The sequence below is a fragment of the Corynebacterium sp. SA-MJD20WY100 genome, assembly GCF_039822565.1.
In the GTDB taxonomy this organism is placed as follows: Bacteria; Actinomycetota; Actinomycetes; order Mycobacteriales; family Mycobacteriaceae; genus Corynebacterium; species Corynebacterium phoceense_A.
On sequence record NZ_JBCJKS010000019.1, the window covers coordinates 1 to 48,160 of the forward strand.

Here is a 48,160-nt window from a genome sequence, read left to right on the forward strand (position 1 = left end):
CCACTACATATTGCGGTGCCTGATTCACGCCGCCAACATCCGACACAAAATCAATGCACTCTAAAACCGGAAGAGCCAGGTAAATACCGAGCTTCTTCGCCGCGGTCTGCGGGCGCATGGCAGTTCCCGACGGCTGGCTGGTTGGTTGAGTCATGGCTCCCACCGTAGCACCCCGTAAGCTGGGGAACATGCTGCGTCTTAGTTTTGCCACCGGCACGGAGCCGGGGAAATGGTTCACCCGCTACCGTGAGTACACCTCGCATGAGCTCGCCACGGCGGATGCCGATGACGCCCTCGCGGACGTCCTCGCCGGCTCCGCGGACCTCGCACTCGCGCGCGTGCCGGAAGCGGGGGATCCCCGCATCGATGACACGTTCCACATGGTGCGCCTCTATGACGAGGCCCCAGGCATCGCGGTGCCGAAGGATCATATCCTCGCGGAGTTGGGGGAGACGGTCAACCCCGCGGATGTCGCGGATGAGATTGTCAACTACCGGATTCCGGACACTGGCGTCGTGGACGTGCAGGCCGTGCGCGACGCGCTTCAGATCGTCGCGGCCAACGTCGGCATTGTCGTCGCCCCGCGCCCGCTGCTCAAGGTGCTCTCCAAGCGCCAGGTCGTGCCCCTCGCGCTTGCCGATGCCCTCTCCACCCCCACGCCCCGCACCTTCATCGCCCTTGTGTGGCGCAAGGAGGATGATGGCGAAGTCATTCAGGACTTCGTTGGAATCGCCCGTGGGCGTACGCCGAACTCGTCGCGCACGGAGACGAAGAAAAAGTCTGCGCGCGAAAAATCATTGGCGAAGCAAGCGCGCCGGACAGGTGTCGGTAAGGGCAAGAAAGCGGTATCTCAGCAAACGTTATCAAAACGAAAGAAAGGCTCTCAGCGGGGCAAACGGCGGTAAAAGTCCGTCTGTGTGGGCAAATTCGATTGAGAGTATCTTGAGGATTTGCTGAACGTACGATTAGGGTCGGTGACAGACGCCGTTGCTTATAGAAGCGGGTCCAAACATAAAGATTCCTAATGAAAGGACATTTCTTCATGAACACCATCGCTCGTCGCGTCGCTGCCGGTATCGCTACTGCTTCCCTCGCTATCGGCCTGGTCGCCTGTGGCTCGGACGCCGAGGATGCCGCGAATACCGCAAAGGATACCGCAGGCTCTGCTGCTAACGAGGCGACTGCCGCGGCTGGCTCCGCGGTTGATAGCGCCAAGGATTCCATGAAGGATTCCGAGTCCGCTGGCGCCTCCGAGGGCGCTGAAGGTTCTGAGGCTGAAGGCTCCGAGACTAACGGTGCTGAGGGTTCTGAGGGCGCTGCCGATGGCGAGAAGACCACCATCAACACCGCCGCTGGCGAGTTCGAGATCCCGGCCGCCTTCGCCTCCGCGCTGGAGAGCAAGGCTTCCGAGTGGGGTATGTCCATGGACGACATCCAGAACATCACCAACTCTGACGCGGGCTCTGTCGCCACCTTCGCCAAGGATAAGCTGTTGGCCTTTAACAACGAGTCTGGCGAGTCCGTCCCGGTTATCGGCAAGATTGCCGAGACCTTCGAGTCCGAGGGCGGCCTGGAGTCCCTGGGTCTTCCGGAGTCTCCGGAGCAAGCCGTCTCTGACGGCGAAGGCTGGGTCCAGGAGTTCACCAACGCCACTGTGAAGTGGGTCAAGGGCGAAAGCGGCGAGTTCGCGGCCGATATTCAGAAGAAGTAACCGTGCGCGGTCGCGACGACCGCTGACAGGCACACCGGCGCCGGCTCGAATGAGTCGGCGCTTGTGGCGTCTTGGGGGATGCTTCGGTGGCGGCTGGGGCGCGTGGGGTAGATATGCGCGGATGTGCAAGGGCGGGCGAAAGGTTACGCGCTGTTCACTTACATCGCTGTAATTTGTAACCTTGCGTGCTTACGGTGGGGGACAACCGGTTCGGTGATGCGGTTATCGGGCCGGCGAGCACCACGCGAAGCGACGCCGTGGGTCACCTGCGGCGAGCGTGACCATAACCTAGGAAAGCCCATAAAGTCATGTTCCATAGCGATATCGCTAAAACAGCCACCTTGAGCACCGAAGATAGTGGCGCCAGCGGCGTCGAGTCTGCCTTTGCCACCGCGCAGCGCACCAAGACCTACGTCCTCGACACCTCCGTTTTGTTGTCCGATCCCTGGGCACTGCGGAAGTTCGCCGAGCACGACGTCGTGCTGCCTGTCGTCGTCATCTCCGAGCTGGAAGGCAAGCGCCACCACCCCGAGCTGGGATGGTTCGCACGCCAGGCCCTGCGCATGCTCGAAGACCTGCGCCAAACCTACGAACGCCTCGACGAGCCGGGGCCTGTCAACACTGACGGCGGCACCGTGCGCGTCGAGCTCAATCATCAGGATCAGTCTCTGCTGCCGGCAGCGTTCCGCGGCACGGAGGGCGACCACCGGATCCTTGCGTGCGCGCTCAACCTCGCGCACGAAGGCAAGGACACGACGCTGGTGACCAAGGACGTGCCGCTGCGCGTCAAAGCGGGCGCCGTGGGACTCGACGCCGATGAGTACCACGCCCAGGACGTCGTTCTCACCGGCTACACCGGTATGGCGACGGCGCAGGTGGCGCCGGAGGATATCGATGCTCTCTTTGCCGAAGGCTCGATTCTTCTCGATGACGTGGACACGGACGACGGCACGCCGGTGGCGGACCTGCCCGTGCATTGCGGCGTGCGGCTCAACGCGGCGGGGCAATCCGCGCTCGGCCGCGTGACGGCGGACGGTGCGGTGCAGCTCGTGCGCGGCGACGTCGGCGCCTTCGGCCTGCAGGGACGCAGCGCGGAACAGCGCGTGGCGCTCGACATTCTTGCGGATCCCAACGTCGGTATCGTCTCGCTCGGCGGTCGTGCAGGCACCGGCAAGTCCGCGCTTGCGCTGTGCGCTGGCCTCGAAGCGGTCCTGGAACGCAATGAGCACCGTCGCATCGTCGTCTTCCGCCCCATGTATGCGGTCGGCGGCCAGTCGCTCGGCTACCTGCCGGGCACCGAAAGCGAGAAGATGAACCCGTGGAGCCAGGCCGTTTATGACACTCTCGAGGGCTTGGTTTCCGTCAATGTCATCGAGGAAGTCCAGGACCGTGAGCTGCTCGAGGTCCTGCCGCTCACGCACATTCGTGGCCGCAGCCTCCACGACAGCTTCGTCATCGTCGACGAGGCCCAATCGTTGGAGCGTAACGTGCTGCTCACCGTGCTCTCCCGCCTTGGCCGCGGTTCCCGCGTCGTGCTCACACACGACGTCGCGCAGCGCGATAACCTGCGCGTGGGCCGCCACGACGGCGTCCAAGCGGTGATTGAAAAGCTCAAGGGCCATGATCTTTTTGCCCACGTTACCTTGCAGCGCTCGGAGCGCTCGGCCATCGCCGAGCTCGTGACCGACCTGCTCGAGGACGGCCGCTAAGCAACGGTTCCCACTTCTCGCGTGGGCGGTGGAGCGGCTAGGGTGGAGAGCCTAGCCGCGCACTGCTGTCAGGCCGTGCGCCCCATCCATCCCAAGGGAGTCTATGCACATGCGCTTGAAGAAGCTCATCGCCGTACCAGTTGCCGCCGCGCTGCTCGCCACCCCCGTGGCGAACGCTGCCCAGCCGAATACCTCGAGCAACGCCGGGATTGAGGTCTCGGGTTCCTCGGAAGGCAAGGATCTCTCGTCGCAGAACGTCTCGTTCGACGTCGCGATTGGATTCGCGGTGGCGCTTGGCTTCGTGGCCATCGCCGATATCTTCTTCAACGCCATCAATACACCCCAGTACCACACGCTGTTTAGGGCGTCGTCCTAAAACCGAGAGTGAATGTCACTATGCACGGCGCGGGGGTGTGCGGAATAATGGATCGCCATGACAGCAAACGACACCACACGTAGCAAGGATTTCGTGCTGCGTCCGTTCCGGCTTGAGGACTACCCGCAGATGAAGGCCATCTACGAGCAAGGCCTTGAGACCGGGCACGCGACGTACGAGACCAAGGCTCTCACGCTGGAACAGTTCCAGCGTTCCAAGATCGCGGCGAGCGTGTTCGTTGCGGTGGAAGCGGATGATGACTCGAAGATCCTCGGTTGGGTCTCTGCCGCTCCTATCTCGTCGCGCAGCGTCTTCCACGGCGTGGTCGAAGACTCCATCTACATGCACCCAGACGCCCGCGGCCGCGGCATCGCTGGCGCGCTGCTCGACAAGCTCATCGAGGTGTGCCAGCAGCTCCACAAGTGGGCCATCCACGCGTGGATCTTCCCGGAGAACGAAGGCTCCGCAGGCCTGCACATTTCGCGCGGTTTCCAAAAGGTGGGCACGTACTCCCACTTGGCGAAGATGACCTACGGCGAGCTCGCGGGCCAGTGGCGTGACACGGCAGTCTATGAGCTGCTCCTGCCCAAGCCGGGGGAGAAGCCAGCCTCTTAAAAGGGGGCATCGGAAAGCAAGCAAAAAAGCCGCCTGTAGCAGTGCTGCAGGCGGCCTTCGTGCGAAAGGATAGCGCAGAGATTTAAGAAATGGTTTCCTTGAGGTGTTCCTCGCGCAGGGGGAGGACGAGGACGAGCGCCAGGATGGCCATCGGAACCATGAGCAGGATAACCGGGGTGAGGCCATTGTTGTAGGCGGAGAGGATGACGTGCTGGATGGTCTCCGGCATCTGCGCCACGAGACCCGGGGTTAGATGCGAGGAGCCAGAGCTCTGCTCAGCGAATTGCTTGGCGTACTCGGCGCCGGCGGGGCCCATCTCCTTGATGGCGGCTGGCATGTTGGCGGCAAGCTCGTTCTTCATGTTGTGAATGAACAGCGAGCCCACGAGGGACGCACCGACGGCGGAGCCGATCTGACGGAAGAAGTTATTGGCCGCAGTCGCCGTGCCCACCAAGGCGATGGGGAAGGAGTTCTGAACGATAAGAACGAGGACCTGCTGGACGAAGCCGAGGCCGATACCGAACACGAGGAACTCGAAGCCGAGCGTGACAAGGGTCGTCTCGACGGTGAGGCGGGACATCCAGTACAGGGCACCCGCGGTAATCACGAGGCCGATGATGGGATAGACCTTGTAGCGGCCGGTGCGGGCGATGATGAAACCGACGACGGTAGAGGTCACGATGAGGCCGACCATCATCGGAATCATCATGAGACCCGCCTTGGTCGGGGTGAGCGTGTGGACCATCTGCAGGTAGGTCGGCATGTAGCCGAGGACGCCGAACATGGCCAAGCCCAGGACGGTGCCGGCCGCAGTGGTAAGGACCATGTTGCGGTTTTTAAACAGGTGCACCGGGATGAGCGGTTCCTTGGCCTTCGCCTCGACGAGAACGGTGACGATGGCACCCACGATAACCACGGCGGCTAGGCCGAGGATGATCGGATCCGACCACTCGTATTCGGTGCCGCCCCACGTGGTCATGAGGATGAGCGAGGCGGTGGTAAGCGCGATGAAGGTGGCGCCGAGCCAGTCGAAGCGCTTCATGTTGGCCTCGCCGACGCGCAGGTGCAGGACGAGCGTGCACACGATGATGGCGATGATGCCCAGTGGGATGTTCATCCACAGGCCCCAGCGCCAGCCCGGGCCGTCCGTGAACCAGCCGCCGAGGACCGGGCCGAGGACGGAGGACAGGCCGAAGACGCCGCCCATGATGCCCATGAACTTACCGCGCTCACGGGAGGAGGTGACCTCAGCGATAATCGACTGGGAGGAGATCATCATGAAGCCGGCGCCGAAGCCCTGCACGGCGCGGCCTGCGATGAGCAGGCCCATGGCATGGGCGAAGCCGCCCATCGCGGAGCCGATGACGAACACGGCGATGCCGCCGATGTAGAACCACTTGCGGCCCATCATGTCGCCCAGCTTGCCGGAGATCGGCATGGCGATGGTCATGGTGACGAGGAAGGCCGAGATGACCCAGCTCATGTGGTCGACGCCGCCGAGCTCGCCCACGATGGTGGGCAGCGCGGTGGAAAAGATCATCTGGCCCAGGGAGCTCATCAACATGGTGAGGACCAGGGCAGAGAAAATCAGGCCGAGGTTATTAGCCCGGGCCTTGCCTTCAGCCGGGGCAACCGGTTCGGTAGTAGCTACCATTGGATTCCTTTCGCGTAATCAGTAAAAAGATGCAGCGCGCCGTGGAGGCGGTCTGCGAGGGCCTCAGTGCAATCGATGTCCGGTCCGGCAAGGGCGAGCCACAAGGCTTCGCGGAGGAAGGAGGCGATAACCATCGCTTCCGTCGCAGGAGACGAGTCCGGCAGGCGCTGGAGCTCCGGCTCAGCGGTGAGGCGCTGCTCGATCAGCCGCATGAGCTCGTGAACCTTCTCACGCTTGCGCATCATGGAGGCCATGGCGGCTTCCGGTTGCGTTGCGATGCGCTGACGGCGCTCCGCGACAACCGTGTCGCGATGATGTCCTACCATGTGTGCCTCGACGACGTGGAGCGCGAGGGTGAGGACGTTGTCCGTGGGTTCGGTGAGGAAACGCTGTCGAACGTCTTCCGTGAATTCCTTGCTGGGGCCGCCGAGCACGGCGGCGTCCTTGGAATCGAAATAATTGAAAAATGTGCGCCGAGAAATCCCCGCTGCTTCGCAAATCTCTTCCACCGTGACGTCGTTGAAGCCGCGCCCGTCCACCAGCTTGGTGGCGGCGTCCTCAATGGCGTCGCGGGTGGCGAGCCGCTTTTGCTCGCGTAGCGTTAGTTCTTCTTGCACAGGGTGCAACTTTACACGCGGTGCAAACTTGCACCAAGTGCAAAGTGGGTGATTTTCGCGAACTGACGGGCTCGAGAGTGCCCTGGCTCATAGGGCAGACGGCGCGGGGATGACTTTTTGCCCGACGAAGCGCTGGGAATCTGCGCGGGGAAGGCGCCTTGTCGGCGAAAATGCACTTTGCCGCTGTCAGAGCCAGCGAAGCAGGCATAGCAAAAGCCCCAGCAGGAAAGAAACCTGCTGGGGCTTGGAGCGAAGCGGCTTAGAAGTTGTCGCGGTCGCGGTTGGTCATGGTGAGAACGTTGAGCTTCTCATCAAGTTCTTCCTCGGTGAGGTTCTTACCGTCGACGAAGCCGAGGTCGATGACGGCCTCGCGCACAGTCATGTGCTCGTGGAGCGCGTGCTTGGCGGCCTTGGCAGCGTTCTCGTAGCCGATGTTGCCGTTGAGCGGCGTGACGATCGACGTGGAGGACTCGGCAAACTTCTTCATGCGCGGCTCGTTGGCGGTGATGCCGTCAACGCACTTGTCGGCGAAGACGCGGGAGACGTTGGCGAGCAGGCGGGCAGACTCGAGGACGTTGCGCGCCATCATCGGGATGTAGACGTTGAGCTCGAACTGGCCGGAGGCGCCACCGAAGGCGACGGCAGCGTCGTTGCCGATGACCTGTGCGACGACCTGGGTGGCGGACTCGACCATGACCGGGTTGACCTTGCCCGGCATGATGGACGAACCTGGCTGCAGATCCTTGAGGTGGATCTCGGCGAGGCCGGTGAGCGGGCCGGAACCCATGAGGCGGATGTCGTTGGCGATCTTGTTGAGGGAGACGGCCACGGTGCGCATGGCGCCGGAGAACTCGACGAGCCCGTCGCGGGCACTTTGTGCCTCGAAGTGGTTGTCAGCCTCCTTGAGCTGCTCCAGGCCGGTGAGCTTCTTCAGCTCCTCGGTCACCTTGGCGCCGAAGTCAGCGGCGGTGTTGAGGCCGGTACCGGTGGCGGTGCCGCCGATGGCGAGCTCGCCCAGGCGAGGGAGGACGGCCTCGATGCGCTCGATGCCGAGCTCGATCTGGCGGGCGTAGCCGCCGAACTCTTGGCCGAGGGTGACCGGGGTGGCGTCCATCATGTGCGTGCGGCCCGCCTTCACGACGTCAGCGAATTCCTTGGCCTTGGCCAGCAGCGACTCGTGGAGGACCTTGAGGCCCGGGATGAGGTCGTTGACCGCGGCATCGGTAGCCGCGACGTGCGTGGCGGTGGGGAACGTGTCGTTGGAGGACTGGCCCATGTTGACGTGATCGTTCGGGTGAATCTCGACGCCCGCGTTGTGCGCCAGGGAGGCGATGACCTCGTTGGTGTTCATGTTGGACGAGGTACCGGAACCGGTCTGGAAGACGTCGATGGGGAAAGCGTCGTCGTGCTTGTTGTCGCCAATTTCCTTGGCGGCGGCGATAATCGCGTCGGCCTTCTCGGCGTCGAGCTTGCCGGTGTCCTTGTTGACCTGTGCGCACGCAGCCTTGAGCAGGCCAAGGGCGCGGATCTGGGCAGCCTCGAGGCCGCGGCCGGAGATGGGGAAGTTATCCACTGCGCGCTGGGTCTGGGCGCGCCACAGAGCGTCTACCGGGACCTTTACTTCGCCCATGGTGTCGTGTTCGATGCGGTACTCAGTCATGAATGTTCCACCTTTTTGTCTTCAACGTGATTCGGAGTGCGGGCTCTTCAGTGCCCGCAGACAAGTCACACTTGCTAGCAACCAGTATGCACAAACACATCCCGGTTCGGGGCACAGCGGTGTGTGACGAGTCTTACTAATGGGGAAACGCCGCGCCGCCGGTGCCCACGTGGGGCGGCAAGCGCGGCGGGGAATAACTACTTGGTCTTCGGGTCGGAGTAATCGACCACCGAGTATTCCTGCAGCTTGGCCAGCTTGTGCTGGGAGTCGATGTAACGGATGGTGCCGGACTTCGAGCGCATGACCAGGGAGCGGGTGGTGGCGCCGTTGGCACGGTAGGACACGCCGCGGAGCATGTCGCCGTTGGTGACGCCGGTGGCAGCGAAGTAGCAGTTATCGGAGGAGACCAAGTCGTTGGTGCCGAGGACGCGGTCGAGATCGTGGCCGGCCTTGCGTGCCTTCTCCGCCTCAGCCTCGTCCTTCGGGGCGAGCTTGCCCTGGATTTCGCCGCCCATGCACTTCATGGCGCAGGCGGTGATGATGCCCTCCGGGGTGCCGCCGGTGCCCATCATCATGTCGATGGAGTTGGAGTCCTGGCAGGTCGCGATGGCACCGGCGACGTCGCCGTCCATGATGAGGCGCACCTTGGCGCCGGCGTCGCGGATTTCCTGGATGAGCTCCTCGTGGCGCGGGCGGTCGAGGACCACGACGGTGACCTCGGACGGGCGGATGCCCTTGGCCTTGGCGACGGCGTCCACGTTCTCCTTGACGGAGGCGTTGATGTCGATAACGCCCACGGCCTCCGGGCCCACGGCGATCTTCTTCATGTAGAACACGGCGGACGGGTCAAACATCGTGCCGCGCTCGGCGGCAGCGATGACGGAAATCGCGTTGGGGCGGCCCTCGGCCATGAGGCGGGTGCCGTCGACCGGGTCGACCGCGATGTCCATGGCAATGCCCTCGCCGGTGCCGACTTCCTCGCCGTTGAAGAGCATGGGAGCCTCGTCCTTTTCGCCCTCACCGATGACGACGACGCCGTTCATGGCGACGGTGTTGATGAGCTTGCGCATGGCGTCCACGGCGGCGCCGTCGCCCTCGTTCTTCATGCCGCGGCCGACCCAGCGGCCCGACGCCAGCGCGGCGGCCTCGGTGACGCGCACCAGCTCCATAGCGAGGTTGCGGTCGGGCATGTACGAAGTGTTATCCGACATGAAAAGGATGCTCCTTGGAAATAAAAATGCGGAAGTAAACGGACCTCCTTGTATTGTTGCACTTTTCTTCCAGATCTACGTCCGAATCGAGCCCCCGAATGTGGGAGCGTGTACACCCGTTCCGCGATAGTGCCTGTTCAACGGGCCCACAGGAGGCGCACAGGGGATTGGCCGCTGGCGCGGTGCCTCCCGTGAGCCTGCTGCTAGCTCGCCGCGGCACAGTAGGAACCATGATGATTGCGAAAGTCCTAGGCCCTGTCCTCGCCGTGAGTGTCGCTCTGGGCGCCGTCGTTGTCGAGCGCGAGAAACCGCGGGGCGAGACGGTGGGCGAAGCCGTTGCCGCGCGCGTCGCCGCGGCTCATGAGGACTGCTCGCCCGCGCGAGAGCGCTTTAGGCAATGCCCCGGCGGCATGCCATACTAGGTAGCCGTGGCAGCTGAAGATAAACCCAAAATCTTTGAAGGCGGCAAGGACATGATCCTGTCGCTCGGCGTCGTCGTCATTATGATGTTGGTCGTCGTGGGCGCGACGGGCCTGTGCACCGTCAACCCGGAAGAGACGAATTACGCGCGCGAAAACCCCGTGGACGCGCAGTCCTTTCTCGGCTTGGAGTCGCGCACGACGGAGACCGCCCTGCGTCTGCCGCAGGTACCCGAAGGCTGGACCCCCAACTCCGCGCGCCGCTCGAGCGTCGCGGGTGAGACTGCCGCCATCGTCGGCTGGGTCACCGCCGAGGACGGCTTCATCCAGGCTGCCCAAACTTCTGTGCAGCTTGACGATGCCCTCAAAAACTACGACGGCACGTACCGCGCCGATCGCAGCTCCCGCACCGTCGATGGCACCGACGTGCAGGTCTTCGCGTCTGAGGACGCGGATGTCCGCCCGCTGTGGGGCTTCGACTTGGGGGACGAGCGCGTCATCCTCACTGGCTCGGCGAGCGATGACGACTATGAGGCGCTGGTGCGCGCGTTCGTCGCGGCGCAGCCCCTTCCCAATTAATCCGCGGTCCACGCCAGTAGACAGCTCTAGCGGGCGAAGCCCCGCCAGCGAAGCCTGCTAGCGGAATGTGACCGCGGTGAGCTCGGGGGAGAAGACCGCAGAGACACCGGGGGCATCGGCAAGCTCGGTGAGACCGTTGAGCTTGTCGTGGCCGAGGTAGACCTCGACCTTTTCGCGCGTGGTGCCCGGGGTGACAGTAATCGACTCGACCTTGCCGTCGGCGAAAGCCACGGTGATGGAGCCGTTGAAGTACGTGACCTCGTCGCCGGAGTCCGTGTGCGGGGTACCGAAGAATTCCTCGACGAGGGAGCGCGGATCGCCAAAGAGGATCGAGCCGGCCGAGCCGGACTTAGACACAAAGTCGACGCGGTCTCCGGGGTAGCCGTAAATCTGCATTACTCTGCGACCTCTTCGGTCTGGTCGTCCTGGTTGGCGCGGTGGAGCGCGGCCTCCACGCGCTGGGAGGCGCCGTCGAGGTGGGCCTCGCAGGCCTTAGCGAGTGCCTCGCCGCGCTCCCAGAACTTGAGTGATTCGTCGAGGCCCATTTGGCCGAGCTCGAGGATCTTGACGGTCTCAATGAGCTCGTTGCGGGCCTCTTCGTAGCTGAGCTGCTCGACGGGCGGGAAGGCGTCTTGGCCCGGCTGGCCGGTGCCAAAGGTGTTCTCGGACATGGTGCTCCTTAAATATGCGTTCGTGGGGGAGTTTAGTCTGCCGGCTGGGCGGCCATCGCGGCGGCGGTAATCGAGCCGTCGCCGACGCGGATGCGCAGCTGACTGCCGGGCGGGGACTGCTGGTAGGACGTGACAACCTCGGGACCCGAGCCGTCGCGCGGAACGACCTGGACCACGGCGTAGCCGCGGGCGAGCGTGGCGGAGGGGCCGAGCGCGGAGACCTGCGCGCGCAGAGCCGCGACCTGCTTCTGCTCGGTGCCGAGCACGTACTGGATATCGCGGCGAATGAGGGCGAGATTGCGGTCGAGCTCGTCGCGGCGGTCGGTGATGGGCTTCATAGGATCAGCGAGCACGGGCCGCGAGCGGATGGCGTCGAGGTTGCGGCGCTCGCGCTCAACCCAGCCGCGCAGGGCGCCGGACATGCGGGCGCGGGCTTCGTCGATGAGCGCGTGCTCCTCGGCGGCGTCAGGGACGACGCGTTTGGCGGCATCGGTAGGCGTCGCCGCGCGCACGTCCGCAACGTTGTCGAGGATGGGGGAGTCCGGCTCGTGGCCGATGGCGGAGACTACGGGCGTCTGCGCCGCGACGACGGCGCGCTGGAGGGCCTCTTCAGAGAAGGGAAGCAGGTCTTCGACGGCGCCGCCGCCGCGGGCGATGATAATCACGTCGACGTGCGGGTCTGCGTCGAGGATCTGCAGCGCGCGGATGACGGAGCTGACAGCTTCGGTGCCCTGGACCGCGGCGTTTTCCACGCGGAACTGGACGTGTGGCCAGCGGCCCTGGGCCACGGCGAGGACGTCGCGCTCTGCATGGGAGCCGCGCGAGGTAATAAGACCGACCTTGTGCGGCAGATAGGGCAGCGGCTTCTTGCGGGCGGGATCGAAGAGCCCCTCACTGGCGAGCTGCTGGCGGAGCATCTCGATGCGCGCCAGGAGGTCGCCCAAGCCGACCTGCCGGATGTCGTCGACCATGATGGAAAACTCGCCGCGGCCCTCGTAGAAGTTGGGCTTGCCGTGGATGATGACGCGGTCGCCCTCTGTGGGGCGCGGCTGCATGGCGCCGAACTGGCGGGAGGGTACGCGCAAGGCAATCGACTTGTCTTGGTTGACGTCGCGGAGTACGAGGAATGCGAAAGCCCACTGCGGCTTGTAATTGACCTGGGCAAGCTGGCCCTCGATCCACAGGTAGCCGAGCTTATCAATCCACCCCTTGACGGAGTGGTTGACCATGGCGACGGACCATGGGGACTCGGGCGAAGACGCGGCATGCGCCATAGAGTGACCTACCTTAATGTACGAAGAAATTACAGGCGTGTTCACCCAGTCTATTGTTTTTGTCCGATCGTCGGTACTCTGGGCTTTATGAGTGAAGCTGGCAAGAATGTTCTCCTGGCGGCGCCGCGCGGCTACTGCGCTGGCGTGGATCGCGCAGTCGAGACGGTAGAAAAGGCACTGGAGAAGTACGGCGCTCCCATTTATGTGCGCAAGCAGATCGTCCACAACCGCTACGTCGTGGAATCCCTATCCGAGCGCGGCGTCATTTTTGTCGACGAGGCTTCCGAGGCCCCCGAAGGCGCCCACCTTGTTTTCTCCGCCCATGGCATTGCGCCCACCGTGCGCGCCGAGGCGAAGGCCCGCAACCAGATCACGCTCGATGCCACATGCCCGCTCGTGACGAAGGTGCACAAGGAAGCCCAGCGCTTCCATCGCGACGGTTACCACATCCTGCTCGTGGGCCACGAGGGTCACGAAGAGGTCGAGGGCACCGCAGGTGAGGCGCCGGAGGTTACCCACCTCGTAGATGGTCTCGACGGCGTCGCGGCTCTGCCGGACTGGCTGCAGGACGAAAAGCTCATTTGGCTGTCCCAGACCACGCTGTCCGTCGACGAGACCATGGTCATCGTCAACGCCCTGCGCGAGCGCTTCCCGCACCTGGAGAACCCGCCGTCAGACGATATTTGCTACGCCACCCAGAACCGCCAAGGTTCCGTCAAGGCCATCGCTCCGAAGTGCGACCTGATGATCGTTGTGGGCTCCAAGAACTCTTCGAACTCCGTGCGCCTCGTCGAGGTCGCGCTCGAAGCTGGCTCCAAGGATGCCCACCTCGTGGACTTCGCCAAGGAGATCCAGGAGGAGTGGCTCGACGGCGTGACCACCGTGGGCGTTACCTGTGGCGCCTCCGTGCCGGAGCTGCTCGTGCGTGAGGTCCTCGAATTCCTCGACGAGCGTGGCTACAGCGACGTCGAGCAGGTGACCACGAGCACCGAGACCATTACTTTTGCCTTGCCGCGCGACTTGCGTCCGGCGCGTGTAAAGTAAGATGCCTCTACCACGCAAGCGGCCGTCCGGAGTTTTCCGGACGGCCGCTTATTCGTGGGCTGCTGGTGTTTGAGACATCCTAATCAACGAGCGTCGTCTTGAAGGAATAACGCGAGGCGGGGTAGAGGTGATGTCCAAGCTCGATGATGGAGCCGTCGTTGGCGAGTACCTTGCGATCCATGATGAGGAGAGCGGAGCCTGGCTCGACATTGAGCATGCATGCCGTGTCCGCGTCAGCAACGGTGGCGCCGATGGTTTGGTGAGCCACTGCAAAGTGCACCCCACGCGAGCGCAGTGCCGCGTAGAGTCCCATGTCCTTCAGCTCGCTACGCGTAGGAGCAATATCCTCGGGGAGGACGTTGTGCATGAGAGCGAGCGGCTCGTTGTCGACCAAGCGCAAGCGAGTGATCTCAAGTACCTGTGCACCACGATCGAGTGCGAGGCGATCGGTGTCTTCCACATTGGGGGCACCGATTCGGTATTCGAGAACCTTCGTCTGTGGTTTTCTTCCTGAAATGGAAAGATCATCGAACAATGACGTTAATGCCACTTGACGGTTGACATGCGTGCCGACAACGAGTGTTCCAACGCCGCGTTTGCGCACCAGAACGCCTTTATCGACGAGCGTCTGAATGCCCTGACGCACAGTGGGACGCGACAGCTTCAGGCGGGTACTCATGCCTACTTCGTTCTCGATACGGGACCCGATGTGAAGAACGCCGGATTCGATGCTGTTTTCAATAGACTGAGCTAGTTGTAGGTACAACGGGATGGGCGACGACCGATCTGGGGCGAAATCTAAGATCACCTGGTTGGAGTCGAGGCCCTCGTGGGTGGTGTTGGTCATGCTGACTCCATTTCGACTGATCATGGGGATGTCCCCAAGCAAATTCTAGTGCTTGGGGAGCGGGAGTTATGTGTGATGTCGCGTACTAGAACGATTTAGTACGATGCTACGGGCGCGGCTTGAGCTCGACCTTTACTGGCGTAGTCGACGTAAGTGAGGCGTGCGCCGCGGCGCATACTGCCGCGCCGACGTAGCCGTCCCAGGCCGTTGCAGAACGCGTTGCGACATTGTGTCCGGTTTTGATAGCGCGGACCCAGGCTTGAACTTCGGCGTCGTAGGCGTCGATAAAACGCGGACGGAAGTCGAGAGGTACGTTGCCACCCCAGTGAGAGCCTGCTTGGTGCGTCGTGACACGGGAGATGCCGAGACCAATGGTGGAAATGCCCTTGGAACCCAGAATCTCGGTGCGAACTTCGTAGCCTGCCTTCGTGTTGACGTACAGCTCGTCTGTGATGATTCGGCCGCTTTCGGTACGGAAAATAAAGATCATCGGATCGTGCTGTCCCGGGTGCGCATTCGTGCTCGGAGTTGGAGTAATGGTTTGAACTTCAACGATGGGCTCGCCGAAGAAGTAATTGATCGCATCAATCTCGTGCACGGCGGAGTCGTAGACCATCATTTCGTCTTTGAACTCAGGCCCGACCTCAGCATTGCGGTGCTTGCAGTTCATCACCATGGTCTCGCCCAGTTCACCGGCATCCAGCGCGTCCTTGAGCTCAACATATTCGGCGTCGAAGCGGCGCATGAATCCGAGCGAGACAAGAGATGCTCCGTGGTCGTTTTCAACTTGAACGACCTCATAAGCATCTTCCGGAGTCATGGCTAACGGTTTCTCGCAGAGCACCGGCTTGTTCGCCTTGATACATGCAATTGCCTGATCCTTGTGGAATTGACCCGGGCTGGCGATGATGACGGCATCCACGTCATCTGCTGCGATGAGCTCTTCCCACGTATCGACCACGCGGGAGCCCGGTGCGGTCGCTGATACTTTTTCTGCCGTCTCTCGGAAGTAGTCGGTGATGACGGTAACCTGCGCGCCCTTCGTACGCTCGACGATGCGCTGGACGTGGTCTGAGCCCATTTTGCCAACGCCGATGACGCCGATGCGGATATCTGTGGGGTTGAGGGGATTGGTCATTGTCTTTGTTCCTTTCGCAACTGTGGGGTGCGCTGTTTCCGCGCGGGGAGTAAAAGTCTGTATTTAGTGGTGGTGGGCAGTGGCGACTGCGCGCGGGTCAGCGCCGGCGTCTTCCCAGGTTCCGCGCACCCACGTCTGGTCAGGGTGATCAGTGATATTCCATGCGCGAACTGCAGCAGGGCCAGCCATGACGTTGAGGTAGTACATGTTATGGCCCGGGGCTGCTGCACAGGGACCGTGCCAGCCATGCGGGACGAGCACGACGTCGCCGGCGTGAACTTCGCTCAAGATGTCGAGGGGGCGGTCGTCATGCGCTGAAGTCGTCTGGTGGAAGCCGAACCCAGGCGTGCCGTCAGGACCTGGCTGAATCTCGTAGTAGTAGATCTCTTCGAGCTCAGACTCGGTCTCCGTCGTCTCATCGTGCTTGTGCGCGGGGTAGCTCGACCAATTGCCTGATGGCGTGATGACCTCGCAGGCAATAAGGGAATCCATCTCATCAAAGGCGCCCACGGATCCGAAATTGCGCACAACGCGCGTCATGTTGCCTCCGCCGCGGACCTCGACGGGGATGTCCTCGGCTTTGAGTAGGGTGGTGGGATAGGACTTCTGCGCGACGGCACTGGTAAGTGCGAAACGGCCGCCCTCGGCGGAGTGGACCGTCAATGCGGTGTCACGTCCTACGTAGAGCACGTCAGTCGCGGCAGTGAAGACGTCTGGGCGTCCTCGCAGGCTATAGTCCTCACCATCTACAGTAACGGTGCATGCTCCGGTAAGCGGGACGACCATGGTCTCGCGATCCGTGGCGGGAACCTCGACCTTCTCGCCGCCTTTAAGTGCGGCGATGTGGAGCCCGGTGTACGTCCAGTCATTGCGCTGCTGAGGGTCGACGACGGTGTCGAAGCTGCCGGATGCTGATGCCCCTGCCGGAATGTAGAGGTTTGCATCGGTGTGGGCGGAGGAATCGGTGTGGTGGGTCATTGTGTCCTTTCCGTATACGTTTCGTAGTGTGCGGATTAGCGCAGAAGCGCTGCGGCGCGTGTGACGGCGTCGGTCACGGTGCCCTCGGAGGGATAGAGGAGGGCGCGGCCGACGATGAGACCGCGCACATTGGGTTCTGCGAGCGCCTGTTTCCACTGGGCCTCAAGCTCGCCGCCACCCGCGGTGCCAGGATCACCACCAAGAATGAGCGTAGGTAGCGTCGTCGAGGTCATGACCTTGTGCATATCAGGTGCGACAGGCAGCTTGAGCCAGGTGTAAGCGCTCGTGCGTCCCAAACCCTGCGCGATGTGCACAGACTTGATGACAGCATCCGTGGAGAGGTCATTTATTACCTTGCCGTCCACGCGGCTCGACATGAATGGCTCGATCATCGCGATGAGCCCCTCGTCCGCGAGCTCGTTGACGGCGTGAGCGCTAGCTTCGAGAGTGTAGGACGTACGGTCATCATCAAGATCGATGCGCGTGAGCATCTTGCCGCCGTCGAAGCGCGAGGACGCAATTGAAGACGCATCGTAGGCAGTGAAACGATCTTCGATTTCCCAGTGGCTGCCCGCCAATCCGCCGCGGTTCATCGAAGCGAAAACGATCTTGTTTTCGAGTGCGCCCATGAGCAACAGATCTTCGAGAACGTCCGGGGTACCAAGGACGCCGTCCACAGCATCCACAGCGAGTGCTTCGCGCAGACGGTCGAGCATGACGCGGCGATCTGCCATGGCAGTCGCGTTGGGGCCCGAGGCAAGAGCGCCGCGTGCGGGGTGATCTGCGGCGACGATGAGCATGCGGCCGTCGGTGTCGTGGACGGTGCGGCGAGCACGTTGTGCAGCGAGCTGCGCGATGAGCTCCGGGTTAGTGAGACGGGTCTCGGTAATTTCGTCGTAGGTCGAGCAAAAGCGCGTCGTGGAGATAGTCATGACGTGTGGGCTCCTTGCAGATTTAGCGGGAGTTGTGGGGTGAACGATTCTTGAGTTCGGCAAGCATTTCGTCCGGCGTGCGGCCATGGTTGGGGTCTCCTCCGTCAATGAGGAGGTCGATTTCCTCGTTGGTCGGCATTGCCGTCGAGCACTCAAGACGAGTGGAGGCAATCGCGCCTGCGGCGTTGCAGCGGGTAAGAATCTCCTCAAGCTCAAGGCCCTCGAGCAAGCCGTGACAAAGCGAACCGCCGAAGCTGTCGCCAGCACCGAGACCATTGATGACCGTGATGAGGTTGGGGGCGACCTCGACGCGCTGGTCACGAGTCTTACCCAGCACACCTTTGGGCCCCTGCTTGACGATGGCGACCTCGACGCCTAAGTCCAAGAGGGCATCGGCAGCGCGATCCGGTTCAGTCTCACCGACGGCGGTGAAGCACTCTTCCTTGTTGCCCACAGCGACGGTGCAGTGCTGCAGGGCCTGCTGGTATTGTTCGCGCGCTTCTTCCTGGGACTGCCAGAACATTGGTCGGTAGTCGAGGTCGAAGACGGTATGCTGCGAGCTTGCTCGTGACTTTGCGCGCTCGGCGAGCGCACGGTGATGGGCCGAGCGTGTCGGTTCGACGGAAAGGCCTGTGCCGGAAATCCAAAACAGTGGGACCTCTCGGATAGCCTTCAGGTCGAGATCTCGCTCCGTAATATTGAGGTCGGGCGCCGATGGCTCGCGATAGAAGTAGAGCGGGAAGTCATCAGGAGGGAATATCTCGCAGAAGGTAATCGGCGTTTTGTACTGAGGCACGGTGACGACAAAGTGGGAGTCCACACCGAGGCGCTCCATCTCCTGGCGTACGTAGCGGCCAAACGGGTCGTCTCCGACTCCGGTGAATACACCGGTGGAGTGGCCAAGCTTTGTTGCAGCGACCGCGACATTGGTGGGGCTGCCGCCCAAGAACTTGCCGAAGCTTGTGACATCCTCGAGTTTGGTGTCCATATCGAGCGGGTAGAGGTCAACACCAGAACGGCCAATGGTGAGGATTTCGTGGCGCGGTGCTTGGTCGGCCATGTGGGAGTTCGTCATAGTGTCGTGCATCCTTTCGTGATGGGGGCTAAGAGATTCCGGCTTTGTTTGCTGCTGCGAATAGGGTCTTCACGCCGAGAGTAAGGCCTTCAATCTGGCCGTATGCGGCGTCTTCGTGTTCGATATTGATATGGAGGTCTGGATTGATGGCTGCGAGTGCAGTGAGGAACCGTGCCCAATAATCCACATCGTGCGACTCGCCGAGGGCGACAAAGCGCCATGCCGCGTCCTCCGGCGGCACTGCGACGTAGCGGCCGATGGCGACCTCCGCCTTGTTCGGATCTCCTGGTGCCGGGCGGGTGAAGTCGACATCGAGAACACCGCGGTAGCGCGCGCCGGGTAAGACTTTGGTATCTTTGGCGTGGACTCTGATGATGTGGGTGCCCAGACGCTCAATGCACTCGAGGGGCTCCATTTGCTGCCAGAACAGGTGGGACGGGTCGAAATTCACTCCGATGTTCGTAGGTTGCACGCGCTCGACGAACTGTTCAAAGGTCACGGGATTAAACACGAGATTGCGTGGATGCAGCTCGAGCGCTATCCTGACGCCCGCCTCGCGGGCCAGCTCGTCGATCTCTGTCCAGAATTCGGTGGCGACCTCCCACTGGTACTCGAGGACCTCATGGTCGATTCCGTTCCATGCGTTGACGACCCATGCAGGGTAGCGCGCCGCTGGATCCGTACCAGGAACGCCGGACATGGCGACGATTTCTTTCACACCGAGTAACTTCGCCAGCTGGATTGTCTTGCGCAGATCTTCTGCATGCTTGATCCCTTCCTCTGGCAGCGGAGACAGCGGGTTGCCCGAGCACGTGAACCCAGAGAGCACCAGACCTGATTCTGCGATCGAGGCGAGGAAGTGCTCACGCTCGGCGGCCGACGCCAAGAGAGTATCGACGTGTACTTGTGGCGAGGGGATGAATCCGCCGGTGTTGAGCTCGATTCCGGTGAGCCCGACGCCGGAGACGATATCGAGCGCCTCTGTTAGGCCGCGGTCGGGCAAGCAGTTGGTGTAAGCACCGAAGGTGAAGGCCATGAGCGGTAGTCCTTTCGTTCTGTTTCGGAGAAGGTAGTTGATTAGTCGATGTCGATGCGTCGGCCGTCGTTGGCAGCGCTACGTGCAACCGCGTCGAGGATGCGCATCTCGCGGTAACCGTCAGCGAAAGTGGCGTTGGGTGGCAGCGTATTTTCGCCTGTGATTCCCGCGACCTGCTGGATAAATGCGTGCGCCTGGTACGTGAACTGTTCGATTTGGTTGAGCCCGACGCCAGGAAAAGCCATGGACGAGCCGTTACCGAAATATGGGAAGTTTGGGTTTGCCGGGATACGCCGCTGGCCCGTGCGACCGGCAGGACTCGTGGAGTCTGCCAGAAGGATCTCCCCAGTGCGCTCGAGGTCCCATGCAGTGGAACCCTCCGTGCCAAGGACATCGATGCGCATGGTGTTCGGCATGGCGAACGCGACGCGTGAGCAGGAGAATGTACCTGCCGCACCCGAGGCGAAGTGCGCGGTAAATGTTGCGACGTCGTCATTTTCAACGGGTTCAAGGTTGGACATGTCGCCCTTGATGCCGCGTCCGCCTGCGACGGCGGCGCCTTGGGCGGGACGCTCGGCGATGGTCTTGACGAGCACACCGCCGGAGACCGCTGTGATTGGCCCACCAATGAGCTCAGCGGTGTCGACCAAGTGGCTGCCTACATCGCCTAGCACGCCGGAGCCCATGGGGCCGCGGTAGCGCCAAGCCATGGGCACAGCCGGATCCGCCCCGTAGTCCGTCCAGTAACGGGCATCGATGTGGGAGATCTGGCCTAGCGTGCCGTCCTGTGCAAGTTCGGCGAGCATGGCCACCGAGGCATTGCGACGGAAGGTGAAGCCGGTGGCGAAAACTTGATTGGGGTAGCGCTTCTCGAGTTCCGCCATTGCGGCGGCGTTCTCCAGCGTGTCTGCGAGCGGTTTCTCGCAGAGAATGTGTTTGCCTGCCGCAGCGAGTCCCTCTGCCATCTCGCGGTGCAGTACGTTGCCGACAACGATAGAAACGACATCAATGGTGGGATCATCTGCGATGTCGCGCCAGTCATCGGTGGCTTTCTCGTAGCCGTAGCGACGCGCTGCATCCTCCGCAAACGGAAGGTGAGCGTCCGCGATGGTCGCGAGGCGGATCGCAGGGAAGTTGAGATCGTAGACCGTCGTTGCTTGGCGCCACGCGTTCGCGTGGGTCTTGCCGGCCATGCCAGCGCCAATGACGGCGACGGAGAGTGTTGAAGAGGTCATGGTGTGCCTTTCTGGTACGTGGTTGGTGGTCGGTAGATTGGCAGCTAGTTTTGCGAGATAGCTGTGGTCTCGTAGTGAGGCTTGATGCCTTCGTGCTCAAACTTGTGCTCGAGTTCCTCAAGTGAGTGTCCGGAAGTTTCTGGAACTTTCTTGATGTGATAGGTCAGCGCTAAGACGTTGATAACGGTGAACGCAGCGTAAGTGGCGACGGCGCCTATGCCCTCGATGAGCATGGGGAAGAACAAGGTGATGAGCATATTGGCGATCCACATTAAGAACACTGCGAATCCCATACCGGCACCACGGACCTTGTTAGGGAAGATTTCGGAGAGCAGAACCCACACGACGGGACCGGGGCCAGCCTGCATGGCGAGCATGAAGATGACGATGATGGCGATGACGAGGTAGGGAACGACCGGGTTCATGGAGTCTCCGACCAGTCCGTTGTCATCGAGATGCGGGTTAATACCGAAGAAGAAGACGACTGCCATTGCGGCGAGGGCAGCAGTCAGTACGAGCTGTCCCGTAATGAGTACCGTACGACGACCGAACTTGCGCAGTGCGATGAGACCGGCGACAGAGCCAATAACAGAGGCGAGACCGGTGAACACGTTGAGGACGATGGCGGCCTCAGACGTGAAGCCGGCGGCTTGGAGCACGCGTGGTGCGTAGTACATCATCGTGTTGACGCCGGTGAGCTGCTGGAGAATTGCGATGCTCACACCAAGAACGACGATAGAGCGCAGCCACGGGACCTTGATGGCTTTGGTAAGCGAGAGTTTTTCTTCGGTGCGTTCCTTGTGAAGCTGAGCCGCCATTTCTTCGATTTCGCCCGCAATATCATCGTTTTCGGTGCGAATGCGCTTGAGATGACCGATGGCGAGTACAACCTCTCCGCGGGCCATGTGCCACCGTGCCGAGTTCGGCATGACGCGGATACCGAACCAGAGCGCGACTGCAGGAATGGACGCAAGCACGAGCATCCAGCGCCACATGTGGCCGTTACCGTCCTGGACTGTAAGTCCGCCGATGCCAGCGAGCATGTCCCATGCGACGGTCTCGCCTGTGGCATACTGCCCGGTCGGATCGTTAGCGACCGTGGCCCGCGGGCCCCCTGTCGAGGAAGCCAGGATGGCATTCATCGCAAAGGCACAGAACTGGCCAGTGACGATCATAACTTGGTCAAGAGCCACGAGGGAGCCACGAATGTGCTTCGGCGCGGTTTCAGCGAGGTAGACCGGAACGGTTGTTGATGCACCGCCGACGGCGAGACCCAATACGACGCGGCCGACGTAGAGCAGTGGGAGGTTGGGCGCGAGTGCACACAGTAAGGTACCGACAAAAAATACGACCGCGAGTAGAAGGATGTTGCGGCGACGTCCGTACGCGTCAGACAAACGGCCACCGACGAAGGAACCGATGGCGCAGCCAAGCAGAAGCAGTGCTCCGACTAGGCCTTCTTCCCATGCGGTGAGATGAAGACCGCCAGCCTCGTTGGGCATATGCATGTATGGCAGGGCGCCGGAGATGACGCCGGTGTCGTAACCGAAAAGAAATCCGCCGATGGTAGTGATGGCGGCGAGAAGCCCAATTTTGACTTTGTTTCCTTTTGGATCAGTGGCTTCGACGAGCTCATGGATTTCTCGTCGTTTGAGAGTGGGACTAGGCGTCGTGGGGGCGCTCATAGTATCCCTCCTTGCAAAATTCGGTGGTCAGGGAGCGTCGCCGGATGGTGGGGCGGCGACGTGGAATGAACTTTGGATATGCAATTCGAGTGCTCACGCATTTCATGGCGGGGCGTGAAACCTGCGTGTTCAGTAAGAAGTCAAGTGACGAACTGGCAAGCAACAACTTTGATCTAACAAAGTTGCTCTGTTTGTTCGTGATTCGAGACGCTATCACGATGTGTGCAATGAGCGGAAGAGGGGGTAAAGCGATGTGAGCTGCGAATTTATTTAAATACGGATTTAGAAACGGCCTTTTTCGAGGTGAGGCATGTCTCAATATAAAAAATTAGTGACCTTAAATAAAACTCCGGCGGGGGCATTTGTTAGGACAAAGTGTTGACACTGTCGGATTGTGTACGACATACTCCGTTTATGGCCGTTGAAGCGATCGTTCACTTGTTAGGTGAAAGTAGATTCAGCTCACAGTCTCGTAGCCTTATGAGTCGTACTCTTGGGATGCGGAGACCGGTCACCGATAAATACACACCACCGACCACACCACTGATGTAAGGAGGAGACCGTGGCACACACCGTTCGGCTCACAGTGGCGCAAGCATTGGTGCGTTTCTTGTCTGTTCAGTACTCTGAGCGCGACGGACAACGCCAGCGCCTTATCCCGGGTGCCTTTGGAATCTTCGGACATGGAAACGTCGCAGGCGTTGGCCAGGCTTTGCTGCAAAACCAGCAAGCGCCAGCTGAGGGCGAGGAGCATCTCGACTACTTCATGTCCCGAAACGAGCAAAACATGGTCCATGCCGCGACGGCCTTCGCTCGTACGAAGAACCGTATGCAGACTCTCGCCTGCACGGCATCAATCGGCCCCGGTTCGACGAACATGGTAACGGGAGCGGCTCTCGCCACTATCGACCGTATTCCGGTGCTTGTCCTTCCTAGTGACATCTTTGCGACGCGCACTGTTGACCCGGTTTTGCAACAGCTCGAAGACGAGCGCGGTATGGATCTCTCTGTCAACGACGCGTTCCGTCCTGTTTCCCGCTTCTTCGATCGCATCAATCGACCGGAGCAGCTCATCCCGTCGGCGCTGCAAGCCATGCGCGTTCTTACTGATCCTGCCGAGACGGGTGCGGTGACGCTTTGCTTGCCACAGGATGTCCAGGCAGAGTCCTTCGAGTGGCCGCTAGAGTTCTTCCGCGAGCGCACGTGGCACGTCGCTCGTCCCGAGCCCGATCGAGCTGCACTCGAGCGCGCTGTCGCGGCCATTAAGAAAGCCAAAAAGCCGCTTATTGTCGCAGGCGGCGGCGTCATCTATGCGGAGGCGACGAAAGAACTTACTGCATTTGCCGAAGTTACCGGGATCCCCGTGTGTGACACCCAAGCAGGCAAGGGTGCTATTCACGGTGATCATGAACTTTCCGTAGGCGGTGTGGGCGCGACCGGAGCAGACCCGGCCAACACGCTGGCAGCCGAGGCCGATCTTATTATCGGTGTAGGCACGCGGTATACCGACTTCACGACGTCGAGCCATACCGCGTTCAAACACCCAGATGTCCGCTTCGTCAACCTCAATGTCAAGGCTTTCGACGCTGCCAAGCATTCCGCCGAAATGCTCGTCGCCGATGCCCGCAGTGGGCTTCAGTCTCTCACTACAGCGCTCGAGGGCTGGACAGCTCCCGCGGCGCTGCGGGAGCGTGTAGCTAGCCTCAATCAAGAGTGGGAAGAACTCATCGCGCCCTGTTTTGCCCCGCACGACCAGCCGCTGCCGGCACAAACCGAAATCTTCGGCGCGCTCAACGAGCTCATGGCAGACAATGACATCGTCATCAACGCCGCCGGCTCTATGCCGGGCGATCTTCAAGCGTTGTGGAAGGCACGTAGCCCTGAGCAGTACCACCTTGAATACGGCTACTCCTGCATGGGGTACGAGCTACCTGCCTCCATGGGAGTCAAAATGGCTGCTCCGGACAATGAGGTTGTCGCGATTATCGGTGATGGAACCTTCCAAATGGCACCGCAGGAGATTGCGACCATTGTCGCTGAGGACATCAAGGTCATCTTGGTCATCCTGCAGAACCACGGCTGGTCGTCCATTGGCTCGCTATCCGAATCTCACGGTTCCCAGCGCTTCGGTACCAAATACCGCACTCGCAATAAAGAAACTGGTCAACTTGACGGGGACAACGTTCCCTTCGACATTTCCGCCAACATCGCGTCCTACGGCATCGAGGTAGAGGAGGTCTCTTCGACGGAGGATTTCCAGGCGGCTTATGCACGCGCGACTGAAGCTACATCGGCGCGCGCTATTGTCGTCAACACCAATATCTACGGACCCAACCCGCCGGGTATCGGTTGGTGGGACGTTCCGGTCTCTGAAACGAGCGCACTGGACAGCACCCAAAAGGCCCGCCAAGACTACGAGGCCGGCCGTGCTGATCAACGCCACTACCTCTAAAAATCCCTAGACACAGCACCGACTGCGAGACACCGTTCGAAAGGAATTTCATGTACAACGTCACTCACTTCATCAACGGCCAAGAAACGGCAGCCAACGGTAACGACACCCAACCGATTTTTAATCCGGCGACCGGAGGCCAAATCGGTACGCTGCAGCTCGGAACCGCTTCCACCATCGACGAGGCTGTTGAAGCAGCCCAGGCCGCACAGAAGGTGTGGGCCGGCTACTCTTTGGGCAAGCGAGTCCAGATTCTTTATCGTTTCCGCGAGCTCATGCTCGAGCATGCCGATGAAATGTCGGAAATCATCTCCCGTGAGCACGGCAAGACTGCTGCCGATGCCCGCGGCGAAATTGCCCGCGGTCTTGAAACCGTCGAGTTTGCCACTTCTATTACCCAGGAGCTGAAGGGCGGTTTCTCAGCTAATGTTTCCACCGCCGTCGATGCGCACACCAACCGCCAGCCCTTGGGCGTTGTTGCTGGTATCACGCCGTTTAATTTCCCGGCGATGGTTCCGTTCTGGATGCACCCCATCGCGATTGCTACCGGTAATGCCTTCATCCTTAAGCCTTCTGAGCGTGACCCCTCTGCCTCCAACCTTGTTGCGCGTCTTTACAAGGAGGCAGGCCTTCCGGACGGTGTTTTCCAGGTAGTCCACGGTGGCAAGCCCGTCGTCGATGCCATTCTTGAGCATCGAGGCATTAAGGCCGTCTCCTTCGTTGGATCCACTCCGATTGCGAAGTACGTCCACGACACGGCATCAGCCAACGGCAAGCGCGTCCAAGCACTCGGCGGGGCGAATAACCACGCCGTGGTTATGCCCGATGCCAATCTGCGCAACGCGGCACAACAAATCGCGTCGGGTGCCTTTGGTTCCGCTGGTGAGCGCTGCATGGCCGTTCCGGTGGCAGTCACTGTTGGTACGATCCATGATGATTTCGTTGCTGCCATCAAGGAAGAGGCCGAAAAGCTTGTCGTGGGCCCAGCGTCGAACTCGGATACGGACATGGGCCCGGTCATCACTCCGGATGCTCGTCAGCGTGTCATCGACTGGACTACCGAGGCTGAGCAGTCTGGTGCAATGGTTGTCCTTGATGGTCGTGAGCTCGTTGTCGATGGACACGAGGAAGGCTACTTCGTTGGACCGACTATCCTCACCGATGTTCCGCGTGACGCTCGGGCGTACAAGGATGAGGTCTTTGGCCCGCTGCTCGTCGTTATGAACGTTGACAACTTTGACGATGCCGTCGAACTCGTCAATTCTTCGCCGTTTGGCAACGGTACCGCCATCTTCACCGGTTCCGGTCACTACGCCCGCCGCTATGAGGATGAAATTCAGGTCGGCATGATCGGCATCAACGTCCCGATTCCCACCCCGACCGGCTATTACTCCTTCGGTGGTTGGAAGGATTCTCTTTTTGGCGAGTACCACGCTCACGGACCGGAGGCTGTGAACTTTTATACCCGCCAGAAGGCCATCACGACTCGCTGGCCGCACCAGGACGAGCATGTTGAGGCGTCCATGAACTTCCCCACGAACGGTTAGTGCGACCGGCACTGTTCATACGAAGCGATAAGAAAGGTAAACTCAGATGACTACTGCTACGGCGTTGACCAACCAGGAACGAGCGGTCAACCCCCAGGTGCCGTATAACAAGCTCACGATCGGTGTGTGTCCTGACCAATGGGGTGTGTGGTTCCCCGAGGATCCTAAGCAGATTCCGTGGAAGACAGCGCTAGCGGAGATGGCACAAGCGGGGTTTTCAGTCATGGAGACCGGCCCGTGGGGCTATTTCCCGAAGGACCCGCGCGAACTTAAAGATGTCATGGATGAGCACGGTTTCCGAGTCGTTGCGGGCACCGGTTGGGGAGTGCTTCACAAGCGCGAGGAATGGGAAACGACGGAAAAGACCTTCCGCGCGATTGCCGAGACACACGCTGCCGTCGGCGCCGAGTATATGGTCCACCTTCCGCCGCTCTACCGTGACGACAAGACGTGGCAGTTCACTGATGATCGCACGCTTAATGCGCAGACGTGGGATCTTTACATCAATAATGCCAACCGGCTGGGCAAGCTGCTCAAGGAAGATTATGGCCTGACGATGGTCCTGCATCCACACGGAGACTCTCACATCGAAACCCCGGAAGAGATCGCGCGCATCTTTGAAGCAACTGACCCGGATTACGTGTCTTTCTGTCTCGATACCGGCCACATTGTCTACGGCGGAGGTGATCCGCTCCAACTTATTGACGAGTATCCGGAGCGCATCGGTTATGCGCACATTAAGAATTTTGATCCAGAGATTGTGAAGAAGGCCCACGAGCTTGATTGGCCATTCGGTAAAGCTGTTGCCGAGGGCGCGTCCGTCCGACCACCGGCTGGTGAACCGGACTCTAAGGAACTGATCCGCAAACTCGCCGCACTTGATCGTGAGCTCTATGTCATCTGCGAGCAGGATCTCTACCCGGCAGAGCCTGGTTTTCCGCTGCCTAACGCCATCAAGACGCGCGAGTACCTGGCGGAGTGCGGCCTCGGCCGCAAATAATTACCCCGAAACACACAGGAAAGGAGGAAGGCCAATGGTCAAGGTCTTGCTCGACCCGTCAATGTACCATCCGCACCTCACTGTGGCAGAAGAATGCCATAAAGCTGCGGAGCTAGGCTACAACTATATCGAGCTGTCTCCCCGTGCGGACTTCCACGAGTGGCATCACTACCCCAAGGTCGACCGCTACCAGATTGAGGAAGTGCGGCAGGCGATGCGCGACTCCGGCGTGAAGATTCATAGCTTCAATCCGGTGTTCAATTGGTCCAGCCCGAACGAGGAGGAGAGGCGCGCCCAGGTGCGTAACTTCCGTCGCGTGCTCGAGATTGCGGACGCGCTCGAGGTTCCGCTTATCGCGACGGAGTTCTCGGGCGACCCGAACCAGCCACAACGCAGCGAGAGTCAGTTCTACTTTTCTATAGAAGAACTCATTCCTCACTTCGAGAAGTACGGGCTGGAGTGCACGATCGAGGCTCATCCCTACGACTTCGTGGAGACGAACGATTGCGCAGTGCAGATCGTACGTGGTGTTGACCGGGACTGGCTCAACTATGAGTTCTGCTTTCCGCATGCTTTCCATCTCTCTGAAGGTGCCGGGGACATAACGCGCATGCTTGACTATGCGGGTCCACGACTCAAGCATTTGCACATCGCCGACGTGTACAACCACATGGCGAATGTTGGCAATCGCTACATCGTCAACCCACCGGGTGTGGACGCGCGTGTTCACCAGCACAACGAAATCGGCCGCGGTGACATCGACTGGGATGAGGCATTTGGCTACCTTCGCCACACCAACTACGACGGACCGGTTTCCGTGTGCGTATTCGGTTGGGAAGAAGACGCAGACGCCATCAACCGGCGGATGCGAGAGCGAATCCTCGAAGAACTGGGTGGTGATTAACTTAACGCAACTAGGAAGTCGTCACGCCGGATGGTGCGGCGGCTTCTTCGTGTCGTCTCGTCTCATGTTTCGCCATATTGTGCGGACAAGGGGCGATACGCAGTGTCTCTGCAAAAGTCGTCAGTGGCGGTTACGGTGGGATCCGTACTTAACAACGAAGAATTAAGGAGTACACCATGTCGGATCTTTCCAACAAGACCATTGCCATTATCGCGACGAACGATTTTGAGGATTCCGAGCTCACCTCGCCGGCGGACGCCGTGCGCGAGGCGGGAGCGACCGTGAAGATTCTTGCCCCGGAGAAGGGCCAGATTAGCGGCAAAAAGGGTACCTCCATCGACGTGGACGCCACGACGGCTGAGGCCCGTGGCGAGCAGTTTGATGGCATCGTGCTGCCCGGCGGCACCGGCAATGCGGATGCGCTGCGTCTCGATGAGGCAGCCGTGGAGATCGTGAAGAAGCACGTCGAGGCAGGCCGCCCGCTGGGCGTTATCTGCCACGGCGGCTGGATTCTCACCGACGCGGACGTGCTCAAGGGCCGTACGCTGACGTCGTTCCCGTCGCTCAAGACGGATCTGCGCAACGCGGGTGCGACCTGGGTCGACGAGGAAGTCCACGTCGATGAGGGCCTCGTGTCCTCCCGTACGCCGGACGACCTGCCCGCCTTCAACGCGAAGATCGTCGAAGAGTTTGCTGAGGGCAAGCACTAAGACGTTCTTACAGAAGTCCCCCGGTACGACGCCTGCATGAATTGGGCGTCGCGCCGGGGGATTGTTATGTCTGCGCGGTGGCGTTTAGTCCTCGCCGTAGAGGTCCTCGTCGAGGCGGCTGGTGCGGCGCGCGGGACGCTTGGAGGCTGCGGGTGAATCTGAGGGGGCATCGGCAGCCGGGGCCGCTTGAGCAGGGAACGTGGCGGTGCCGTCGCCTGCACGGCGATTCGGATCGGGGCGCACCGGAGCGTCCTCTTTCGCAGTAGACGTCTTCGCAGCCTGAGCTTCGGCTGCGGCCTGGGCCTTAGCGAGCTCGCGTTCGCGGGCCTCGCGGCGGGCACGCGCACGGGCGACGCGCTCAGCCTGCTCGCGCTCGAGAGCATCGCGCGCCGGGAGTCCCTGCTCGATGCGTTCTTGGGCGGCGCGCTCCGCGGCCTGTTCGCGGCGGCGCGCGTCGCGGTCGCGCTCGCCGGTGCGAACGCGACGGATGGAGGCGGTCTCCGATTGATTGCGGGCTTTGAGCTCCGCCACCGTGAGCGTGCCGGAGCGCTGGCGGGCGCGGGTGCTTGCGACGCGATTGCGGCGCTCAGCCTCCGCGGTGGCGCGGCGGGTGGCAGCCTCAGACTCGCGGGTTGACGAGGCGTTGCGACCAGCGAGCCACAGGCGCACGACGGCGATCAGAGCCCCAGCTAGGACAAGGATGAGCAGCGTGGGAAAGCGCTCAACGAAAGGATAGGCGCCAGTAAACAGCGTGGTGCGCGAGAACAACGAGGCAGTATCGCTGCTTCTATACGCAGTCAGCCAGCCGGTGAGCAACACCATGACCGCGAAGATCACGGGGATAGACAAGACCGTAATGAGCAAGCCGCGTGGGTTGACCACGAGGACGGCCGCGAGGACGCCGAGTGCGAAGCACGCTGTAAAGGCCCAGTTAAAGCCGCTCATGGCGACCGTAATAATGAGGCCGAGAAGGAGCCCACCGGCGAGAATCGCCGGTCCGGACCACACTGGCATGCCGGACCGCGGCGCGGATCCGGAGGGACGGCGGGTGGCGGTGGAGGCATTGGCATGTGACACGAACGGCAATTTTACCGTTTCTTCACTCAGGAAGAGGAATTGAGCGAGGTGAGTTTCGCATATCGAGACCGCGCTGTCACCCCACACGGGACGCGCAGGCCGTCGTCGGCTCATCCCACGCAGCGTGGGATGAACCGCGTATGCCGGCCAGTGCGGTGGCGGCGGGCTGACGACGGTGAGGTCGAGCTCGGCGTGCGCCTTGCCACATCCTGCCGCCGGGAACCACGGCTCGGTGCCTAGTTCTTGCACGGTGAAATCCGAGGGCACGTTCATATACTCGAAGAATTTTCTCAAAGAGAGGTGTCGTGAGCATACCGAGCATGTGCGTGTTGTGCGCGTGGAAGGAGAACGAGTGGATCGTGCCGGCGGGGGCGAGGCGGTAATAGATTGAGACCATCGCAAACCCCTGCGGCGTAAAGGCTCGCGCACAATTGGGCCGTGCCGTGCGGTCGTGGAGACGCCAGCCGCCGTTATGGATCCACACAATCACAGGCGGACGAGTGCTTCCGTCCTGAGCGGTGGACGGCAATTCAATGTCGAGGAAAAGCCCCGGAGAAAACTCGTAGGTGGAGGACATGGTGATATCCCGTCTTGTCGCGCCCGGTCCGGAATGCTGCGTCCACGACCGCTGGGGTGTGCCGCCGCGTAGGCCTAGAAAAGCGCGGTGGTATGAGAGCAGCACCCGATCCTGTAACGCGCCTCATCCTTTCGTGGGAGCGTGTCACGGGAGCAAGGCCTGTGCCGTCTGTCGGCGGAAAGATGCAGAACATCGGCGGGGACGGGGGTAAAAATCGTTCGCTTTACGAACTGCGGTGCAGATTATGAACGATGCGTTACAGTGCGTGCATGACCAATTCGACATCGCACCGAGGAGAGGGCGCTTCCGGTTCGGCCCACCGTGCTGTGGGCGACGAGGTTGCTGATCCCAGCAGAACACGGTGGCAGCGCGCGGCTATTTACCTAGGCGGATTTGTGGGTCCCTTTGTGGGCCAGTCTATTTCCGTCGTCTTGCCGGAGTTTTCGCGTTCGTTTGGGATTTCAATCTTCCTCGCCGCGCTGACCATTACGGCGTACACCTTTCCGTTTGCGGCTGCGATGTTGTTCTCTGGCCGACTGGTGCGCGGGTTTTCACCGTCCAAGGTTGTGCTCGTCGCATTCGCTGTTATTTGTGCAGGCGCCGTAGGTCTGATGCTGGCGCCTACATGGTGGATATTCCTCACCATCTTCGTCATCATGGCGATTGCCAATGCCTTCACGACTCCAGTTCTGCAAGGCATTGTGAAACGGATTACTCCTGACCATGAGCTGGGCACCGCGTTGGGGACGTTTACCGCGATGCAATCGTTGGGCGTGTTCTCGGCTCCGCTGCTGGCCGGTGCCGCCGCGCTCATCTCCTGGCGGCTGACCTATCTGGTCGTTATCGCCTCCGTGGTCTTCATCTTCGTGGTGCGGGTGCCCATGCTCACGCCCGCGCCGCGCCGGGCGGCCGGTGACAACGAGCGGGTGCGATGGGGATATATGTCCGTCCACATGCTCACCTTCCTGATTCTGGGCGCCGGTGTGGTGGGCATGCCGTTTGCCGTGTCCTTGCTCGCTGCGGAGCGCTTTGATCTCGGCTCGGCCGGCCGCGGCGCCGTCGTGATGTGCGGCGGTTTGGCAGCGTTTATTTTTTCCCGCTTCATTGGTCGCGCGGTCGACGCCCTGGGCGTGCCCCGGTCACTCGCGCTGGGACTGGGGAGCGTCATCGCGGGATTGTTGTGCGTGCCATTGTCCCCGCACCCGATCGTCATTGCGGTTGCCTGGGCGCTGGCGCTCGTGGGCATGCAAGCGGTTCAGATCATCATCAATATGCTCGTGCTGCGCTCGCCCGGTGGCACGGAACTCCTGTCGACCGTGTTGGCCTTCCGTTTCTTCGGCGCGGCGCTGGCTCCTGTTGTCATGATGCCCGTGTTTACCGCCAGCCATTATGCTGCCTTCTGGATTCCTGCCGCAGGCGCGGTTATTGCCTTAGGTCTGCAGCTCGCAGTCGCGCGTCGTGCTGCCGCGCGGCACGCATCCTAAAAGCCGTCTTCCTCCGGTAGAGGCTCCTGCGCGTAGCGCGGCCACGTATCGACGCGCTCGAGTTCGGTGGGGAGCCGGTCTGTGCGTGCCGGGATGTCCATCTCGCTAAGCTTGCGGGCGGTGACCATGACGCGGGAGTCGACGGAGCCGAGCGTCGCGTTGAAGGCGTCGATGGCGCGCTCGAGGCCGCGGCCCACCTTATTGAAGTGCTCGCCCATGGTGTTAAGGCGCGAGTAGAGTTCGCGGCCCAGGCGCTGCACCTCGCGCGCTTTGTCCGAGATGTCTTCCTGCCGCCAGCCCAGCGCGACGGTGCGCAGCAGGGCGAAGAGCGTGGTGGGTGTCGCGATGACGATATTGCGCTCGAAGGCGAACTCGAGGAGGTCCGGGTCGACGCTCAGCGCGGCGTCGAGGAAAGGATCGGCGGGGACGAAGAGCACCACGAACTCGGGCGTGGGCTGGAAGGCCTCGATGTACTCCCGGCCGGACAGCGCCGCGACGTGGCTGCGCATGAGATGGGCGTGGCGGCGCAGGAAAGCGGCGTGCTCTTCGGGGTCTGTGGCCTCGAGTGCGTCAAGATACGAGCTGAAAGGAACCTTGGCATCGAGGACGATCTGACGCCCGCCGGCCAAGCGAATGACGAGATCGGGACGCACGCGCTGGCCGTCGAGGGTGGCGGTGACCTGCGAGTCGAAGTCGACGTGCTTGACCATGCCGCCGAGCTCGACGACGCGCTCGAGTTGGATCTCGCCCCACCGGCCGCGAACGTTGGGGGAGCGCAGCGCTGTGACGAGTTTGTCTGTGCGGTCATTGAGCCGCGCTGAGGTACGCGTGATGGCCTGTACCTGGCTGGTAAGCGACGCGAATTCGGCGGCGCGACCAGCCTCGAGCTCCTGGAGTTGGAGGCCCAGGCGATCCATGGCCTTCTCAAGCGGGACGACGTGGCGGTCGAGCGAATCTGCGAGGCCCTCGCGCACTCCGGCGGTGAGCTCGCGGGTGGCATCGGCAGGCAAAGCAGGCGCGGGGGACTGGCCCACGCGGTAGGCGTGTGCAAGCCAGCCCAGCACGGCACCAAGAACTAGGCCAAGAATCAAATACAGGATGGAGCTCATGGAGCCCCACCCTGCCAGACGGTGTCGACATGGTCGTTTAGGAACGCCGGAACTTATCGAAAATTTTATCGAGAATGTCGCGGGCCTTGTCGAGCTGCGGACGAATGCGCGGGCGCTCGGCCGGGTGTGGCGCGGCGTCGACGTCCATGGTGGTGGGGTCGGTGCCATCAGCTGCAGCGTCGCGACCTGCGGCCTCGTTAGCGAACTCGTTGTCGCGCAGGGCGACGCGTTTCAAGCGGCCCTCGTCCTCGGTGTAGCGACCGATGAGCTCGCCGGCGACGGTCTCGAAGCGGATGTCTTCGGCCTGGATCTCGCCCGACTGCAGCTTGAGGATCTCAAGGACGTAGCGCCAGCACACCGCGAACACGGCGACGACGGGCACGGCGAGGAAGGCGCCCACGAGACCAAAGAGTGCGGAGCCGACGGTGACGGAGATGAGCACGACGACGGGGTGGAGGTTCATGGCGCGGGCCTGGAGCCAGGGGCTCAACACATTGCCCTCGAGCTGCTGGACGACGAGGACGATGATGAGCACAATGACGGCTTTGGTAAGCCCCAGGGAGACGAGCGTGATGGTCACGGACAGCGCGCCGGCGACGATGGCGCCGACGAAGGGGATGAAGCCGGCGCAGAACGTGATAATCGCCAGAGCCATGGCGAGCGGCACGTTGAGGATGATTAGTCCTAGACCGATGAAGACGGCGTCGATGGCGGAGACGAGCGCTTGTGCGCGGACGAAGCCGCCCAGCGTATTCCACGCGCGGGTGAGCAGCTCGGTGAGGTGCCAGCCCGCGCGGCGGCCGGTGGCCTCGCGCAGCCAGCCCAAGAATTTGTGGCCGTCCTTGAGGAAGAAGAAAGTAAGGACGAGGACGACGAGGAGAGTGACCACGATGGAGGTCACGGTGCCGATGCCAGAGAAGACGCTGCCTGCGATGGAACCCGCGCGGGATTGAATCCATGTGGCGGCCTCATCGATATAGCGGCTCAGCTCGTCGCTATCGAGCTCGAGCGGCGGACCCTGGACCCACAGCTGCAAGCGCTGGATACCCTCGACCGTCTGTAAGTACAGCGTCTGGGATTGCCGCGCGAAGTTCGGCGCGACAAATGCGATGATGCCGCCCACAATTCCAAAGAACAGCAGGATGGAGGCGAACGCGGCGAGCCCGCTGGGCAGCCCGGCCTTGCGCATCCCGCCCGACAGCGGCGCGAGCACCGTACAAATAATGAGCGCCAGCAGAACCGGTAGGACGCCCTGCCAGAAGTTGCCCAGCATGCGCGCGGCGGCATAGATAAATGCGCCGATGATAAACAGGCGCAGCGCCCACATCGAGACGTCGCGCACCATCTCGGCGACAACGACGGAACGATCGACCTGGTCTCCCGGCGGGTGCGGGGAGACGTCGCGCAAGCGGGCGGCATCGGCAGCCTTGCTCGGCTTGGCGGAAAGCCCCAGGGCCTCGGGGCGGGCGCTGGGGTCTGTCGGGGATGCGTCGTGCTTGTCAGAACTCACCCCACCATCTTGCCTTAAATTTTTCCTGGTGCGTTAGGATTGGCCCCGTGAGTCTTACACTTGGAATCGTCGGCCTGCCCAACGTGGGCAAGTCCACGCTATTTAACGCCCTGACCCGTTCCGATATCCTGGCCGCGAATTACCCGTTCGCCACCATCGAGCCCAACGTCGGCCTCGTGGAGCTACCAGATAAGCGCCTCGACCGCTTGGCTGAGATGTTCAACTCGGAGCGCATTTTGCCCGCGACCGTGTCCTTCGTGGACATCGCTGGCATCGTCGAGGGTGCTTCCAAGGGCGAGGGCATGGGCAACGCCTTCCTTGCCAATATCCGCGAAGCCGACGCCATCTGTCAGGTCGTCCGCGCGTTTTCCGATGACAATGTCATCCACGTCGACGGAAAGGTCGACCCGGCGCACGATATCTCGGTCATCAACACCGAGCTCATCCTCGCTGACCTGCAGACCATCGAGAAGGCCCTGCCGCGCCTGGAGAAGGAAGCCCGCAAGGATAAGGACAAGGCCGTCGAAGTCGAGGAGACCAAGAAGGCTCAGGCCGTCCTCGAGGACGACCGCACCCTCTTCGCCGCCGCGAAGAACGGCGAGCTCGATCTCGCGCCGCTGCGCGACCTCCATCTCATGACGGCTAAGCCCTTCCTGTACGTCTTCAACTCGGATGAGGCCGTGCTTACTGATGCCGCCAAGCGCGCCGAGCTCGCAGAGCTCGTCGCCCCGGCGGAGTGCGTCTTCCTCGACGCCCAGACCGAGACCGAGCTGCTCGAACTGCCCGAGGATGAGGCCATGGAGCTCCTCGAGTCCGTGGGCCAGACCGAGCCGGGCCTGGCCACGCTCGCCAAGGCTGGTTTTGAGACGCTTGGCCTGCAGACGTACCTCACCGCCGGTGAGAAGGAAGCGCGCGCCTGGACGATTAAGAAAGGCTCCGCCGCCCCGCAGGCCGCTGGCGTTATCCACACCGACTTCGAGAAAAAGTTCATCAAGGCGGAAATCGTTTCCTTCGACGACCTCGACGAGGCTGGCTCCATGGCCGAGGCCCGCGCTCACGGCAAGGTCCGCCAGGAAGGCAAGGACTACATCATGCAGGACGGCGACGTCTGCGACTTCAAGATCGGCGGCTAGACTCACCCGCCGCCACAGCCCGGGTCTGCTCGCACACTATGCTCACCGGCGACGACAACGAGTCGGAGCTCGTCAACGCTTAACCGGCTTTTCACGACAACGAAGCCCTCCAGATCACGCGATTTGGAGGGCTTCGTTGTCGTGAAATCCCGCTTAGAGTCGCAACGTCTTCATCACATGCATGCCCGTCGTAATGAGCGTGCGGAAGCGCTCGGGCGGCAGGAGCGTCGAGGGCGCGAGCGGGTGGAGACGTTGCGCGGCGACCGTTCGCTCGTTGGACCACAGTCGCAGGCCGGTCTCGCCGTGGCGGTGGCCGAGACCGGATTCCTTGACGCCGCCGCCCGGCGCGGCGATGGAGCCGTAGGCCGCCGCGAAGCCTTCGTTGATATTGACCATGCCGGCTTCCACCCGGCTGGCCACGTTCCAGGCGTGACGCTCGGATCCGGACCACACGGAGGCCGCCAAGCCATACGACGTGTCGTTGGCGCGTGCGATGGCCTCCTCGTCCGAGTTCACCTTATAGAGGGAAAGCACGGGGCCGAAGGTCTCGGCGGCGTAGCACTCCATGTCTTCCGTGACACCCTCGAGGACGGTCGGCTCGAAGAAGAACGGTCCGAGCTCCGGGCGGGCCTTGCCGCCGTAAACGACAGTTGCACCCTTGGATACCGCGTCGTCGACGTGGCGTTGGACAGTCTCGAGCTGCCCTGCCGAGGTGAGCGTGCCGATGGTCGCCGCGTCTGTAAACGACGCGCCGAGCACCTCGCGGTCGAGCGCCTGCTTCAGTTCGGCGAGGAGCTCGTCGTAGACATCGGCATGGATGTAGGCGCGCTCGGCAGACATACACAGCTGTCCCGAGGAGGAAAATGCCGTGCGGACGAGGGCTGGGGCGGTGGAGGAGGCGGGGGCGTCGGCAAGCACGAGCGCGGGATTCTTACCGCCCAGCTCGAGCATGGCGGGAATGAGGCGCTCGGCAGCCTGGGCGGCGAGCTGCTTGCCCACCTTCGTCGAGCCGGTAAAAGATAGACCGTCCACGGTAGGCACGAGCGCGTCGCCGACCTCGGCGCCGCGGCCTGGCACGAGTTGCCACGCACCCGCGGGCAGGCCCGCGGCGATGGCGAGGCGGCGCAGGTAGATGGCCGTGAGCGTGGTCTGGGAGTCTGGCTTGTGAACCACGGCGTTACCCGCGGCGAGCGCGGCGAGGACGTCGCCGACGCCGAGGGAGAGCGGATAATTCCACGGGGAAATGAGCCCCACGACGCCGAGCGGGTAATACTGCGTGCGCGTCTTGGTAAGCACCGGCAAGGCGCCGCGGTGGTGCTCGTCGCGCAAGGCGTGGGCGGCGCGCTGACCATAAAAGCGCGCGCAATTGTAGAGGTCCATGACCTCGTCATAGGCGTGGGCGCGGGCCTTGCCGTTTTCGGCCTGGATGAGGTCAAGGACGGTGTCCTCGTGCGCGCGCAGGGCCTCGTGGAGGCGGAAGAACACGCGGCGGCGCTCGGCGAAACTCGTGTTGCCCCAGACCTTTTGTGCGGCGCGGGCGTCCGTGACGGCGGCTTCGACGTCGGGTGCAGTCGCGGTGGGAAAGGCAAAGAGTTCCTCGCCGGTCCAGGGGGCTACCGCGATATGCGCGGGGCCGGTGCCGCGCACATCGCCGGCCGGTGCGGAGTCGAGGAACGTGCGCAGGCGAGCGGCGAGTTCGGCGGGAAGCGAGGGCGAGCGAAAGGTTTTCATATAATCCCATACTAGCGATTACTGGTGTGACTATCCTTGCATTATGACAGTCACTGAGATCCAGCCCTCGCAGGCGCTGCGTGCGGCCGTGGACCGGCGCGTGCGCGCGGGAACGAGCGTCGCGCCGCTGGGCGCGGTGGACGTCGACGCCTTTGAAAGCAACGCACGCGCCATGGTCGCCCGCGCTGGCGGGCTGCCCATTCGCGTGGCCTCCAAGTCGCTGCGCAGCGTCGAGGCCCTGCGTTATGCGCTGTCTTTCGACGGTTTCCAGGGCATCCTGGCGTTCTCCGTTCCTGAGGCCATCGCGCTGGTGGGCGAGGGGTTCACCGATATCGTGGTGGCCTATCCCAGCGTCAATCGTGAGGCGTTGGCGCAGCTCGCCGCCGACGAGAAGCTGCGGGCGACTATTACGGTCATGGTCGATGAGACGGCGCACCTCGACCTCCTTGACTCGCTTGGCGCGGGTCCCGTGCGCGTGGCCATTGACATGGATTGCACGCTGCGGTTGCCTACGGAGAAGCTCGGCGCGCTCGTCATTGGGCCGCGGCGCTCCCCGCTGCGCACGCCGGAGCAGGTCGCGGCGTTCGCGCGCGACATCGTGCGGCGTCCGAATCTGAAACTGGTGGGCATGATGGCCTACGAAGGCCAGGTCGCCTCCGTGCCGGACGGCGAGACCGGGCCCGTGGGCGCGGTGAAGCGCTGGCTACGCACGCGTTCGCTCAACGATCTCGCGCCGCGCCGGGCTGCCTGCATCGCGGCGGCGCGTGAGGTCGTGGACCTCGAGTTCGTCAACGGCGGCGGCACGGGCTCGCTCCACGAATCCGCGGCGGAGGGCACGCTCACCGAGCTCGCCGCAGGCTCCGGCTTGTACACCCCGGCCATCTTCGACCGGTTCACGGCGCTCGAGCACCGCGCGGCGGCCTTTTTTGTCTGCCAGGTCTCGCGCATTCCGGCTCCGGGCTGGGCGACCGTGAACTCGGGCGGTTGGATCGCCTCTGGCCCGCCGGCCGCGGACCGCGTGCCGGTCCCGGTGCTGCCGGCGGGACTGAAGTACTCGGTCACGGAGGGCGCCGGCGAGGTGCAGACCCCGCTCCATGGTCGCGTGGCGAAGAACTTAAACGTGGGCGACCTCGTGTGGTTCCGCCACGCGAAGGCCGGCGAAATGACAGAAAACGTGGACTCGCTCCTCGCCGTGCATCACGACGGCACGGTGGAGGAGTGGAGCACCTATCGCGGTAAAGGATGGACATTCCGGTGAACTTTTCTAACTGGTCCGGCTCCGTGCGCACGCAGCCGCATACCTTCCTCCAGCCAGCGACCATCGCGGAGGTGCAACACCTCGTGCGCACCGCACGGGGCTCGGTGCGCACGGTGGGCGCTGGGCATTCTTTCACTCCCGTCGCCGCGGGCACGGAGACGATGGTCAACCTGGACAAGCTCAGCGGCATCGTCAGCGTCGATGCGGACCGCAAGCGCGTGCGCTTCCTCGCCGGCACACGCCTGCGCACTGTGCCGGGGCTGCTTGCACCCTTCGGGCTGGCGCTCGCCAACCAGGGCGACGTGGACCCGCAGTCGCTCGCCGGCGCGGTGTCGACCTCCACGCACGGCACGGGCCTGGACTTTACCGGATTCGCCGGCACCGTCACGGCGCTGTCGCTTATCGATGCCGCCGGCCAGCGCCGCGACTACTCCCTTGACGAGAACCCAGAGCTGCTGCGCCTTATCACTGTCTCCGTGGGCGCGCTAGGCATCATTGTCGAAGTGGAGATGCAGTGCGTCGACGCCTTCGACCTCGTCGCGGAGGAAGTCGGCGACGACTTCGACGAGATCCTTGATAACTGGGAGACCCACGCCCGCAGCGCGGATCACTTTGAGTGCTTTTGGTTCCCGCATACCGACCGCGCGCAGATCAAGCGCAATACGCGCCTAGCGCCCGATGCCGCGCACGAGGTGGGGCCGCGTCCGAAGTGGAAGGAATTCCTCGACGAGGAACTCGTGGGCAACGGCGCCTTCGCTGCAGCCCTGGCGGTGGGGCGCGCCGTGCCCGCGTCGATCCCTTACGCCAACCGCATCGCGACCGCAGTGCTCTCGCACAACCGCTACCGTGGCACGAACCACGGCGTGTTCGTCTCGCCGCGTCGCGTGCGCTTCCACGAGATGGAGTACGCCGTGCCGCTGGCTGAAGGCCCCGCGGTCGTCCGCGAGATCCGATCGCTTATCGACCGCCGCGGCTGGCGCATCGGCTTCCCACTCGAGCTGCGCACCACGGCCGCGGACGACGTTGCGCTGTCCACGTCCACCGGCCGCGAGTCCATGTATATCGCCACGCATGTGCCGCAGTTCGTGGACCCGCAGCCCATCTTCGCCGAGATCGAACCGCTTCTGCGCTCTGCCGGCGGGCGCCCGCACTGGGGCAAGATGCACACCCTTGCCCGCGCAGACCTCGCAGAGCTTTATCCGCGCTTCGACGAGTTCTGTGCGCTGCGCGAACAGATGGATCCGCAGTGGCGCTTCGGCTCAGATCATGTGAAGAAACTCTTCGGCTAATTGAACTTTCGGTCTCAATTGACACCCCAGCGTACGGCTGGTTTTATAGCTGAGCAGAAGGGGAGTAGTTCCGCGTCGGCATCTGGGGTTTAACCCGGTCGGCGCTGGCTGGTCGACATACTGGCGCCACGCGCCCGGCCACCCAGCCAGGTTCCACCTGGTGAGCGAGACCTTCGGTATCCACCGTCCGTTTATGCCCGGCCGAACCGAAGGGACTCGTCACTATGTCCGCCATTGATCGTTCCGAACAGACCGCCCTCGAGCGGTTTATGAAGCTGTCTATCGCCGCCGCCGTCGCGACGATTCTGCTGAAGACCCTCGCCGCGTGGCTCACCGGTTCCGTGGGTTTTCTTTCCGATGCCCTCGAATCCATCGTCAACCTCGTCGCCGCCATCGCAGGCTTCATTGCGCTGCGCATCGCCGTCAAGCCCGCGGACAAGGACCACCACTTCGGCCACGGCAAGGCCGAGTACGTCTCCGCGCTGCTTGAAGGCGCGCTCATCTTTGTTGCCGCCGGCATGATTCTCTGGTCCGCCGCCAACCGCCTCATTCATCTTCAGCCGCTCGAGCAGCCAGGTCTGGGCCTTCTTCTGTCGACCGCCGCTTCCGTGCTCAACCTCGTGGTCGGCCTGGCGCTCCTGCGCGCCGGTAAGACCTATCGCTCCGCGACCCTCGACGCGGACGGCAAACACCTGCTGACCGACGTGTGGACTTCCGTCGGCGTCCTCGTGGGCATCGCTGCTGTGTGGCTCACCGGTTGGCTCTGGCTCGACCCCGTCATCGCGCTCGCCGTGGGCATCAACATCATGTGGACCGGGTACCAGCTCCTGCGCGACTCCCTGTCGAGCCTGCTCTCTGAGTCCCTGCCCAGCGAGGAAAACGCCGCCCTCGACGAGCTCCTCGCGCGCGTTGCCCCCGCCCACGGCCTCACGATTACCCAACGCCGCACCGTGGCCTTCGGCCGTCAGCGCTTCATCTACCTCACCGCCGACGTCGACCCCACGTGGACCGTCCTCGCCTCCCACCACGCTGCCGATGCCCTCGAAGACGACGTGGACGGTCTCTTCCCCGGCGCTGAGGTCTTCATCCACTTGGAGCCCGCCGGCGTCGAGCACCGCCGCACGCTCCACATGCGCTAGCTCGCCGCGCTAGACCCCGCGGCGTACAACTCGCCCTCGTCGCCCACGGACTGGTAGCCAATCCTTTCATACACGCGGTGTGAGACGGGATTCGCCTGGTCCGTAAATAACGTCGCGACATCGCCGTCGTCGAGGATGTCCTGCGTGAGCGTTGCCACGACCCACGCCGCGTAGCCGTGTCCGCGCTCGGCCGCGGGCGTAAATACCGGCCCAATGCGCTCGAGACCCAGGCCTGTGTCGTGCACGGCCGTGTAGTGGACAGGCTGCCCGTCGACCTCCCACAGCCAATGACCGCCGCGCGCGAGACGCTCCGCCGCACGCAGTTCGCCCGCCGGGCACTCGGGCCACACCACCTCTTCGCAAAAGTGCAGGCGCGAATGCATCTCCAGCCGCGCGCCCGGGCCGGCGAGCTCCTTGGCTGTCTCACAGTGGCCGATGCACCCCGGCAGCTTCTCACCCCGCTCGTCCAGCGCGTCCTGCAACGCGGCGAGCGCTGCGGGGTCCAGCTTCTGGACATAGGCGGGGTGGGGCGGCGTCGGCTGTGTACGCATCGCCACGCCCACGATTTTCGTCGCTGTCAGTAATCGTCGCGAACCAATAGGGCTGGTCCTCGAGCTTCGGTCTATTCGCTTGGGTAGCAAGCACGCTTGTCTCGCGCAGATGCTCCTTCAGATACTCGCTAGCGGCCGCACGAAACGCGGCCGGTTCCTCATAAAAGGTCGCGTTCATAGCCACTCAGGCTACAAGTAACGTGGATCACATTGCGAGTCTTATGTGTGGCAGTGCGCGCGACTCGCCCCCGCATGGGGGTAAGCGTGTTTCCTAAGAGGAATATTTGTCGCTACACCTTTAGTTTACGGGAGAAACTTTTGGGATAACCGTGTGGATTCTCGGATGTTTCACCCGTTATCCCGTGTCTGCGCCCTGTGGGGACGGAAAAATGATGTGCGTGTCATATATATACTTATACTGTTGCGGGCGGGTGAGGGGATCCTTAATCTAGGCCACGTCGCGCCGCCGCGTTCGAGCGGTGCATCCACATCCATTCACTCTCGAGGAGAACTGCATGAAGCTTCGCCGTCTAGCCACTGCCGCTGCTGCCGCCGTGGCCGGCGCCACGCTTTCCGGAGCGCTCGTCGCCCCGCTCGCTGGGGCTGCAACCCAGACCGAGTCCTACCCGGAGACCCCGGCCGTCAACGCCAAGCTCCCCATCGTCCACACCAGCCATGGCTCGGACCACATCAAGGCGAACGTGCTCAACGCGCGCCCCATCTGCAACCCGTGGGAAGACACCCGCACCGTGGTCTACAAGGTGACTGACACGTTCATGCCGGTGGGTACCATCTCCACCACGAACCAGACGGAGAAGGACATTCCGCTCCAGCAGAACTTGTCCAAGTCGCAGTCCATCCAGGTCTCCGTCAACGGTGACCGCTCTCAGACGACCTCCATCAACGGTAGCCACACCCAGGATGGCACGACCGCAGGCATTTCCTTCTCCATCGCCAAGTCGCTCGGCGCATCCGCGTCCTACTCCCTGTCCTGGGAGGCTGGCCAGTCCATCGGCCCGTACGACGTTCCGCCGAACCACACCGGCGAGGCCACCTACGGCTTCCGCGTTCTCGACATGACCGGAACGCAGCAGTACTGCAAGCCCAACGGCACCTGGTCCACTCCGACCTTCTGGTCTGCGCTGCAGCCTGTGAAGAACGAGGTCCGCGTCAAGCTCTACGACGACATCGCGGATTCCTACGCCCCGAACAAGGACGCGCAGAACACCACCCCGGTCGTCGAGGAAGAAGCCAAGGACCCGGAGACCGACGCTGAGGTCGTGAAGAACAACGAGGTCCCGGTTGAGGGCGAGGTCGCCACCGAGGCCGAGGGCAAGGCTGAGGAAGAGGCCGATAAAAAGCAGGCCGAGGAGCAGCACAAGCTCGACCTCCAGCCGTATTTCACGACGTCCGGCGCGAAGGCCGATGGCTTCGCTGGTACCGTCGCGCTGCGCCTAAAGAACGTCGGCACCGACCGCTACTACGGCGAGTTCCCGGCGACCCAGTTCCGCGTGGACGTCAAGACCGCCGAGGGTCCGGAGGGCGTTGACCGCCTTATCACCCCGCGTTCCTCCAACGGCGCGCACATCCGCGACCTGGGCTTCGACGAGAAGACCTCCACTCGTTCCTTCGAGGTCACGCTGGCCAACCCGATTAACACCGGCGACTCCGTCCGCGTGGCCAACCTCGACTTCGGCGACGGCAATACCTCTGAGGGTCGTCTCCACAACTACATCGAGGTCACCCAGATCTCCCGCATCGACGGGGACGATTCCGAGTACAACGACCAGAACGTCGACTCTCGTGGCGCCACCCTGTCGGATACCGGCAAGGAGCTGAAGGGCACCTTCTAAAATGAGGGCATGCGAATAGTCGTCACCGCCTTCGATCCTTTCGGCGGGCAGCGCGTCAACCCCGCGCAGCTCGCCGTGGCCGAACTTCCGTCCCGTATTGCCGGGGCGGATATCGTGCGTTTTACCGTCCTCACCCGCTTCGGCACCCCCTTACCCGACCTCACGCTTGCCGATGCCGTCCTCTGCGTCGGCCAGGCAGGAGGCCGCGCCCAGCTCACGCCGGAGCGCGTGGCTATCAATATTGACGACGCATCGATTCCAGACAACGCGGGTAACCAGCCTACGGGCACCCCCATCGTCGAGAATGGACCCGCAGCATATTTCGCGACGCTGCCGGTCAAAGCCATGGTCGCCGCCATTCGCGACGCTGGCTTGCCCGCAGCACTGTCGAATACCGCGGGCACCTTCGTGTGCAACCACCTCATGTACCGCATGCTGCACGCGACCGCCGGCACCGCGACCCGCGCCGGATTCATCCATGTGCCCTACGCGCCGGAACAAGGCGAGCCGTCGCTGCCCGTCGCGGACATCACGCGCGGGCTCGTCGCCGCCATCGAAGCCATCGTCGCCCATCCGGACGGCGATCTCGTGTCGGCGGAAGGCGCGACGCACTAATGGCTCGCATCGTCGCCGCACCCAAGCTCAGCCCGCTGCGCATCGACCTGACTCAGCTCGCCGAAGGTCCCGCCCTCGAGCCCCGCGAGAATTACGACAATCAGTGGTTCGCCGGGCCCATTCCGCTCGACGTCCAGGGGATGACGCTCAACTCGTGTCTCATTGCCGATGCCTCCCTCGACGACGTCGACTTTGCCGCCTCGACCTTCACCGAATGCCAGCTCACCGGACTCGATGCCCCACGCCTGCGCCTGCCGCGCACCGTGCTCCGCGACTGCGAAATTGCCGAGTCGCGCTTCGGCGCTGCCGACCTCGCCGAGGCCGATCTCTTCTCCACGCGCGTGCGCGACTGCAAGTTCACCTGGATCAATTGCTCCGGCGGCACCCTGCGCGACGTCCTCTTCGAGGACTGCGTCTTCGACGAGATCGATCTCAGCCAAGCCACCGCTCACCGCGTCGCCTTCCACGGCTGCCGCACCGCGGCCTTGCGCCTCGATGGCGCGCGGCTCACGGACGTGGACGTGCGCGGCCTCGATATCGGCGGCATCGGCGGGCTGGGGTCGCTGCGCGGCGCGGTGCTCACCCATGAGCAAACTCTGCACCTCGCCCCGGCCTTCGCCGCATTCCTCGGCGCCACCGTCGACTAACGTCGAGTTACGGCAGGCGCTTGGTCCAAGCCTCAGTCGCATACTTCGTGTCGACGAGCTCACGGGCCGCCGCGAGGTCGGCCTCCGTGAGTTCCGCCGGACGCGCGCCGTAGCGGGTGGCAAATTCCTGGGCCATCGTCGCAATGATCTCCTCGCGCGGCACGCCGGTCTGGCGGCGCAGCGGGTCAACGCGTTTCTTCGCCGACGCCAGGCCCTTGGACGCGACCTTCACCTTGCCGATGCGCAAGACGTCCATCATCTTGTCCGCGTCAATGTCGTAGCTCATCGTCGTGTGGTGAAGCACCGCGCCGCGGCGACGCTTCTGGGCCGCGCCGCCGATCTTGCCGCCGTCCGAGGTGATGTCATTGATCGGCACGTACCACGCGTTGACGCCATGCTTGGCCAACGCCGCGAGGACCCACTGATCGAGATAGGCGTAAGAATCCTCGTAAGAATATCCCGCGACGAGAGACTCGGGAGCGTAGATGGAGTATGTGATGCAGTTGCCGCCCTCCATGAACATCGCACCGCCGCCGGACATGCGACGCACTGGCGTAATCCCGTGCTTGTCCACGCCCGCCTGGTCGATCTCATTGGAGTAGGACTGGTAACTGCCGAACACGACGGCGCGGTCGTCCCACTCCCAGAAGCGCAGCGTCGGGCCGCGCTGGCCGGTGGCCACCTGGTCAAGCAGCAGCTCGTCGAGTGCGACGTTGACCGGCGTGGGCAGCACGCCCGGCTGCAGGATTTCCCACTCGTGGTCCGTGAAATCCGTGCCGTCGGACAGCGCGCGCTGCACCGTCACCGCAAGGTCGTGCGTGCTAAACCCGTGCAGGGCCACCGGCTCCTCAATGCGCGCCAAGGCGGCGTCGAGACGGCCCTGAATATCCGCGGTCGCCTCGCCGCGGTGCGTGCCCACGAGCGCCGGCGCGAGCGCCTCGTAGGCGTCCTCGGGCTCAAGAAAGAAATCGCCCGCGACCTGCGCCGCGGTGATGGCACCAGCCTCGTCGACCGTGATATCGACGACGATGAGCTTGCCGCCCGGGACTTTGAGTTCAAAATGCTTATTCGCTTCAGTCATAAACAAGAGCGTACTCGTGTTTAATCATTCTGGCTGCGGCGTATCTCCCGGGGTTTACGTGCCGCGGCCGGGCTTCCGATGCCGCTTCGCCTTACCCGAGGCTTTCCGCCGCGCCGTCACACGTGCGGACTCCGAAGAGTAGCGCCCAGCAGCCTGGGGCAGCGGCAGTGGGCGCCACGTGAGGTCGGGTTCGCCGCCCAGCCCCGCGACGACCCCAGCGAGGGTGGCGATATCGACGCCGTGGGCGCGCGCGTGCTCCGTCATCGCCGCAATATCGAGCGGTGCCGTCGACGCCGATGTGGGGTGGGTGATCTGAGGGAACGGCCGGGTGCCCTGGGGGACGGGGGAGGCGGCATCGGCAGGCTGGATGAGCGCTTGCCATGTGCCGTCTGCTGCGGGCGGCTCCGGGATGATGCGCGCGCGGGGCGCGAGCGCCGGAACGGGCGGCTCGAAGAACTCCGCCGAGCCGGGCTCGGGCACGTCGACCGCGATGAGTCCGTCTGCGGCATAGGCACGCGCGAAGAGCGTCTGGCCGCCCTCGGCCGCGCGACGCAGGAGGTCGGCGACATGCGCCGGCGCCGGTGCCGTGCCCAGCACGCAGTCTTCAGCGGAGGCGACGAACGTCTCGCCCATGAGCGTGAGGGAAACAAAGAAGGAACACGTGTCCATCTGCGTGAGCTGCTCCGCGGAAACGTCGTGCGTGGTGTCCGTGGCAAGCAGTACGCCCATCCCCGGGGCGAGGACGGGGCCGCCCGCGTTATTGCGCGGCACCTGCCAGGGGCCGAGGCCGAGGTTGACCGCGATGTCAAGCATGCCGTCGACGATTTCGACCGTCGCCGTGGTGGTGACGTGCATGGTGCGCAGCTGTTCGAGGTCCGGGAAATCCTGGGATTCCTCGGCGTCGAGGGCACCCAGGTAGCCCAGTGGGCAGCGGATGTTCCAGCCGCGGGTGAGATTATTGGTCTCGAGGGTGACGTCGATGAGCGTCGGGCCGTCGGCCAGGTGCGGAATCTTCAGCGCAGTGGCGGCGACGATGTGCTCGAGGACCGCTGCGTGTTCCACGCCGCAGTAGTTGCGGGCCAGGGGATAGTGCTGCATGGCGCTCCTCGCGTTGGTAAGTGGACTCCTCCATCGTAGACTCTAAAGCCATGTTGTTTGCCCTTGCTCTGACGTTGCTTGCGGGCTTATCCACGTCCATCGGCGCCGCCATCGCCGTGGGCCACCGCGACCCAGGGCCGAAGTTCATGGCGGGTGCCCTTGGCCTGTCAGCCGGCGTCATGCTCTACGTCTCCTTTGTGGAGATTTTGCCGCAGGGCGTGGACAAGCTCATTGCGGCTTTCGACTCGGAGCGCACCGGCACATGGCTGGGCGTGGGCGCGTTCTTCCTGGGCATTGCCATCATTGCGGTCATCGACCGCCTCGTGCCGGAAGAGATCAATCCGCACGAGCCGGGCACCATGCTTGATGATGCCCGCCGCGCCCGACTCATGAAGACCGGCGTGTTCACCGCCGCGGCGCTTGCCTTCCACAATTTCCCGGAAGGCTTCGCGACATTCCTCGCCGGCTTGGAGGACGCGAGCATCGCGCTGCCAGTCGCTTTTGCTATCGCCATTCACAATATTCCGGAAGGTATCGCCGTGGCCGTGCCCCTGCGCCAGGCCACGGGCTCGCGGCGCAAGGCGTTTACGTGGGCGACGCTGTCCGGCCTCGCGGAGCCGGTGGGTGCCGTCGTGGGCTATCTGCTGCTCTTACCGGTGCTCGGCGATACGACGATGGGCGTGGCCTTCGGCGTCATTGCCGGCATCATGGTGTTCATTTCCTTGGATGAGCTGCTGCCTACCGCCGAGGAAACCGGCGAGCACCATTACGCCATCTACGGCCTCATCGCGGGCATGGCGGTCATGGCATTTTCGCTTCTTATGTTTCTGTAGCTCGCTGTTTCTGCTGGTTGTGCCCAGTATCTTTTGGGTGCCACATATAATGTGCAGTCCTCCGCTTGCCGGAGGGCTGTACTCGTTTTAGCGTAT

The 48,160-nt window shown here is 62.7% G+C and carries 44 protein-coding genes; 22 read left to right on the forward strand and 22 right to left on the reverse strand.

Features of this window, described 5'->3' with window-relative positions:
* Positions 1 to 188 precede the first annotated feature (188 nt).
* From ABJ196_RS10110 to ABJ196_RS10130, 5 genes are all read left to right on the forward strand, one after another.
* Positions 189 to 905 carry a LysR family transcriptional regulator substrate-binding protein gene (locus ABJ196_RS10110; RefSeq protein WP_347306763.1) on the forward strand — a complete coding sequence of 239 codons (717 nt, stop codon included), beginning with the start codon at positions 189 to 191 and terminating at the stop codon, positions 903 to 905.
* Positions 906 to 1,042: 137 nt separating this feature from the next.
* Entirely contained in the window at positions 1,043 to 1,711 is a 669-nt protein-coding gene (locus ABJ196_RS10115) for a hypothetical protein (protein WP_347306765.1), read from the forward strand.
* 341 nt (positions 1,712 to 2,052) lie between these two features.
* On the forward strand, positions 2,053 to 3,420 hold the full coding sequence (locus ABJ196_RS10120) for a PhoH family protein (protein ID WP_347306767.1): 1,368 nt from the start codon (positions 2,053 to 2,055) through the stop codon (positions 3,418 to 3,420).
* Between the two features lie 109 nt (positions 3,421 to 3,529).
* Positions 3,530 to 3,796, forward strand: coding sequence for a hypothetical protein (locus tag ABJ196_RS10125; protein WP_347306769.1), 267 nt, complete (start codon positions 3,530 to 3,532; stop codon positions 3,794 to 3,796).
* 57 nt (positions 3,797 to 3,853) lie between these two features.
* On the forward strand, positions 3,854 to 4,411 hold the full coding sequence (locus ABJ196_RS10130) for an N-acetyltransferase family protein (RefSeq protein ID WP_347306771.1): 558 nt from the start codon (positions 3,854 to 3,856) through the stop codon (positions 4,409 to 4,411).
* Between the two features lie 82 nt (positions 4,412 to 4,493).
* Here ABJ196_RS10130 and ABJ196_RS10135 read toward each other — a convergent pair whose 3' ends face one another.
* The 4 genes from ABJ196_RS10135 to glpX all read right to left on the reverse strand — a co-directional run bounded on the left by ABJ196_RS10135 (position 4,494) and on the right by glpX (position 9,553).
* A complete protein-coding gene (locus tag ABJ196_RS10135) occupies positions 4,494 to 6,065 on the reverse strand; it encodes an MDR family MFS transporter (protein WP_347306773.1) in 1,572 nt (523 codons plus the stop codon).
* Positions 6,059 to 6,682 carry a TetR family transcriptional regulator gene (locus ABJ196_RS10140; protein WP_347306775.1) on the reverse strand — a complete coding sequence of 208 codons (624 nt, stop codon included), beginning with the start codon at positions 6,680 to 6,682 and terminating at the stop codon, positions 6,059 to 6,061. Before ABJ196_RS10140 ends, ABJ196_RS10135 begins: the two co-directional genes overlap by 7 nt.
* Positions 6,683 to 6,941: 259 nt before the next feature.
* Complete coding sequence (locus ABJ196_RS10145; RefSeq protein ID WP_347306777.1) at positions 6,942 to 8,342, reverse strand: class II fumarate hydratase; 1,401 nt, start codon at positions 8,340 to 8,342, stop codon at positions 6,942 to 6,944.
* A gap of 197 nt (positions 8,343 to 8,539) precedes the next feature.
* Entirely contained in the window at positions 8,540 to 9,553 is a 1,014-nt protein-coding gene (gene glpX, locus ABJ196_RS10150) for a class II fructose-bisphosphatase (RefSeq protein ID WP_347306779.1), read from the reverse strand.
* A 230-nt stretch (positions 9,554 to 9,783) separates the two neighbouring features.
* Between glpX and ABJ196_RS10155 the strand changes: the two genes are divergently transcribed.
* Together ABJ196_RS10155 and ABJ196_RS10160 are read left to right on the forward strand one after the other, a co-directional pair.
* The gene (locus tag ABJ196_RS10155; protein WP_347306781.1) at positions 9,784 to 9,975 is read left to right on the forward strand and encodes a hypothetical protein; all 192 of its coding nucleotides are present in this window, start codon (positions 9,784 to 9,786) and stop codon (positions 9,973 to 9,975) included.
* A 6-nt stretch (positions 9,976 to 9,981) separates the two neighbouring features.
* Positions 9,982 to 10,551, forward strand: coding sequence for a DUF4245 domain-containing protein (locus tag ABJ196_RS10160; RefSeq protein ID WP_347306783.1), 570 nt, complete (start codon positions 9,982 to 9,984; stop codon positions 10,549 to 10,551).
* 57 nt (positions 10,552 to 10,608) lie between these two features.
* Here ABJ196_RS10160 and ABJ196_RS10165 read toward each other — a convergent pair whose 3' ends face one another.
* The 3 genes from ABJ196_RS10165 to xseA are packed head-to-tail and all read right to left on the reverse strand — an operon-like array spanning position 10,609 to position 12,496.
* A complete protein-coding gene (locus ABJ196_RS10165) occupies positions 10,609 to 10,947 on the reverse strand; it encodes a hypothetical protein (RefSeq protein ID WP_347306785.1) in 339 nt (112 codons plus the stop codon).
* The gene (locus ABJ196_RS10170; RefSeq protein WP_257046180.1) at positions 10,947 to 11,222 is read right to left on the reverse strand and encodes an exodeoxyribonuclease VII small subunit; all 276 of its coding nucleotides are present in this window, start codon (positions 11,220 to 11,222) and stop codon (positions 10,947 to 10,949) included. The genes ABJ196_RS10165 and ABJ196_RS10170 overlap by 1 nt, the downstream gene beginning before the upstream one ends.
* A 32-nt stretch (positions 11,223 to 11,254) precedes the next feature.
* A complete protein-coding gene (gene xseA, locus ABJ196_RS10175) occupies positions 11,255 to 12,496 on the reverse strand; it encodes an exodeoxyribonuclease VII large subunit (protein ID WP_347306787.1) in 1,242 nt (413 codons plus the stop codon).
* An 87-nt stretch (positions 12,497 to 12,583) separates the two neighbouring features.
* Here xseA and ABJ196_RS10180 point away from each other — a divergent pair, with 87 nt between their 5' ends.
* Positions 12,584 to 13,540: a 4-hydroxy-3-methylbut-2-enyl diphosphate reductase gene (locus ABJ196_RS10180; RefSeq protein WP_347306789.1), complete on the forward strand. Its 957-nt coding sequence runs from the start codon at positions 12,584 to 12,586 to the stop codon at positions 13,538 to 13,540.
* A gap of 79 nt (positions 13,541 to 13,619) precedes the next feature.
* Here ABJ196_RS10180 and ABJ196_RS10185 read toward each other — a convergent pair whose 3' ends face one another.
* The 8 genes from ABJ196_RS10185 to ABJ196_RS10220 all read right to left on the reverse strand — a co-directional run bounded on the left by ABJ196_RS10185 (position 13,620) and on the right by ABJ196_RS10220 (position 22,466).
* Entirely contained in the window at positions 13,620 to 14,387 is a 768-nt protein-coding gene (locus ABJ196_RS10185; RefSeq protein WP_347306791.1) for a GntR family transcriptional regulator, read from the reverse strand.
* A 106-nt stretch (positions 14,388 to 14,493) separates the two neighbouring features.
* Positions 14,494 to 15,525 (reverse strand): Gfo/Idh/MocA family oxidoreductase, encoded by a 1,032-nt coding sequence (locus ABJ196_RS10190; RefSeq protein ID WP_347306793.1) that lies wholly within the window; start codon positions 15,523 to 15,525, stop codon positions 14,494 to 14,496.
* A gap of 63 nt (positions 15,526 to 15,588) precedes the next feature.
* Positions 15,589 to 16,503 (reverse strand): 5-deoxy-glucuronate isomerase, encoded by a 915-nt coding sequence (gene iolB, locus ABJ196_RS10195; RefSeq protein ID WP_347306795.1) that lies wholly within the window; start codon positions 16,501 to 16,503, stop codon positions 15,589 to 15,591.
* A 35-nt stretch (positions 16,504 to 16,538) separates the two neighbouring features.
* Entirely contained in the window at positions 16,539 to 17,435 is an 897-nt protein-coding gene (locus ABJ196_RS10200; protein ID WP_347306797.1) for an aldolase, read from the reverse strand.
* A 22-nt stretch (positions 17,436 to 17,457) separates the two neighbouring features.
* Positions 17,458 to 18,510, reverse strand: coding sequence for a 5-dehydro-2-deoxygluconokinase (iolC, locus tag ABJ196_RS10205; protein ID WP_347306799.1), 1,053 nt, complete (start codon positions 18,508 to 18,510; stop codon positions 17,458 to 17,460).
* A gap of 28 nt (positions 18,511 to 18,538) precedes the next feature.
* Positions 18,539 to 19,546, reverse strand: a complete 1,008-nt coding sequence (locus ABJ196_RS10210; RefSeq protein ID WP_347306801.1) for a sugar phosphate isomerase/epimerase — start codon at positions 19,544 to 19,546, stop codon at positions 18,539 to 18,541.
* A 41-nt stretch (positions 19,547 to 19,587) separates the two neighbouring features.
* Positions 19,588 to 20,781, reverse strand: coding sequence for a Gfo/Idh/MocA family oxidoreductase (locus tag ABJ196_RS10215; protein ID WP_347306803.1), 1,194 nt, complete (start codon positions 20,779 to 20,781; stop codon positions 19,588 to 19,590).
* A gap of 44 nt (positions 20,782 to 20,825) precedes the next feature.
* Positions 20,826 to 22,466, reverse strand: a complete 1,641-nt coding sequence (locus ABJ196_RS10220; protein ID WP_347306805.1) for an MFS transporter — start codon at positions 22,464 to 22,466, stop codon at positions 20,826 to 20,828.
* 562 nt (positions 22,467 to 23,028) lie between these two features.
* On the opposite strand from ABJ196_RS10220, the gene iolD reads away from it, so the two are divergent.
* The 5 genes from iolD (at position 23,029) to ABJ196_RS10245 (ending at position 29,079) form a co-directional block, all read left to right on the forward strand.
* On the forward strand, positions 23,029 to 24,918 hold the full coding sequence (gene iolD / locus ABJ196_RS10225; RefSeq protein WP_347306807.1) for a 3D-(3,5/4)-trihydroxycyclohexane-1,2-dione acylhydrolase (decyclizing): 1,890 nt from the start codon (positions 23,029 to 23,031) through the stop codon (positions 24,916 to 24,918).
* A 50-nt stretch (positions 24,919 to 24,968) separates the two neighbouring features.
* Positions 24,969 to 26,465 (forward strand): CoA-acylating methylmalonate-semialdehyde dehydrogenase, encoded by a 1,497-nt coding sequence (locus tag ABJ196_RS10230; protein ID WP_347306809.1) that lies wholly within the window; start codon positions 24,969 to 24,971, stop codon positions 26,463 to 26,465.
* Positions 26,466 to 26,511: 46 nt separating this feature from the next.
* Positions 26,512 to 27,465: a sugar phosphate isomerase/epimerase gene (locus ABJ196_RS10235; protein WP_347306811.1), complete on the forward strand. Its 954-nt coding sequence runs from the start codon at positions 26,512 to 26,514 to the stop codon at positions 27,463 to 27,465.
* 34 nt (positions 27,466 to 27,499) lie between these two features.
* A complete protein-coding gene (locus ABJ196_RS10240) occupies positions 27,500 to 28,369 on the forward strand; it encodes a sugar phosphate isomerase/epimerase family protein (RefSeq protein ID WP_347306813.1) in 870 nt (289 codons plus the stop codon).
* Between the two features lie 176 nt (positions 28,370 to 28,545).
* Positions 28,546 to 29,079 (forward strand): type 1 glutamine amidotransferase domain-containing protein, encoded by a 534-nt coding sequence (locus ABJ196_RS10245; RefSeq protein WP_347306815.1) that lies wholly within the window; start codon positions 28,546 to 28,548, stop codon positions 29,077 to 29,079.
* A gap of 84 nt (positions 29,080 to 29,163) precedes the next feature.
* On the opposite strand, the gene ABJ196_RS10250 is transcribed toward ABJ196_RS10245, so the two are convergent.
* Complete coding sequence (locus ABJ196_RS10250; RefSeq protein WP_347306817.1) at positions 29,164 to 30,156, reverse strand: DUF6542 domain-containing protein; 993 nt, start codon at positions 30,154 to 30,156, stop codon at positions 29,164 to 29,166.
* A gap of 846 nt (positions 30,157 to 31,002) precedes the next feature.
* Between ABJ196_RS10250 and ABJ196_RS10255 the strand changes: the two genes are divergently transcribed.
* The gene (locus tag ABJ196_RS10255; protein ID WP_347306819.1) at positions 31,003 to 32,217 is read left to right on the forward strand and encodes an MFS transporter; all 1,215 of its coding nucleotides are present in this window, start codon (positions 31,003 to 31,005) and stop codon (positions 32,215 to 32,217) included.
* On the opposite strand, the gene ABJ196_RS10260 is transcribed toward ABJ196_RS10255, so the two are convergent.
* Entirely contained in the window at positions 32,214 to 33,326 is a 1,113-nt protein-coding gene (locus ABJ196_RS10260; RefSeq protein WP_347306821.1) for a DNA recombination protein RmuC, read from the reverse strand. The two genes, ABJ196_RS10255 and ABJ196_RS10260, sit on opposite strands and share 4 nt — an antisense overlap.
* 37 nt (positions 33,327 to 33,363) lie before the next feature.
* Positions 33,364 to 34,779 (reverse strand): AI-2E family transporter, encoded by a 1,416-nt coding sequence (locus tag ABJ196_RS10265; protein ID WP_347306845.1) that lies wholly within the window; start codon positions 34,777 to 34,779, stop codon positions 33,364 to 33,366.
* A gap of 104 nt (positions 34,780 to 34,883) precedes the next feature.
* Between ABJ196_RS10265 and ychF the strand changes: the two genes are divergently transcribed.
* On the forward strand, positions 34,884 to 35,969 hold the full coding sequence (ychF, locus tag ABJ196_RS10270) for a redox-regulated ATPase YchF (protein WP_347306823.1): 1,086 nt from the start codon (positions 34,884 to 34,886) through the stop codon (positions 35,967 to 35,969).
* Between the two features lie 153 nt (positions 35,970 to 36,122).
* On the opposite strand, the gene ABJ196_RS10275 is transcribed toward ychF, so the two are convergent.
* Positions 36,123 to 37,700, reverse strand: a complete 1,578-nt coding sequence (locus tag ABJ196_RS10275; RefSeq protein WP_347306825.1) for a succinic semialdehyde dehydrogenase — start codon at positions 37,698 to 37,700, stop codon at positions 36,123 to 36,125.
* Between the two features lie 43 nt (positions 37,701 to 37,743).
* Here ABJ196_RS10275 and ABJ196_RS10280 point away from each other — a divergent pair, with 43 nt between their 5' ends.
* The 3 genes from ABJ196_RS10280 to ABJ196_RS10290 all read left to right on the forward strand — a co-directional run bounded on the left by ABJ196_RS10280 (position 37,744) and on the right by ABJ196_RS10290 (position 41,386).
* On the forward strand, positions 37,744 to 38,958 hold the full coding sequence (locus tag ABJ196_RS10280; RefSeq protein ID WP_347306827.1) for an alanine racemase: 1,215 nt from the start codon (positions 37,744 to 37,746) through the stop codon (positions 38,956 to 38,958).
* Positions 38,955 to 40,247, forward strand: coding sequence for a D-arabinono-1,4-lactone oxidase (locus ABJ196_RS10285; protein WP_347306829.1), 1,293 nt, complete (start codon positions 38,955 to 38,957; stop codon positions 40,245 to 40,247). Before ABJ196_RS10280 ends, ABJ196_RS10285 begins: the two co-directional genes overlap by 4 nt.
* 224 nt (positions 40,248 to 40,471) lie before the next feature.
* A complete protein-coding gene (locus ABJ196_RS10290) occupies positions 40,472 to 41,386 on the forward strand; it encodes a cation diffusion facilitator family transporter (RefSeq protein WP_347306831.1) in 915 nt (304 codons plus the stop codon).
* On the opposite strand, the gene ABJ196_RS10295 is transcribed toward ABJ196_RS10290, so the two are convergent.
* On the reverse strand, positions 41,383 to 41,937 hold the full coding sequence (locus ABJ196_RS10295; protein WP_347306847.1) for a GNAT family N-acetyltransferase: 555 nt from the start codon (positions 41,935 to 41,937) through the stop codon (positions 41,383 to 41,385). The genes ABJ196_RS10290 and ABJ196_RS10295 overlap by 4 nt on opposite strands.
* Before the next feature lie 515 nt (positions 41,938 to 42,452).
* Between ABJ196_RS10295 and ABJ196_RS10300 the strand changes: the two genes are divergently transcribed.
* The 3 genes from ABJ196_RS10300 to ABJ196_RS10310 are packed head-to-tail and all read left to right on the forward strand — an operon-like array spanning position 42,453 to position 45,052.
* Positions 42,453 to 43,790 (forward strand): hypothetical protein, encoded by a 1,338-nt coding sequence (locus ABJ196_RS10300; RefSeq protein ID WP_347306833.1) that lies wholly within the window; start codon positions 42,453 to 42,455, stop codon positions 43,788 to 43,790.
* Between the two features lie 9 nt (positions 43,791 to 43,799).
* On the forward strand, positions 43,800 to 44,405 hold the full coding sequence (gene pcp / locus ABJ196_RS10305; protein ID WP_347306835.1) for a pyroglutamyl-peptidase I: 606 nt from the start codon (positions 43,800 to 43,802) through the stop codon (positions 44,403 to 44,405).
* On the forward strand, positions 44,405 to 45,052 hold the full coding sequence (locus tag ABJ196_RS10310; RefSeq protein ID WP_347306837.1) for a pentapeptide repeat-containing protein: 648 nt from the start codon (positions 44,405 to 44,407) through the stop codon (positions 45,050 to 45,052). Before pcp ends, ABJ196_RS10310 begins: the two co-directional genes overlap by 1 nt.
* A 7-nt stretch (positions 45,053 to 45,059) precedes the next feature.
* Here ABJ196_RS10310 and ABJ196_RS10315 read toward each other — a convergent pair whose 3' ends face one another.
* The gene (locus tag ABJ196_RS10315; RefSeq protein ID WP_347306839.1) at positions 45,060 to 46,133 is read right to left on the reverse strand and encodes a biotin/lipoate A/B protein ligase family protein; all 1,074 of its coding nucleotides are present in this window, start codon (positions 46,131 to 46,133) and stop codon (positions 45,060 to 45,062) included.
* Between the two features lie 54 nt (positions 46,134 to 46,187).
* Positions 46,188 to 47,231: a hypothetical protein gene (locus tag ABJ196_RS10320; RefSeq protein WP_347306841.1), complete on the reverse strand. Its 1,044-nt coding sequence runs from the start codon at positions 47,229 to 47,231 to the stop codon at positions 46,188 to 46,190.
* A gap of 50 nt (positions 47,232 to 47,281) precedes the next feature.
* Between ABJ196_RS10320 and zupT the strand changes: the two genes are divergently transcribed.
* The gene (gene zupT, locus ABJ196_RS10325; RefSeq protein ID WP_347306843.1) at positions 47,282 to 48,064 is read left to right on the forward strand and encodes a zinc transporter ZupT; all 783 of its coding nucleotides are present in this window, start codon (positions 47,282 to 47,284) and stop codon (positions 48,062 to 48,064) included.
* The last annotated feature ends 96 nt before the right edge of the window (positions 48,065 to 48,160 follow it).

Excerpts from the sequence above, each read along its gene's own strand:
- ABJ196_RS10110 (WP_347306763.1), top strand. The coding sequence starts at position 189 with ATGCTGCGTCTTAGTTTTGCCACCGGCACGGAGCCGGGGAAATGGTTC.
- ABJ196_RS10115 (WP_347306765.1), top strand. The coding sequence starts at position 1,043 with ATGAACACCATCGCTCGTCGCGTCGCTGCCGGTATCGCTACTGCTTCC.
- ABJ196_RS10125 (WP_347306769.1), top strand. The coding sequence starts at position 3,530 with ATGCGCTTGAAGAAGCTCATCGCCGTACCAGTTGCCGCCGCGCTGCTC.
- ABJ196_RS10130 (WP_347306771.1), top strand. The coding sequence starts at position 3,854 with ATGACAGCAAACGACACCACACGTAGCAAGGATTTCGTGCTGCGTCCG.
- ABJ196_RS10135 (WP_347306773.1), bottom strand. The coding sequence starts at position 6,065 with ATGGTAGCTACTACCGAACCGGTTGCCCCGGCTGAAGGCAAGGCCCGG.
- ABJ196_RS10145 (WP_347306777.1), bottom strand. The coding sequence starts at position 8,342 with ATGACTGAGTACCGCATCGAACACGACACCATGGGCGAAGTAAAGGTC.
- glpX (WP_347306779.1), bottom strand. The coding sequence starts at position 9,553 with ATGTCGGATAACACTTCGTACATGCCCGACCGCAACCTCGCTATGGAG.
- ABJ196_RS10155 (WP_347306781.1), top strand. The coding sequence starts at position 9,784 with ATGATGATTGCGAAAGTCCTAGGCCCTGTCCTCGCCGTGAGTGTCGCT.
- ABJ196_RS10165 (WP_347306785.1), bottom strand. The coding sequence starts at position 10,947 with ATGCAGATTTACGGCTACCCCGGAGACCGCGTCGACTTTGTGTCTAAG.
- ABJ196_RS10170 (WP_257046180.1), bottom strand. The coding sequence starts at position 11,222 with ATGTCCGAGAACACCTTTGGCACCGGCCAGCCGGGCCAAGACGCCTTC.
- xseA (WP_347306787.1), bottom strand. The coding sequence starts at position 12,496 with ATGGCGCATGCCGCGTCTTCGCCCGAGTCCCCATGGTCCGTCGCCATG.
- ABJ196_RS10180 (WP_347306789.1), top strand. The coding sequence starts at position 12,584 with ATGAGTGAAGCTGGCAAGAATGTTCTCCTGGCGGCGCCGCGCGGCTAC.
- ABJ196_RS10185 (WP_347306791.1), bottom strand. The coding sequence starts at position 14,387 with ATGACCAACACCACCCACGAGGGCCTCGACTCCAACCAGGTGATCTTA.
- ABJ196_RS10190 (WP_347306793.1), bottom strand. The coding sequence starts at position 15,525 with ATGACCAATCCCCTCAACCCCACAGATATCCGCATCGGCGTCATCGGC.
- iolB (WP_347306795.1), bottom strand. The coding sequence starts at position 16,503 with ATGACCCACCACACCGATTCCTCCGCCCACACCGATGCAAACCTCTAC.
- ABJ196_RS10200 (WP_347306797.1), bottom strand. The coding sequence starts at position 17,435 with ATGACTATCTCCACGACGCGCTTTTGCTCGACCTACGACGAAATTACC.
- iolC (WP_347306799.1), bottom strand. The coding sequence starts at position 18,510 with ATGACGAACTCCCACATGGCCGACCAAGCACCGCGCCACGAAATCCTC.
- ABJ196_RS10210 (WP_347306801.1), bottom strand. The coding sequence starts at position 19,546 with ATGGCCTTCACCTTCGGTGCTTACACCAACTGCTTGCCCGACCGCGGC.
- ABJ196_RS10215 (WP_347306803.1), bottom strand. The coding sequence starts at position 20,781 with ATGACCTCTTCAACACTCTCCGTCGCCGTCATTGGCGCTGGCATGGCC.
- ABJ196_RS10220 (WP_347306805.1), bottom strand. The coding sequence starts at position 22,466 with ATGAGCGCCCCCACGACGCCTAGTCCCACTCTCAAACGACGAGAAATC.
- ABJ196_RS10230 (WP_347306809.1), top strand. The coding sequence starts at position 24,969 with ATGTACAACGTCACTCACTTCATCAACGGCCAAGAAACGGCAGCCAAC.
- ABJ196_RS10235 (WP_347306811.1), top strand. The coding sequence starts at position 26,512 with ATGACTACTGCTACGGCGTTGACCAACCAGGAACGAGCGGTCAACCCC.
- ABJ196_RS10240 (WP_347306813.1), top strand. The coding sequence starts at position 27,500 with ATGGTCAAGGTCTTGCTCGACCCGTCAATGTACCATCCGCACCTCACT.
- ABJ196_RS10245 (WP_347306815.1), top strand. The coding sequence starts at position 28,546 with ATGTCGGATCTTTCCAACAAGACCATTGCCATTATCGCGACGAACGAT.
- ABJ196_RS10255 (WP_347306819.1), top strand. The coding sequence starts at position 31,003 with ATGACCAATTCGACATCGCACCGAGGAGAGGGCGCTTCCGGTTCGGCC.
- ABJ196_RS10260 (WP_347306821.1), bottom strand. The coding sequence starts at position 33,326 with ATGAGCTCCATCCTGTATTTGATTCTTGGCCTAGTTCTTGGTGCCGTG.
- ABJ196_RS10275 (WP_347306825.1), bottom strand. The coding sequence starts at position 37,700 with ATGAAAACCTTTCGCTCGCCCTCGCTTCCCGCCGAACTCGCCGCTCGC.
- ABJ196_RS10280 (WP_347306827.1), top strand. The coding sequence starts at position 37,744 with ATGACAGTCACTGAGATCCAGCCCTCGCAGGCGCTGCGTGCGGCCGTG.
- ABJ196_RS10290 (WP_347306831.1), top strand. The coding sequence starts at position 40,472 with ATGTCCGCCATTGATCGTTCCGAACAGACCGCCCTCGAGCGGTTTATG.
- ABJ196_RS10295 (WP_347306847.1), bottom strand. The coding sequence starts at position 41,937 with ATGCGTACACAGCCGACGCCGCCCCACCCCGCCTATGTCCAGAAGCTG.
- ABJ196_RS10300 (WP_347306833.1), top strand. The coding sequence starts at position 42,453 with ATGAAGCTTCGCCGTCTAGCCACTGCCGCTGCTGCCGCCGTGGCCGGC.
- pcp (WP_347306835.1), top strand. The coding sequence starts at position 43,800 with ATGCGAATAGTCGTCACCGCCTTCGATCCTTTCGGCGGGCAGCGCGTC.
- ABJ196_RS10310 (WP_347306837.1), top strand. The coding sequence starts at position 44,405 with ATGGCTCGCATCGTCGCCGCACCCAAGCTCAGCCCGCTGCGCATCGAC.
- ABJ196_RS10315 (WP_347306839.1), bottom strand. The coding sequence starts at position 46,133 with ATGACTGAAGCGAATAAGCATTTTGAACTCAAAGTCCCGGGCGGCAAG.
- ABJ196_RS10320 (WP_347306841.1), bottom strand. The coding sequence starts at position 47,231 with ATGCAGCACTATCCCCTGGCCCGCAACTACTGCGGCGTGGAACACGCA.
- zupT (WP_347306843.1), top strand. The coding sequence starts at position 47,282 with ATGTTGTTTGCCCTTGCTCTGACGTTGCTTGCGGGCTTATCCACGTCC.